This is a genomic window from Pseudomonas sp. B21-021, from assembly GCF_024749205.1.
GTDB classification, from domain to species: Bacteria; Pseudomonadota; Gammaproteobacteria; order Pseudomonadales; family Pseudomonadaceae; genus Aquipseudomonas; species Aquipseudomonas paraglycinae.
The window spans coordinates 817,501-875,171 of the sequence record NZ_CP087192.1; the positions used below are offsets into that span (position 1 = coordinate 817,501).

Annotated in this window: 44 protein-coding genes and 2 rRNA genes (2 of these 46 only partly in view); 36 read left to right on the top strand and 10 right to left on the bottom strand. The window is 61.1% G+C overall.

What is annotated here, in order from left to right; genetic code table 11:
• From LOY31_RS03535 to LOY31_RS03570, 8 genes are all read left to right on the top strand, one after another.
• Nucleotides 1-1,550 (top strand): 23S ribosomal RNA (locus tag LOY31_RS03535); it begins 1,341 nt to the left of the window's first position.
• 169 nt (nt 1,551-1,719) lie between these two features.
• Nucleotides 1,720-1,835, top strand: a 5S ribosomal RNA gene (gene rrf, locus LOY31_RS03540).
• Between the two features lie 154 nt (nt 1,836-1,989).
• The gene (recC, locus tag LOY31_RS03545) at nt 1,990-5,442 is read left to right on the top strand and encodes an exodeoxyribonuclease V subunit gamma (protein ID WP_258713586.1); all 3,453 of its coding nucleotides are present in this window, start codon (nt 1,990-1,992) and stop codon (nt 5,440-5,442) included.
• Complete coding sequence (recB, locus tag LOY31_RS03550; RefSeq protein WP_258712836.1) at nt 5,439-9,128, top strand: exodeoxyribonuclease V subunit beta; 3,690 nt, start codon at nt 5,439-5,441, stop codon at nt 9,126-9,128. The genes recC and recB overlap by 4 nt, the downstream gene beginning before the upstream one ends.
• Complete coding sequence (gene recD / locus LOY31_RS03555; RefSeq protein WP_258712837.1) at nt 9,125-11,227, top strand: exodeoxyribonuclease V subunit alpha; 2,103 nt, start codon at nt 9,125-9,127, stop codon at nt 11,225-11,227. Before recB ends, recD begins: the two co-directional genes overlap by 4 nt.
• Nucleotides 11,228-11,352: 125 nt before the next feature.
• Complete coding sequence (locus LOY31_RS03560; RefSeq protein WP_007953870.1) at nt 11,353-11,928, top strand: YfiR family protein; 576 nt, start codon at nt 11,353-11,355, stop codon at nt 11,926-11,928.
• On the top strand, nt 11,925-13,193 hold the full coding sequence (locus LOY31_RS03565; protein ID WP_258712838.1) for a diguanylate cyclase domain-containing protein: 1,269 nt from the start codon (nt 11,925-11,927) through the stop codon (nt 13,191-13,193). Before LOY31_RS03560 ends, LOY31_RS03565 begins: the two co-directional genes overlap by 4 nt.
• Complete coding sequence (locus LOY31_RS03570; protein ID WP_258712839.1) at nt 13,193-13,693, top strand: OmpA family protein; 501 nt, start codon at nt 13,193-13,195, stop codon at nt 13,691-13,693. The genes LOY31_RS03565 and LOY31_RS03570 overlap by 1 nt, the downstream gene beginning before the upstream one ends.
• Here LOY31_RS03570 and LOY31_RS03575 read toward each other — a convergent pair.
• Nucleotides 13,690-14,637, bottom strand: a complete 948-nt coding sequence (locus LOY31_RS03575; protein ID WP_221535619.1) for a LysR family transcriptional regulator — start codon at nt 14,635-14,637, stop codon at nt 13,690-13,692. The two genes, LOY31_RS03570 and LOY31_RS03575, sit on opposite strands and share 4 nt — an antisense overlap.
• Nucleotides 14,638-14,786: 149 nt before the next feature.
• Between LOY31_RS03575 and LOY31_RS03580 the strand changes: the two genes are divergently transcribed.
• Both LOY31_RS03580 and mmsB read left to right on the top strand, forming a co-directional pair.
• Nucleotides 14,787-16,313 (top strand): CoA-acylating methylmalonate-semialdehyde dehydrogenase, encoded by a 1,527-nt coding sequence (locus LOY31_RS03580; protein WP_258712840.1) that lies wholly within the window; start codon nt 14,787-14,789, stop codon nt 16,311-16,313.
• A 9-nt stretch (nt 16,314-16,322) separates the two neighbouring features.
• A complete protein-coding gene (gene mmsB / locus LOY31_RS03585; RefSeq protein ID WP_258712841.1) occupies nt 16,323-17,210 on the top strand; it encodes a 3-hydroxyisobutyrate dehydrogenase in 888 nt (295 codons plus the stop codon).
• A gap of 94 nt (nt 17,211-17,304) precedes the next feature.
• On the opposite strand, the gene LOY31_RS03590 is transcribed toward mmsB, so the two are convergent.
• Nucleotides 17,305-17,649 (bottom strand): cupin domain-containing protein, encoded by a 345-nt coding sequence (locus tag LOY31_RS03590; protein WP_007953863.1) that lies wholly within the window; start codon nt 17,647-17,649, stop codon nt 17,305-17,307.
• A 567-nt stretch (nt 17,650-18,216) separates the two neighbouring features.
• Here LOY31_RS03590 and LOY31_RS03595 point away from each other — a divergent pair.
• From LOY31_RS03595 to rfbA, 5 genes are read left to right on the top strand one after another with little or no spacing between them, the layout of a single operon-like run.
• Nucleotides 18,217-19,188, top strand: coding sequence for a DapH/DapD/GlmU-related protein (locus tag LOY31_RS03595; RefSeq protein WP_258712842.1), 972 nt, complete (start codon nt 18,217-18,219; stop codon nt 19,186-19,188).
• Nucleotides 19,185-20,435: a hypothetical protein gene (locus tag LOY31_RS03600; protein ID WP_007953861.1), complete on the top strand. Its 1,251-nt coding sequence runs from the start codon at nt 19,185-19,187 to the stop codon at nt 20,433-20,435. Before LOY31_RS03595 ends, LOY31_RS03600 begins: the two co-directional genes overlap by 4 nt.
• A gap of 22 nt (nt 20,436-20,457) precedes the next feature.
• Nucleotides 20,458-22,635: a prenyltransferase/squalene oxidase repeat-containing protein gene (locus LOY31_RS03605; RefSeq protein ID WP_258712843.1), complete on the top strand. Its 2,178-nt coding sequence runs from the start codon at nt 20,458-20,460 to the stop codon at nt 22,633-22,635.
• A gap of 54 nt (nt 22,636-22,689) precedes the next feature.
• On the top strand, nt 22,690-23,772 hold the full coding sequence (gene rfbB / locus LOY31_RS03610) for a dTDP-glucose 4,6-dehydratase (protein WP_258712844.1): 1,083 nt from the start codon (nt 22,690-22,692) through the stop codon (nt 23,770-23,772).
• Nucleotides 23,773-23,814: 42 nt separating this feature from the next.
• Nucleotides 23,815-24,738 carry a glucose-1-phosphate thymidylyltransferase RfbA gene (rfbA, locus tag LOY31_RS03615; RefSeq protein WP_258712845.1) on the top strand — a complete coding sequence of 308 codons (924 nt, stop codon included), beginning with the start codon at nt 23,815-23,817 and terminating at the stop codon, nt 24,736-24,738.
• 108 nt (nt 24,739-24,846) lie between these two features.
• Here rfbA and LOY31_RS03620 read toward each other — a convergent pair whose 3' ends face one another.
• Nucleotides 24,847-25,992, bottom strand: a complete 1,146-nt coding sequence (locus LOY31_RS03620) for an LLM class flavin-dependent oxidoreductase (RefSeq protein ID WP_258712846.1) — start codon at nt 25,990-25,992, stop codon at nt 24,847-24,849.
• A gap of 26 nt (nt 25,993-26,018) precedes the next feature.
• On the opposite strand from LOY31_RS03620, the gene LOY31_RS03625 reads away from it, so the two are divergent.
• From LOY31_RS03625 to LOY31_RS03655, 7 genes are all read left to right on the top strand, one after another.
• Entirely contained in the window at nt 26,019-27,023 is a 1,005-nt protein-coding gene (locus LOY31_RS03625; RefSeq protein ID WP_258712847.1) for an NAD(P)-dependent oxidoreductase, read from the top strand.
• Between the two features lie 231 nt (nt 27,024-27,254).
• Nucleotides 27,255-28,412, top strand: a complete 1,158-nt coding sequence (locus tag LOY31_RS03630; RefSeq protein WP_258712848.1) for an oxidoreductase — start codon at nt 27,255-27,257, stop codon at nt 28,410-28,412.
• Nucleotides 28,413-28,547: 135 nt separating this feature from the next.
• On the top strand, nt 28,548-29,648 hold the full coding sequence (locus LOY31_RS03635) for an efflux RND transporter periplasmic adaptor subunit (protein WP_085607993.1): 1,101 nt from the start codon (nt 28,548-28,550) through the stop codon (nt 29,646-29,648).
• Complete coding sequence (locus tag LOY31_RS03640; RefSeq protein WP_258712849.1) at nt 29,645-32,722, top strand: MexW/MexI family multidrug efflux RND transporter permease subunit; 3,078 nt, start codon at nt 29,645-29,647, stop codon at nt 32,720-32,722. Before LOY31_RS03635 ends, LOY31_RS03640 begins: the two co-directional genes overlap by 4 nt.
• Before the next feature lie 9 nt (nt 32,723-32,731).
• Nucleotides 32,732-34,183, top strand: coding sequence for an efflux transporter outer membrane subunit (locus LOY31_RS03645; protein ID WP_258712850.1), 1,452 nt, complete (start codon nt 32,732-32,734; stop codon nt 34,181-34,183).
• Between the two features lie 129 nt (nt 34,184-34,312).
• Nucleotides 34,313-34,678 carry a helix-turn-helix transcriptional regulator gene (locus LOY31_RS03650; RefSeq protein WP_007953843.1) on the top strand — a complete coding sequence of 122 codons (366 nt, stop codon included), beginning with the start codon at nt 34,313-34,315 and terminating at the stop codon, nt 34,676-34,678.
• 74 nt (nt 34,679-34,752) lie between these two features.
• Nucleotides 34,753-35,310 (top strand): chorismate lyase, encoded by a 558-nt coding sequence (locus LOY31_RS03655; RefSeq protein ID WP_258712851.1) that lies wholly within the window; start codon nt 34,753-34,755, stop codon nt 35,308-35,310.
• A gap of 51 nt (nt 35,311-35,361) precedes the next feature.
• Here the strand turns inward: LOY31_RS03655 and LOY31_RS03660 are convergent, their stop codons facing one another.
• The 5 genes from LOY31_RS03660 to LOY31_RS03680 all read right to left on the bottom strand — a co-directional run bounded on the left by LOY31_RS03660 (nt 35,362) and on the right by LOY31_RS03680 (nt 38,281).
• On the bottom strand, nt 35,362-35,637 hold the full coding sequence (locus tag LOY31_RS03660) for a LysR family transcriptional regulator (protein WP_007953837.1): 276 nt from the start codon (nt 35,635-35,637) through the stop codon (nt 35,362-35,364).
• Between the two features lie 56 nt (nt 35,638-35,693).
• The gene (locus LOY31_RS03665) at nt 35,694-36,203 is read right to left on the bottom strand and encodes a flavin reductase (RefSeq protein ID WP_007953834.1); all 510 of its coding nucleotides are present in this window, start codon (nt 36,201-36,203) and stop codon (nt 35,694-35,696) included.
• Between the two features lie 146 nt (nt 36,204-36,349).
• Nucleotides 36,350-36,727, bottom strand: coding sequence for a MerR family transcriptional regulator (locus tag LOY31_RS03670; protein WP_258712852.1), 378 nt, complete (start codon nt 36,725-36,727; stop codon nt 36,350-36,352).
• Between the two features lie 51 nt (nt 36,728-36,778).
• A complete protein-coding gene (locus LOY31_RS03675; protein ID WP_258712853.1) occupies nt 36,779-37,354 on the bottom strand; it encodes an NAD(P)H-dependent oxidoreductase in 576 nt (191 codons plus the stop codon).
• Between the two features lie 45 nt (nt 37,355-37,399).
• A complete protein-coding gene (locus LOY31_RS03680) occupies nt 37,400-38,281 on the bottom strand; it encodes a LysR substrate-binding domain-containing protein (RefSeq protein WP_258712854.1) in 882 nt (293 codons plus the stop codon).
• A 230-nt stretch (nt 38,282-38,511) separates the two neighbouring features.
• Here LOY31_RS03680 and LOY31_RS03685 point away from each other — a divergent pair, with 230 nt between their 5' ends.
• Complete coding sequence (locus LOY31_RS03685; RefSeq protein WP_258712855.1) at nt 38,512-39,276, top strand: sulfite exporter TauE/SafE family protein; 765 nt, start codon at nt 38,512-38,514, stop codon at nt 39,274-39,276.
• Here LOY31_RS03685 and LOY31_RS03690 read toward each other — a convergent pair.
• Entirely contained in the window at nt 39,266-39,580 is a 315-nt protein-coding gene (locus LOY31_RS03690) for a putative quinol monooxygenase (protein ID WP_085608002.1), read from the bottom strand. The two genes, LOY31_RS03685 and LOY31_RS03690, sit on opposite strands and share 11 nt — an antisense overlap.
• 203 nt (nt 39,581-39,783) lie before the next feature.
• Between LOY31_RS03690 and LOY31_RS03695 the strand changes: the two genes are divergently transcribed.
• The 7 genes from LOY31_RS03695 (at nt 39,784) to LOY31_RS03725 (ending at nt 46,761) form a co-directional block, all read left to right on the top strand.
• A complete protein-coding gene (locus LOY31_RS03695) occupies nt 39,784-40,374 on the top strand; it encodes an NAD(P)H-dependent oxidoreductase (protein WP_179692729.1) in 591 nt (196 codons plus the stop codon).
• Between the two features lie 60 nt (nt 40,375-40,434).
• On the top strand, nt 40,435-41,346 hold the full coding sequence (locus LOY31_RS03700) for a LysR family transcriptional regulator (protein ID WP_007953823.1): 912 nt from the start codon (nt 40,435-40,437) through the stop codon (nt 41,344-41,346).
• 103 nt (nt 41,347-41,449) lie between these two features.
• A complete protein-coding gene (locus tag LOY31_RS03705; RefSeq protein ID WP_115076469.1) occupies nt 41,450-42,343 on the top strand; it encodes an NAD-dependent epimerase/dehydratase family protein in 894 nt (297 codons plus the stop codon).
• A gap of 247 nt (nt 42,344-42,590) precedes the next feature.
• Nucleotides 42,591-43,940 (top strand): GntP family permease, encoded by a 1,350-nt coding sequence (locus LOY31_RS03710; RefSeq protein WP_258712856.1) that lies wholly within the window; start codon nt 42,591-42,593, stop codon nt 43,938-43,940.
• A gap of 15 nt (nt 43,941-43,955) precedes the next feature.
• Nucleotides 43,956-44,816 (top strand): MurR/RpiR family transcriptional regulator, encoded by an 861-nt coding sequence (locus LOY31_RS03715; RefSeq protein ID WP_258712857.1) that lies wholly within the window; start codon nt 43,956-43,958, stop codon nt 44,814-44,816.
• A gap of 1 nt (nt 44,817) precedes the next feature.
• Nucleotides 44,818-46,275 carry an amidohydrolase family protein gene (locus tag LOY31_RS03720; RefSeq protein WP_258712858.1) on the top strand — a complete coding sequence of 486 codons (1,458 nt, stop codon included), beginning with the start codon at nt 44,818-44,820 and terminating at the stop codon, nt 46,273-46,275.
• Nucleotides 46,276-46,392: 117 nt separating this feature from the next.
• On the top strand, nt 46,393-46,761 hold the full coding sequence (locus tag LOY31_RS03725) for a glyoxalase superfamily protein (protein ID WP_007953815.1): 369 nt from the start codon (nt 46,393-46,395) through the stop codon (nt 46,759-46,761).
• Here the strand turns inward: LOY31_RS03725 and LOY31_RS03730 are convergent.
• Entirely contained in the window at nt 46,758-47,786 is a 1,029-nt protein-coding gene (locus LOY31_RS03730) for an AraC family transcriptional regulator (RefSeq protein ID WP_258712859.1), read from the bottom strand. The two genes, LOY31_RS03725 and LOY31_RS03730, sit on opposite strands and share 4 nt — an antisense overlap.
• A gap of 211 nt (nt 47,787-47,997) precedes the next feature.
• Here LOY31_RS03730 and LOY31_RS03735 point away from each other — a divergent pair, with 211 nt between their 5' ends.
• From LOY31_RS03735 to LOY31_RS03760, 6 genes are all read left to right on the top strand, one after another.
• Nucleotides 47,998-49,593 (top strand): FAD-binding oxidoreductase, encoded by a 1,596-nt coding sequence (locus tag LOY31_RS03735; RefSeq protein WP_258712860.1) that lies wholly within the window; start codon nt 47,998-48,000, stop codon nt 49,591-49,593.
• A gap of 5 nt (nt 49,594-49,598) precedes the next feature.
• Nucleotides 49,599-51,194: a glycerol-3-phosphate dehydrogenase/oxidase gene (locus LOY31_RS03740; RefSeq protein ID WP_258712861.1), complete on the top strand. Its 1,596-nt coding sequence runs from the start codon at nt 49,599-49,601 to the stop codon at nt 51,192-51,194.
• A 20-nt stretch (nt 51,195-51,214) separates the two neighbouring features.
• Nucleotides 51,215-52,783: an FGGY-family carbohydrate kinase gene (locus LOY31_RS03745; RefSeq protein WP_258712862.1), complete on the top strand. Its 1,569-nt coding sequence runs from the start codon at nt 51,215-51,217 to the stop codon at nt 52,781-52,783.
• 116 nt (nt 52,784-52,899) lie between these two features.
• The gene (locus LOY31_RS03750; RefSeq protein WP_258712863.1) at nt 52,900-54,186 is read left to right on the top strand and encodes a phospholipase; all 1,287 of its coding nucleotides are present in this window, start codon (nt 52,900-52,902) and stop codon (nt 54,184-54,186) included.
• Nucleotides 54,187-54,231: 45 nt separating this feature from the next.
• Nucleotides 54,232-56,190 (top strand): DUF1302 domain-containing protein, encoded by a 1,959-nt coding sequence (locus LOY31_RS03755; protein ID WP_258712864.1) that lies wholly within the window; start codon nt 54,232-54,234, stop codon nt 56,188-56,190.
• A 161-nt stretch (nt 56,191-56,351) separates the two neighbouring features.
• Nucleotides 56,352-57,671 carry the 5' portion of a DUF1329 domain-containing protein gene (locus LOY31_RS03760; RefSeq protein ID WP_258712865.1) on the top strand. It continues 54 nt past the right edge of the window, so 1,320 of the gene's 1,374 nt are visible here — the first part of the coding sequence; it begins with the start codon at nt 56,352-56,354; its stop codon lies off the right edge, out of view.

Here is a 57,671-nt window from a genome sequence, read left to right on the forward strand (position 1 = left end):
AGGCGAGGCTGAAAAGCGTAGTCGATGGAAAACAGGTTAATATTCCTGTACTTCTGGTTATTGCGATGGAGGGACGGAGAAGGCTAGGCCAGCTTGGCGTTGGTTGTCCAAGTTTAAGGTGGTAGGCTGGAATCTTAGGTAAATCCGGGATTCCAAGGCCGAGAGCTGATGACGAGTTGCCTTTAGGCGACGAAGTGGTTGATGCCATGCTTCCAAGAAAAGCTTCTAAGCTTCAGATAACCAGGAACCGTACCCCAAACCGACACAGGTGGTTGGGTAGAGAATACCAAGGCGCTTGAGAGAACTCGGGTGAAGGAACTAGGCAAAATGGCACCGTAACTTCGGGAGAAGGTGCGCCGGTGAGGGTGAAGTACTTGCTACGTAAGCCCACGCCGGTCGAAGATACCAGGCCGCTGCGACTGTTTATTAAAAACACAGCACTCTGCAAACACGAAAGTGGACGTATAGGGTGTGACGCCTGCCCGGTGCCGGAAGGTTAATTGATGGGGTTAGCTAACGCGAAGCTCTTGATCGAAGCCCCGGTAAACGGCGGCCGTAACTATAACGGTCCTAAGGTAGCGAAATTCCTTGTCGGGTAAGTTCCGACCTGCACGAATGGCGTAACGATGGCGGCGCTGTCTCCACCCGAGACTCAGTGAAATTGAAATCGCTGTGAAGATGCAGTGTATCCGCGGCTAGACGGAAAGACCCCGTGAACCTTTACTATAGCTTTGCACTGGACTTTGAATTTGCTTGTGTAGGATAGGTGGGAGGCTTTGAAGCGTGGACGCCAGTTCGCGTGGAGCCATCCTTGAAATACCACCCTGGCAACTTTGAGGTTCTAACTCAGGTCCGTTATCCGGATCGAGGACAGTGTATGGTGGGTAGTTTGACTGGGGCGGTCTCCTCCTAAAGAGTAACGGAGGAGTACGAAGGTGCGCTCAGACCGGTCGGAAATCGGTCGTAGAGTATAAAGGCAAAAGCGCGCTTGACTGCGAGACAGACACGTCGAGCAGGTACGAAAGTAGGTCTTAGTGATCCGGTGGTTCTGTATGGAAGGGCCATCGCTCAACGGATAAAAGGTACTCCGGGGATAACAGGCTGATACCGCCCAAGAGTTCATATCGACGGCGGTGTTTGGCACCTCGATGTCGGCTCATCACATCCTGGGGCTGAAGCCGGTCCCAAGGGTATGGCTGTTCGCCATTTAAAGTGGTACGCGAGCTGGGTTTAGAACGTCGTGAGACAGTTCGGTCCCTATCTGCCGTGGACGTTTGAGATTTGAGAGGGGCTGCTCCTAGTACGAGAGGACCGGAGTGGACGAACCTCTGGTGTTCCGGTTGTCACGCCAGTGGCATTGCCGGGTAGCTATGTTCGGGAAAGATAACCGCTGAAAGCATCTAAGCGGGAAACTTGCCTCAAGATGAGATCTCACTGGAACCTTGAGTTCCCTGAAGGGCCGTCGAAGACTACGACGTTGATAGGTTGGGTGTGTAAGCGCTGTGAGGCGTTGAGCTAACCAATACTAATTGCCCGTGAGGCTTGACCATATAACACCCAAGCAATTTGCATGCTCCGAGCTGAAAAGCGAGAGAGACCAGATTGCGGTGTGTGAAGACGAAAATGAACCGAAAGTTCGACGCTCACAAAACACCGAAAGCTGTCACATACCCAATTTGCTGAAGCGAGGCCTCTGGTCACGACTCAGTACCCGAATTTCTTGACGACCATAGAGCGTTGGAACCACCTGATCCCATCCCGAACTCAGAAGTGAAACGATGCATCGCCGATGGTAGTGTGGGGTTTCCCCATGTGAGAGTAGGTCATCGTCAAGATTAAATTCCGAAACCCCAATTGCGAAAGCAGTTGGGGTTTTGTTTTGCCCGCAGGAAAGTTCTTACAGCATTCTCAGCCGCCTTGCGGCTGTCGTCGCCTGCCGACAATGCTAAGGTTCAGCCCTAGCTTTTGTACTTTTCCAAGGAAGCCTTCATGCCGGACACCCAGTCCCTCAACGCTGCATTCATGGTCGTTCAGAGCAACAGCCTGGATGAACTGCGCAGCCTTGTGATCAGCATCATGCGGCGCTATCCACTGGCTCCCTTGGAGAACGAAATCGCGCTTGTACAGAGCAACGGCATCGCTCAATGGCTCAAGCTGGCACTGGCTGAGGATCCTGAAGAGGACGACTCCGGCGGCTGTGGTATCGCCGCCGCTATTGATGTGCAACTGCCGGGCAGTTTCATGTGGCAGCTTTACCGGATGGTTCTGGGACGAGAGGACATTCCGGCAAAGTCGCTGCTCGATAAGGCACCGTTGACCTGGCGTCTGATGCGCCTGTTGCCACAGGTCATCACCCGACCGCATTTCGAACCGCTACAGCGCTTCCTCACCCATGACACCGATCTACGCAAACGCTACCAGTTGTCCGAACGTCTGGCAGACCTCTTCGACCAATACCAGGTTTACCGCGCTGATTGGCTTGAGGACTGGGCAGAGGGGCATCATCAACTCCGAAATGTAAGAGGTGAAGCGAAGCCGCTCTCACCGACCAGTTGCTGGCAGGCAGAATTGTGGCGCGCTCTGCTGGACGATGTGGGCGAGCAAGGCATGGCCCAGAGTCGCGCGGGCGTGCACCAGCGGTTCATGGAGCGCATCAACAGTCTTGAACGCGCACCGACCGGACTTCCCCAGCGAGTGATCGTTTTCGGAATTTCCTCGTTGCCCGCCCAGGTACTGGAAGCATTGGCCGGGTTGTCTCGTTTCAGCCAGGTTTTATTGTGCGTCCATAACCCCTGTCGTTATCACTGGGCCGATATCGTTGCCGACAAGGATCTCTTGCGTCATCAGTACAAGCGGCAGGCCCGAAAAAACGGCATGCCTGTGGTGCTGGATTCGGAATCGCTCCACCAACATGCTCACCCGCTCCTCGCAGCGTGGGGTAAGCAAGGTCGCGATTACATCAACCTTCTCGACAGCTACGACGAGCCGGACAGCTATCGCGCAGCATTTCGCAACGGACGTATCGATCTGTTCAGCGAAAACCAGCCGAAGAACATGCTGAATCAGTTACAGGACGACATTCTGGAGCTGCGGCCGCTCAGCGAGACTCGAACGCTCTGGCCGGCAGTCGATCTGACTCAAGACGATTCGATCCGCTTTCACATAGCTCATAGCGCCCAGCGCGAAGTGGAGATTCTCCACGACCAACTCCTGGCCCGTTTCAGTGCCAACCCTCAATTACGCCCTCGCGATGTGATCGTGATGGTGCCTGACATCGATAGTTATGCGCCGCATATCCGCGCCGTATTTGGCCAACTGGATCGTCAGGATCCACGCTTCATTCCCTTCACTATGGCCGATCAGGGCCAGCGCGGGCGGGATCCATTACTGATCGCTGTCGAGCATTTGCTCAAGCTGCCGGACAGTCGTTTCCCCGTCAGTGAAATTCTCGACCTGCTCGACGTTCCTGCGTTACGCGCCAGGTTTGGTGTGCAGGAGCGAAACTTGCCGACTCTGCATCGCTGGATCGAAGGGGCCGGCGTACGTTGGGGCATCGATGCCGGGCAACGGGCCGAACTGGGATTGCCCGACGAACTGGAGCAAAACAGTTGGCGCTTCGGCCTGCGTCGGATGCTGCTCGGCTATGCCGTCGGCAGTTCCGGAGCCTGTGGGGATATCGAACCCTACGATGAAATCGGTGGTCTCGATGCCGCGTTGATCGGCCCGTTGGTAGCGTTGCTGGATGCACTGGAGCTTTCGCATCAGCAACTGATGAAACCCGCGCAACCACAGGAATGGGGATATCGGCTTCAGGCGTTGATGCAGCTGTTTTTCAAACCCGAAGATGAGCATGACGACTACCTGCTGGCTCAGCTCGAGGAGTTGCGCGAAACCTGGCTGGAAACCTGCGAGGCCGTCGGTCTGCTGGACGAGCTGCCACTGACCGTCGTCCGTGAGGCCTGGCTGGCGGGGCTGGATCAGGGGCGTCTGTCGCAGCGCTTCCTGGCGGGAGCCGTGAACTTTTGCACGCTGATGCCTATGCGCGCGATCCCGTTCAGGCTGGTTTGCCTGTTGGGCATGAACGATGGCGATTATCCACGCGCTCAACCGCCGCTGGACTTCGATCTCATGGGCAGCGACTACCGGCCGGGAGATCGATCCCGTCGGGAGGATGATCGCTATCTTCTGCTCGAAGCGCTCTTATCCGCCCGTCACCAGCTCTACATCAGTTGGGTGGGCCGCAGCATTCGCGACAACAGCGAGCGGCCAGCCTCTGTGTTGATCGGCCAGTTGCGCGATCATCTCGCCAATGGATGGCGATCGGTCGACGACAACGAAGATCTTCTGATTGCCATGACTCAGGAGCATCCGTTGCAGCCATTCAGTTCGCGCTACTTCCATGAGGAAGACAAACTGTTCAGCTATGCCAGCGAATGGCAAGTGCTGCATCAGCATCACGAGCAGAATGACGTCGCAACAATGCTTGCCCCCCATGTTCAGGAGGAACCGTTGAGTCTGGAGCTGCTGCAGGACTTCCTGCGCAATCCGGTTCGACACTTTTTCACTCAGCGACTCAAGGTTTACTTCGAAGCGGCGCAGGTTCCACAGGCTGACGAAGAACCCTTTGTGCTGGATGCATTGCAGCGATACATGCTCAGCGACAGCTTGCTCGGGGCAGCCTTGAGACACCCGAACAATGTTGATCAGGCGCTCGAGTCTCAAGCCCGACGCCTGCAGAACAGCGGACTGCTGCCCATGGCCGGATTCGGTGAATGCCTTCAGCGAGAGTTGATCGAGCCTTTGCCAGACTTGTTGCAACGATATCAACAGCTGTTGGCGTTATGGCCAACACCGCTAACCAACGCGCTACCGATCAATTTTGAATGGCAGGAACTGCGCCTTGAAGGATGGCTAGGCGGTTTGCACCGGCGCGCCGATGGCGGCGTACTGTCGGTCACAACAATCCCCAACAGCATAGGCTCGATCAAGAGCCGCAAATGGCATCGCATGACCAATCCCTGGGTCAGCCATCTCGTCGCGTGCGCCAGTGGACTCTCCCTGACGACCGCACTGGTGGCGAGTGATGACACGCTCCTTCTTGAACCTCTGGAACAGACTCGAGCGGGGCGCATTCTTGAGGATCTGCTGCGTGCCTGGCAGACGGGCATGCGCCAGCCACTTCCGGTCGCGGTGAAAACGGCTTTTGCATGGCTGGCCCAGACCGATCCGGTCAAGGCTGAAGCGGCTGCCCGTAAAGCCTATGAGGGCGATGCTCAGACCAGCGAAGGCGAGCGGCGTGAAAGTCCGGCTCTGTCCCGACAATTCGCCGACTTCGATGCACTGCAGGCGGATGAAACCTTCTCCGGTTGGTGTGATGCACTGTATCGCCCTCTGCTTGAGGCACCTTGGCGTTCATGGACCCACGAGGAGGCAGGCGCATGAGTAACCAGCAGCCTCTCGCCCTGGCATTCCCGTTAAAGGGCAGCCAACTGATTGAAGCCAGTGCGGGCACTGGCAAGACGTTTACCATTTCGGCGTTGTATCTGCGGTTGATCCTCGGCCACGGAGGCGAGGCGAGTGGTTTCGCTCGAGAGCTGTTGCCCCCGCAGATTCTCGTGGTGACCTTCACCGACGCAGCCACCAAAGAACTGCGCGAACGTATACGCACACGTCTGGCCGAGGCCGCCCGTTTCTTCCGTGACGAGTCACCGCCCCCTGATGCGTTGATTGATGAACTGCGTGCACAGTTCGATCCGCAACAATGGCCCGGCTGCGCGAACCGCCTGGATATCGCCGCGCAATGGATGGATGAAGCTGCGGTCTCGACGATCCACAGCTGGTGTCAGCGAATGTTGCGCGAGCATGCGTTCGACAGCGGCAGTCTGTTTACCCAGACCCTGGAAACCGATCACAGCGACCTGCTCGGCGAAGTGCTGCGCGATTATTGGCGGCTGTTCTGCTATCCGATGCAGGGCGATGCCTTGAACTGGGTTCGCAGCCACTGGGGAGGGCCGGCGGCCCTGTTGCCGCGTGTGCGTGGGCTGTTTGGCACCGAGCGCGAAGGGGATTCAGAAAAGACGCCATCCGAGCTGATCGAAGACTGCCTGCAGGAACGCCGTGCGGCATTGGTGGAGTTGAAGGGGCCATGGCGGCAGTGGGCTGATGAGTTACTCGCCATCTGCCATCAGGGCGTCGCCAACAAAACCGTGGACGGGCGCAAGATGCAGGCCCGCTATTTCGAACCCTGGTTCGAAAAGCTCAAGGCCTGGGCCGAGGACGAGTCGCTCGAGCAACTGGATATCGGCACCGGGTTCGCCAGGCTCACGCCGGAGGGCATGGCTGAAGCCTGGAAGGGCGAGCCGCCGAGTCACCCGGGCCTGGATGCCATGCCTGTGCTCAAGTCGAGCCTCGACAATTTGCCGACGCCCGATGCGGCCGTGCTGCAGCATGCTGCCAAATGGGTTGGTGCTCGCTTTGAAGACGAGAAGCGCCGTCGCGCCGAAATGGGTTTCGACGACATGCTGTTGCGTCTGGATGCTGCCCTGCAATCCGATGGTGGGGAACGTCTCGCCACGCTCATCCGCGAGCAGTTCCCGGTCGCCCTGATCGATGAGTTCCAGGATACGGATCCGGTGCAGTACCGGATCTTCGAAAGCATCTATCGCATTGAAGAGGATAATCCCGAGACCGGACTGTTCCTGATTGGCGACCCCAAGCAGGCGATCTATGCCTTCCGTGGCGCGGATATCTACACCTATCTGCGAGCCCGCCAGGCTACAACCGGACGCCTGCATACCCTGGGCACGAACTTCCGTTCCAGTCACGGGATGGTCAGTGCGGTCAACCATGTTTTCGAACGTGCCGAGTCCCGTGAGCAAGGGCGCGGAGCATTTCTGTTTCGAGAGAAAAACGGCGATAACCCGGTGCCATTCCAGCCTGTAGAGGCTCAGGGGCGTAAAGAACATTTGCAGGTTTCCGGGCTGGATGTGCCAGCGCTGAACATCTGGCATTTATCCACCGACAAGCCACTGTCCGGGGCGGTTTATCGCCAGCAGTTGGCGGCGGCCTGCGCCAGTGAGATCACGACCCTGCTTAATGGCGGGCAGACCGGTCGCGCCGGGTTTGCGCAGGAGGGCAAGGATTGGCGTGGGCTGCGGCCAGCGGACATTGCGATCCTGGTGCGCGACGGTAAAGAGGCGCAGGCGATACGCGGTGAGCTCGCAGCGCGCGGAGTCCGCAGCGTTTATCTGTCGGACAAGGACTCGGTCTTTGCCGCTCAGGAAGCCCATGATCTGCTGTCGTGGCTAAAGGCGTGCGCCGAGCCGGATGTCGAACGCTCCCTGAAAGCGGCGCTGGCGTGCATCACACTGAATCTGCCGCTGGCTGAGCTGGAGCGCCTGAATCAGGACGAACTGGTCTGGGAAACCCGGGTCATGCAGTTCCGTGGTTATCGTGAGCTCTGGCGCAAGCAAGGGGTGCTGCCGATGTTGCGGCGCCTGCTGCACGACTTTCAACTGCCGCAGATGCTCATCGCCCGCAGTGATGGCGAGCGGGTGCTGACCAACCTGTTGCACCTGTCGGAGTTGTTGCAACAGGCCGCGTCGGAACTCGATGGCGAGCAGGCACTGATCCGTCATCTGGCTGAGCATCTGGCGCTGTCCGGGCAGGCAGGTGAAGAGCAGATCCTGCGTCTTGAAAGCGACGAACAACTGGTCAAGGTCGTGACCATTCACAAGTCCAAGGGGCTTGAATACCCTTTGGTGTTCCTGCCGTTCATCTGCTCGGCCAAACCCGTGGATGGCAGTCGATTGCCGCTGCATTACCACGATGAGTCCGGCAAGGCCCGCATCAGTCTGAAGTCCGACGCTGAACTGATCGCCTTGGCGGACAATGAGCGCCTGGCGGAGGATCTGCGTTTGCTCTATGTCGCGCTGACCCGCGCGCAACACGCGTGTTGGCTCGGGGTGACGGATCTCAAGCGCGGTAACCACAGCAGTTCGGTGCTGCATCTTTCTGCACTGGGCTATCTGTTGGGCGGCGGCGCAACGTTGAACGAGTCCAGCGGATTGGCTCGCTGGCTGGACGATCTGCAACAGAATTGTTCGTCGTTGAGCGTTGTTGAAATGCCGGAGGCCACCCGCGAGGAGTACCAGCCTCCGCGTAACGAAGCCACGCTACGTGCCACCCTTTTGCCGAGCCGCAGGGCCAGCGAGAACTGGTGGATCGCGTCGTACAGTGCCTTGCGCATCAGTGACGTGCTGAGCGTCGGCAATGACGAAGCTCCCGACAGTCCGCAAGCGCAAAAACTGTTCGACGACGAACGCCTGGATCCTGAAGCTCCGCGCGAGATCATCGCCGGCGGGGCCGACATTCACCGCTTCCCTCGCGGGCCGAATCCGGGAACGTTTCTTCACGGTTTGCTGGAGTGGGCAGGGGAGGAAGGGTTTGCGGTCACCCGCGAATCGCTGGACGATGCAATTGCCCGACGTTGCAACCGTCGGGGCTGGGAAGGCTGGATCACTACCCTCGGTGACTGGTTGCAACACTTGCTCAAATTGCCGCTGCCTGCGGGCTTCGACCAACCGCCAGTGGTGCTCGAGCAATTGAAGCAGTATCGGGTCGAGATGGAGTTCTGGTTTGCCAGCCACAAAGTCGACGTCCTCAAGCTCGACGAACAGGTGCGTCAGTTCACCCACAACGGTGTTGCCCGGGTCGGCGCCGAAGCGGTGCAGCTCAATGGCATGTTCAAAGGCTTTATCGACCTGACGTTCGAGCACGAGGGTCGTTACTACGTGGCCGATTACAAATCCAACTGGCTGGGTGTCGATGACGCCGCGTACACCGAGCGAGCCATGGAGCAGTCGATCCTCGACAACCGTTATGACCTGCAATACGTGCTGTACCTGTTGGCACTGCATCGTCAGCTCAAGGCGCGGCTCGCCGATTACGACTACGACCGGCATATCGGCGGCGCGTTGTATCTGTTCCTGCGTGGGACACGGGCTCCTGGCGGTGGCGTTTACTTCGCGCGACCACCAAGGGCGCTGATCGAACGTCTGGACCTCATGTTCCAGGGCAAATCGCAACCCAAGGCCGAGCCCGCGTGGGAACAGGGAGTACTGCTATGAACCGGACATTCGCCGATCTGCTGCCAACGCCGCTGACCGCCGACAGCCTCGTGCAACTGACGCCCCTGACCCGGGCCGATGATCTGTTGCTGTTGCTGACCCAGTGGGTCGAGCGTGGTTGGTTGCGGGCACTGGATAAGGCATTCGTGGCCTTCCTTCATGAGTTGGCACCCGATGTCGATCCGCTGGTGTTGCTAGCCGCCGTATTGACCAGTCACCAGCTCGGCCATGGTCATGTCTGCCTGGATCTGTTCGAAACCCTCAAGGCGCCGGATTTCGCGCTGTCTCTGCCTCCGGAGGGGGACGCACAACCCGGCGTATTGCTGTTGCCCTCGCAGTTGCTCGAAACCCTCGACGGAGCGCATTGGTGCAAAGTACTGGCCGGCAGTTCGCTGGTGGCACTGGCCGCCGACGAAGGTGCATCGGCTCAGGAGCGCCCGCTGGTGTTGTCCGGCAAACGCTTGTACTTGCGGCGCTATTGGGCCTACGAGCGGCGTATCGACAGCGCATTGCGTCAGCGTCTGGCGGAGCAGGAAGCGACACCACCCGATCTTGCTCGGCGGCTGGACGCACTGTTCGATCCGGCCCTGCGTGCGAATGTCATCGACTGGCAGAAACTCGCCTGCGCCCTGGCCACCCGAAGTGCCTTCAGCATCATCACGGGTGGCCCGGGCACCGGCAAGACGACGACGGTGGTCCGTTTGCTGGCGTTGCTCCAGGCGCCTGCGGTCGAGGCGCACCAGCCATTGCGCATCCGCCTCGCGGCGCCTACCGGGAAGGCGGCGGCGCGGCTGACCGAGTCCATCAGTCAGCAGGTGCAGTCGCTGAAAGTTGCTGACAGCGTCCGGGAAAAAATCCCGACCGAGGTGACCACGGTGCACCGCCTGCTTGGCAGTCGTCCCGGCACGCGGCACTTTCGCCACCATGCCGGTAACCGTCTGCCCCTGGACGTTCTGGTGGTCGATGAAGCGTCCATGATCGACCTGGAAATGATGGCCAACCTGCTCGATGCCTTGCCACCTCATGCCCGGTTGGTGTTGCTGGGCGACAAGGATCAACTGGCCTCCGTGGAGGCGGGCGCGGTGCTGGGGGATTTGTGCCGCGATGCCGAAGCCGGTTGGTACAGTCCGCAGACCCGCCAGTGGCTGGAGCAGGTGAGCGGCGAATCCCTGCAGGACAGCGGCTTGCACGAAGGCACCGACGGTTCGCATCCGTTGGCCCAGCAAGTGGTGATGTTGCGTCACTCGCGGCGTTTCGGCGAGGGCAGCGGCATCGGTCAACTGGCGCGACGGGTGAATCAGCAACTCCCGGTCGAGGCTCGCCAGTTACTGGACGCCAGAACCCATGGTGATGTGTTTTCGTTGCCGCTTCAGAACGAACACGACCGGAACCTTGAGCACCTGGTGCTCGATGGGCACGGCGTAGGCCCTCACGGATATCGACACTATCTGAGCGTCTTGCGCGATCGACGTCCGGCGAGCGGAACGCCGCTCGAGAGCCCGGGCTGGACCGACTGGGCGAGTGACGTCCTGCGGGCCTTCGATACCTTCCAGTTGTTGTGCGCAGTGCGCAAAGGGCCGTGGGGTGTCGAGGGGCTGAACCAGCGCATCACCGACGCGCTGCTCAAGGCGCGGCTGATCGAAAGCGATCAGCAATGGTACGAAGGCCGGCCGGTGCTGATGACCCGAAATGACTACGGTCTGGGGCTGATGAACGGTGACATCGGTATCGCCCTGAAACTGCCTGAGCGCGATGGGCCGGATGCCGGTAAGTCGGTGTTGCGAGTGGCGTTCCCGCGTAACGACGGGCGTGGCGGGGTGCGTTTCGTGCTGCCGAGCCGGCTCAACGATGTCGAGACCGTCTATGCGATGACTGTGCACAAGTCGCAGGGCTCGGAGTTTGCCCATACCGCGCTGATCCTGCCGGACGCCCTGAATCCCGTGTTGACCAAGGAGCTGATCTACACCGGAATTACCCGGGCCAAGGACTGGTTCACCTTGATCGAGCCTCGGAGCGGCGTGTTTGAAGAAGCGGTGCAGCGCAAGGTGAAGCGCCTGAGTGGACTGATGCTGGAACTGGAAGAAGGGGCGCCGCATTAAGGATGAAGGAGCTTTCAATTGCCGCCGATAATTGACCGACCGGTCAGAGGTCGTTGTATCGCTGGCGTTCCAGCGCTGTGCTATCGTTGCGGCATCATTTCGTAACGATCCAAGAGAATCCCTGCATGAAGGTGGCTGTCTGGGCGACAGAGCGCGTAGTTGGCTGCAAGCGGGCGTTGCTTGCCGGTGTGCTCTGTTTGCTCTCGGGTGTGGCCGCTGCCCAGACTCAACCCCCGGCGGGCATGGCCGAGCAGCGGGCCAAATCCGTCACCCAGGTTGTCCTCGGTATCCTCAGTTATGCGCGCTGGCCGGTAGAGCCGGCGCAATTGCGCCTGTGCATCGTCGGTCCAACCGAATACACCGACGACCTGGTCAAGGGTACGACCCAGGCCACGGGGCGTCCGGTCATCGTGCGTCGACTGTTGGCTGACAATCCGGCCATCGTCAGCGAGTGCGACGCGGTCTACATCGGCAAACTCACGACCGACGAACGCAGCCGGCTGTTCGCATCCCTGATCGGCCATCCGGTGCTGAGCATCAGCGAAGGCGGCGATCAATGCACGGTCGGCAGCCTGTTCTGCCTGCGGGTCGGCGATGAGCAAGTGTCGTTCGAGGTCAACCTCGACTCCGTCGCCCGCAGCGGCGTGCGCATTCATCCCAGCGTGCTGCAGTTGTCGCGCCGCAAACCGGCGGTGCCATGAGACGCGACAAATCCACAGGGCGCCCGACCCTCGGCTCGGTCATCGGCCGTGGCAACCTGATTGTGGCGCTGGTCGCCGTGGCAATGGCCAGTGTGTCGCTGACGCTGCTTGGGGTGTTGGCGCTGCGGGTCTATGCCGATCACAACCTGCACTTGATCGCCCGCTCGATCAGTTACACGGTGGAAGCTGCCGTGGTGTTCAACGACAAGGCCGCCGCGACCGAAGCGCTGGCGCTGATCGCCTCGACCGAAGAAGTGGCAGATGCCCAGGTGCTGGACACTCAAGGCCAGTTGCTCGCGCGCTGGCAGCGTCCGGAGAATGGCTTGTTTTCCGAACTGGAGATGCAGGTCGCGCGGGTCATTCTGGAAAAACCCATCAGCCTGCCGATCCTGCATCAGGATCGCGAAATCGGGCGCATTTTGCTGATCGGCCACGGCGGCAGCCTGATGCGCTTTCTGTTGAGCGGTCTGGCGGGGATTATTCTCTGCACGGCGATCAGCGCCTGGGTCGCGCTCTATCTGGCGCGTCGCCAGTTGCGCAGGATCATCGGCCCGTTGCACAGCCTGGCTGCAGTGGCGCATGCCGCCCGTAGCGAGCGGGCACTCGATCGACGGGTACCACGGGCAAAAATTGCCGAGCTCGACAACCTGGGCAATGACTTCAATGCCTTGCTCGATGAACTCGAAGACTGGCAAACCCACCTGCAAAGCGAGAACGAAACCCTCGCCCACCAGGCCAGTCACGACAGTCTCACCGGATTGCCGAACCGGGCCTTTTTCGAGGGTCGCCTGATCCGTGCGCTACGCAGCGCCCACAAGCAGAACGAGCGCGTGGCAGTGCTGTTTCTCGACAGCGACCGATTCAAGGACATCAACGACAGCTTCGGTCATGCCGCCGGCGATGCAGTGCTGGTGGCGGTAGCCAATCGGGTGCGGGCGCAGTTGCGTGAGGAAGATCTGGTGGCGCGTCTGGGCGGTGATGAATTTGCCGTTCTGCTGACACCCTTGCACAAGACCGAAGACGCCGAGCGCATTGCCGACAAGATCCTCGCCAGCATGGAGATCCCGATTGCACTGCCCGGCGATAGCAGTGTCGTGACTTCGCTCAGTATCGGCATCGCCGTTTACCCCGATCATGGCGCTACGCCCGGCACCTTGCTCGATGCGGCGGATGCCGCGATGTACCAAGCCAAGCGTTTGTCGCGCGGCGCCCAATTCACGGCCGGGTCGGAGCACCCGGTCGATCCCGTTCAAACCAGGAGCTGATGCCCGTGTTCTCACTTTCCTTTCGACTGTTTTCCACCCTGTTGCTGACGGCCATACTGGCCCTGACCGGTTGCCAGACCGCCCCGCAAAAAGGCCTGACGCCAGCCCAGGTCGCAGTCCTCAAGCAGCAAGGCTTCGAGTTGACCGATGACGGCTGGGAGTTCGGTCTGTCGGGCAAAGTGCTGTTTGGCAGCGATGTCGAAAGCCTGAACAAGCAAAGTACCGAAATCGTCGAGCGTATCGGCAAAGCGTTGCTGGGTGTCGGCATCGAGCGCGTGCGGGTCGATGGCCATACCGACGCTTCGGGCAAGGAAACCTACAACCAGCAGCTGTCTCTGCGTCGCGCGAAAAGCGTCGGCAAAGTGCTGACGTCGGTTGGCATGAAAGAAGAGAACATTCAGCTGCAAGGCCTCGGCAGTCGCGAACCGGTCGCCTCCAACGACACTGCCGCCGGCCGCACCGAAAACCGCCGGGTGTCGATCGTGGTCAGCGCCGACTAGTCGGCGAACTGCATTTCGCGGGTCTGCCCCATCAACAGCGCCTGATTGCGCTCGGTCACTTCGCGGATGTAATCCCACAACAGGGTAATCCTCTTGAGCTTGCGCAGATCCTCCCGGCAGTACATCCAGAACTGCCGGGTGATGTCGATTTCCTCCGGCAACACTGGCAACAGGCGCGGATCCTGGGCCGCAAGGAAGCACGGCAGAATCGCCAGCGAGCGCCCCTGCTGCGCCGCCACGAATTGCGCGATCACGCTGGTGCTGCGCAAGTTCGCGCTGGCGCCGGGCACCACGTTTGCCAGATACAGCAGCTCCGAGCTGAACGCCAGGTCATCCACATAACTGATGAATTGATGCTTGCCCAAATCGGCGGGGCGGCGGATCGGTGGGTGTTTGTCGAGGTATTCCTGGGTCGCGTAGAGTTGCAAGCGGTAGTCGCAGAGTTTGCAGCACACGTACGGCCCGTGTTCCGGGCGTTCGAGGGCGATGACGATGTCGGCTTCGCGTTTGGACAGGCTGATGAAGTGCGGCAACGGCAGGATGTCCACCGAGATCGCCGGATAGGCGTCGACGAAGTGGCTCAGTTGCGGGGTGATGAAGAAGCTGCCGAAACCTTCGGTGCAACCCATCCGCACATGCCCCGACAGCGCGACGCCGGAGCCGGACACCTGCTCGCAGGCCATGTGCAGCGTGCTTTCGATCGACTCGGCATAACTCAGCAGGCGCTGGCCTTCGGCAGTCAGCACAAAACCGCTGGTGCGCGACTTTTCGAACAGCAAAGTGCCGAGCGCCGATTCCAGCGAACTGATCCGCCGCGACACGGTGGTGTAGTCCACCGCCAGGCGTTTGGCCGCGGTGCTGGCCTTGCGGGTGCGGGCGACTTCGAGGAAAAACTTGAGGTCGTCCCAGTTCAGCGAGCCTAAAGACGTGATGTTTTTTTGCATGATGGACTGGCTTATATGTGCGTTCTTATTAGAAGTTTGCACATCTATACTCCAAAAACAGTCCGACAACCAATTCGCGACACACGCCTCATCTCAAGGCGAACCTTTCGCCTTGGCTCCCAAGATAAAAACAATTTCTGGAGACCAGCATGAACGCATCGCTTACGCCCAACGAAACCACGGTCCAGAAGGTCAAGCTGCTGATCGACGGCGAGTGGGTCGAGTCGCAGACCACCGAATGGCACGACATCGTCAACCCGGCGACCCAGCAAGTGCTGGCTAAAGTCCCGTTCGCCACCGCCGCTGAAGTTGACGCCGCCGTCAGCGCCGCACAGCGCGCCTTCCAGACCTGGAAGCTGACCCCGATCGGCGCGCGCATGCGCATCATGCTCAAGCTGCAAGCGCTGATCCGCGAGCATTCCAAACGCATCGCCGTGGTGCTGAGCGCCGAGCAGGGCAAGACCATCGCTGACGCTGAAGGTGATATTTTCCGTGGCCTGGAAGTGGTCGAGCACGCCTGTTCCATCGGCAGCCTGCAAATGGGCGAGTTCGCCGAGAACGTGGCCGGCGGCGTCGACACCTACACCCTGCGCCAGCCGATCGGCGTCTGCGCTGGCATCACGCCGTTCAACTTCCCGGCAATGATTCCGCTATGGATGTTCCCGATGGCCATCGCCTGCGGCAACACCTTCGTGCTCAAGCCGTCCGAGCAGGATCCGCTGTCGACCCTGTTGCTGGTGGAACTGGCGATTGAAGCGGGCATTCCGGCCGGTGTTCTGAACGTCGTTCATGGTGGCAAAGACGTGGTCGATGGCCTGTGCACCCACAAGGACATCAAGGCCGTTTCGTTCGTCGGTTCGACCGCCGTCGGCACCCACGTTTATGACCTGGCCGGTAAGCACGGCAAGCGCGTGCAATCGATGATGGGCGCGAAGAACCATGCGGTGGTGTTGCCGGATGCCAATCGCGAGCAAGCGCTCAATGCCTTGGTCGGCGCCGGTTTCGGTGCGGCCGGTCAGCGTTGCATGGCCACCTCGGTGGTGGTACTGGTGGGTGCGGCCAAACAATGGTTGCCGGATCTGAAAGCGCTGGCGCAGAAACTCAAGGTCAACGCCGGCAACGAGCCGGGCACCGATGTCGGCCCGGTCATTTCGAAAAAGGCTAAGGCGCGGATTCTCGATCTGATCGAAAGCGGCATCAAGGAAGGCGCGAAACTCGAGCTGGACGGTCGCGACATCAACGTGCCGGGCTACGAGAAAGGCAACTTCGTCGGCCCGACCCTGTTTTCCGGGGTGACCACCGACATGCAGATCTACACCCAGGAAATCTTCGGCCCGGTGCTGGTGGTGCTGGAAGTCGATACTCTCGATCAGGCCATCGCGCTGGTCAACGCCAACCCGTTCGGCAATGGCACTGGCCTGTTCACCCAGAGCGGTGCGGCGGCGCGCAAATTCCAGACTGAAATCGACGTCGGTCAGGTCGGCATCAACATCCCGATTCCGGTGCCAGTCCCGTTCTTCAGCTTCACCGGTTCGCGCGGTTCGAAACTTGGCGACCTCGGCCCGTACGGCAAGCAAGTGGTGCAGTTCTACACCCAGACCAAAACGGTCACGGCGCGCTGGTTCGATGACGACAGCGTCAACGACGGCGTGAACACCACCATCAACCTGCGCTGAGGAATGGCCATGAAAATCGCATTTATCGGTCTGGGCAACATGGGCGCGCCGATGGCGCGCAACCTGATCAAGGCCGGGCACTCGCTGAATCTGGTGGACCTGAACAAAACCGTGCTGGCGGAACTCGAGCAGCTGGGCGGCACCATCCGCGCTTCGGCTCGCGAAGCTGCTGAAGACGCAGAACTGGTGATCACCATGTTGCCCGCCGCCGTGCATGTACGCAGCGTCTGGCTCGGTGAAGATGGCGTGCTGGCCGGAATCGGTAAAGGTGTGCCAGCGGTGGATTGCAGCACCATCGATCCGCAGACGGCGCGCGATGTCGCGGCGGCTGCTGCCAAACAAGGCGTGGCCATGGCTGATGCGCCGGTGTCCGGCGGCACTGGCGGCGCCACGGCCGGGACGCTGACCTTCATGGTCGGTGCTACTCCGGAACTGTTCGCCACCCTGCAAACGGTGCTGGCGCAGATGGGCCGCAACATAGTGCATTGCGGTGAGGTCGGCACCGGGCAGATCGCCAAGATCTGCAACAACCTGTTGCTCGCCATTTCGATGGTCGGCGTCAGCGAGGCGATGGCGCTGGGCGATGCGCTGGGCATCGACACCACGGTGCTCGCTGGGATCATCAACAGCTCGACCGGTCGTTGCTGGAGTTCGGAAATGTACAACCCATGGCCGGGCATCGTCGAAACGGCGCCGGCCTCGCGCGGTTACACCGGTGGCTTCGGCGCCGAGCTGATGCTCAAGGATCTGGGGCTGGCCACCGAAGCGGCACGTCAGGCCCATCAGCCGGTGGTGCTGGGCGCGGTGGCGCAGCAGTTGTATCAGGCGATGAGTCAGCGCGGGGAAGGGGGCAAGGACTTCTCGGCGATCATCAACAGCTATCGCAAGCCGCAGTAATCGTCGTCAGGCCTGTGCTCGTCGCAGGTCTGCAATTCAGATGCAGTAGGTGTTGCCGGGAAATCACGTCGGGTGGTTTCCCGGCTTTTTTGTATCAGGCGAACACGAAATATTTGCGCACGGTCTCGACCACTTCCCAGGTGCCCTTCATGCCTGGCTCGACCACGAAGATGTCGCCGGCGCGCAGGTGGATCGGCTCCATGCCGTCCGGGGTAATCACGCAGTAGCCTTCCTGGAAATGGCAGTACTCCCACTTCACGTAATCCACTCGCCACTTGCCCGGTGTGCAGATCCAGGTGCCCATGATCTTGCTGCCGTCTTCGCTGGTGTAGGCATTGAGGTTGACGGTGTGCGGGTCGCCCTCGAGCTTTTCCCATTTGCAGGCGTCGAGTACGGGCAGGGGATGGGTGTCGCGCAAAACGGTGATAGGTGCGGGCATGACGGCTCCAGGCCAGAGGGAGTTAGAGCCGTCACCGTAGCTTTCGCGGGTACTGTCGGAATGTCTGGGGTCGACCTCCAGATGCCTGTAAGCGCTGGGGCAAATCTACGCGACCCGCGAATGTGCACCGTCGCTGTGCATATAAGACCGCTTTAGTACAAGCGTGCACCATAAAAGTTCAATAAATTTTTAGACTAAAACGAGATAACCATTCTGACACCTATTGCAAAACAAAATCGTCTGTACTATAACATTCGTACTAAAGGACTATTCCTCGGAAGGGAGCTCCATCTGAGTCACGGACAGACTTGAATCGGCTTTTTCTCATCTCGATAACTGACTTGGTCTTCGGCTCAAGTGTGAACTTCTATCTGTTGTTAATGAGTAATGACAGTTGAATGAACCGGTCAGTTAATAAGTGGCGCGGACGCAATGTCTCGCGTGCTTTGAGTAGAAGCCTTAAATAAACAGTTAATTATTATTTGTGCACTGGCGGATTTATATCTGCGGGATACGCACGCCTATCGAATTTTTATGTGCCCGGCATCAATGGAATGAGGCTTTATTGTGGACGACATAAACGTAATTGAAGTTTCGACGATTGTTGATAGTGCGAGTGAACTTGGTCGGCACGTCTGGGTGCGTGCCGGCAGTCGCCTGACAAATGTGCAGATAAGCGATGACTGCTTCATCGGCTTCAGGTGCGATTTGCAGCACGCGTCCATCGGTAAATCCAGCATGTTCGCCACCGGTGCCCAATGCCTGGGGACGGCGCAGTCGTCGGTTCGGATTGCCGAAAACGTCTGGCTGGGCGCCAAGTCCACCGTGGCTGCCGGTGTCTCCATCGGTGCTGGGGCTGTGGTGGCGGCTGGCGCGTTGGTGACAGCGGATGTGCCGCCGGACGCAATCGTCGTCGGTCGTCCGGCGCGGGTCATTGCCCGGCGCACCGTGGTCGAGGACGGCCGACCGAGCCCGGAACCGGTGCTGACCAAAGTCCGGGAGCGGGCGCGTCAGGGATTGCCGTCGATGCTCGATCGGTCCACGCAGTCGGTCGCGCGGCTCAAGTCGCTGAACCCCGACACCCTGACCTGGGACATCAGCGACGACGCCCTGATCGATGCCGAACTGCGCGGCGGAGCGTCGGTGGAAATCGCCCGGGACTGCATTCTGATCGGGCGCAGCAACCGTCAGGGCGGCATGTCGCAACTGGGTGGCATCGAATTGGGCACCGGCGTGCGACTGGCTGCCGGTGTGGTTATCGAGGCGGCCGGCGGCGTATCCGTCGGTGCTTTCAGCGAGTTGTCCGAGGGGGTCACGATCGTGGCCTCCACCCATGATCATTCATTCCGCTCACTGCCCTGGGAGGAGGCACCGGTGCGCATTGGAAGTCGTTGCGTTATTGGCGAGGGCGCCATCTTGGTAGGTCCACTGAATATTGGTGACGGTGCCGTTATCAAGCCGTACTCGGTGGTTATAAGGGATGTATTGGAAAACACTGTGGTTCATGGCGTTGTTCAACTAATGGAGATTCAAGAATGATTTTATTTGCCCCCAATCCAACCGGTTCCGGTCACAACATGCGCGCGCTGTCCATCGCTCAGGCGATCAAGAAACAGCGCCCGGACATGCCATTGACCGTGGCCCTGGCTTCCTTGCAGCCGACCTTTACGCCGATGTTCGAAAAGTCTGGCGTAGAAGTTGTGGATATTGCCGGTCGTTTGGTCGATTACTCGAAAAAGAGCAACTTGTCGAAAGAACTCGACTGGAATAATTACATTGGCGGTTATATCGCCAATACCTTCCTGTCCGGCGAGCGGATTCTGTCTTACCTGGCGCTGATCGCCGAATACAAGCCGACCGCTCTGGTGTCGGACTACAACATGGCCGCCTGCCTGGCTGCGATTTTCAGCGGCACGCCGCTGGTGTTCGTCACCGAGCGCTACGACTTCACCCTGTGCCAGCTCGAAGACCATGATCTGGCCGACGGCGGTTTCGAAGTCAACGCGCTGGAAATGGCCCGGGCCCGCACCGCGCTGCACAGCCAGTTCAACTGGATGATCAATCAGAGCCAACTGGTGCTGACCGACAAACCGTACGTGGCCTCCCTCGATCAGGGCACGCCGGTGGCCGAAGCGCTGGTCAGTGGCAAGGCGCATTTTGTCGGGCCGATGATCCGCGACATTAATGTGCAGACCGGCTTGAACGTGCGCGAGCAACTGAACCTCGGCGACTCGCCGTTCATTGTGGCTTCGATCAGCGGCACTACGATGTTTGCCCAGAACAAGGACGCGCTGCTCGCCGCCTATCTGGACAGCTTCAAGATCCTGCGCGAGCGCAATCCGGAACTGAAACTGGTGTTGCTGGGCCGTCAGGATATCCAGGCTCAGGACGGCGTCGTCTGCGTGCCGTACTACCCGGACTGGATGGGCCTGCTGCGCGAAGCCAGCCTGCTGATTTCGGCGCCGGGCTGGATCACCGTGACGGAAATCGCCGCACTGCAGATTCCGACGCTGTTCGTGCTGCCGTCCAAGTCCGAGTACCACGAACTCGAGGCGCTGCGCCGTCTGGAGCTGCTGGGTTTCCCGACGCATCTGGGCCACGACCGCGATGCGATCGTCGAGCTGATCCAGGGTGAACTGGAAAAAGACACCGACGCTTCGACCTACTACGCGCCGCATCAGCAAGTGGCCGCGCCGGATGGCGAAGGTGCCGCCCGCGCCGCGACGCGCATCATCGAGTTGTGCCAGGGCAGCGTTGTGTCGCTGACCGAAAGCAAAGCCGCTTAACCTCAAGGAAGAGGGATTCACCATGTCACTGCATCCGCAGTTTCTATTTGATCAAGGCCTCAAAGACATCGACCACGGCGGCTTTTTCGCCGTGACCGATGCCAGTGGCGAGGTTGCGATTTCCAGCGACAAGCAGTTGCAGGATCAGGTCGCCGCGACGCTCTATCAGGCCGAGCACGGCGACGATGTCGAACTGCGTTTTGCCCATGACGGGCTGATGCGTTTGCATGATGCGTCGAATGGCGGTTTCCACGAACTGGCCGACCGCTACTGGACGCCGCACGGCTCCGGGCGCTGCCGCACGCTGGCGCTGCAACTGGACGCGCTGGCGGCATTGATTGCCTATCAGCGCCGGGTGCCGCAGGACGCAGCGAACAATGCCGCGATCCACGGCCTGCTGGTAAAGGTCGAAGCGCTTTACGCCCGCTCCACGGTTGCCGGTCTGTACAGCAGCGACTGGTCGACACCGCTGGAACTGGCGACTTCGATCGATCTCGACATCAGCGCCACGGCCTTGCTGGCGCGTATCGACAATCAGCCGTTGGGTCTCGGCTTGGTCGGGCATCTGCAGATTCATGCAGAAAACCTGATCGGCCGGGTGGCCGGCAGCGACAGCCAATCCTGTGTCGATGTGGCGCTGACCCGTTGCGGTGTGCGGGCTCAAGTCAGCCTGGTGCTGGCGCAACTGGCTGATGCACGCGACGACAATGCGTTGTCGAATGTGGCCCGCTCGTTCCTGCTGCAAACCCTGGCGCTGTTCCGCGATCCGGCGTACGGCGGGTATTGGGATCGGGTCGGGATCAACGGCAAAGTGCGTTGCGACTGGCACACCTCGTACAAAAATCACGAGTCGCCATTTCCGATCAAGACCGCCTACGACGTGGCGTTGCTGTTGCAGGCGATTCAGGCCTTGCCGTCCGGCGCGAGCGAAGCGGATCGGGCTTCGGTGACGGCAGCGTTGCTGGAGTTTCATGACGCCCGCAATGGCGGTCTGTTCATGGGCAAGGGCTATTTCTGGTCGACCCCGGATGACCCGACCGTGCCGTTCATTCGGCAGTTCTGGGCGCCGCCGCGTCAGCCGGGGATCTTCAGCATTGGCAACCTGACGTACCTGCCGTTGCACCTGAAAAGCCTGAAAACCCAGCTCGCCGCGGCCCACGCCTTGCAGTCTATCGAGCCGGCCGCTGCCGTTGCTCATCATGACGATGCGGCGTTGGTAAACCGTGAGCTGCAAGTGATCGATGGCGGTGGTGATGTGCAGCGCATTCATCCGAATGGCGTGCCGACCATCAATGTTGATCTGCAGCGTTATCTGGCGTGGCTGGCCAAGGCCCGGGCATCGAATGAAACGCCTTACGGGCTGACCGCCGAAACCGCGCCATTGGGTTTCCGTGCCGACAAGACCTGGCAGGTGTTTTCCGGGTTGCACGTGATCTCGGACTTGCACGCGCTGGGTCTGCAAATCGAAAACAAGGCCAGCCTGATCGATTGCATCCGGGCCTCGCAAAACACCGACGGTGGATTCGCCGAGCAGCCGGGGCATCTGAGCGATGTGTTCGCCACCTACTGCGCGGTGTTGTCGCTGCGAGTGCTGGGCGCCTTGCCGAACGATATCGGCGGTTGCGTGCGTTACCTGCAAGCGTGTCAGAACCCGGACGGCGGGTTCGGCGATGTACCGGGTTTCGGCTCGGACATCTGGCACACCAATCTGGCGGTGCTGTCGCTACATGCGCTTGAAGCCAAGGCGCCGGACGAGCAGGGCGTGATGGCGTTTGCCTTGCGCTGCCGCTCGGTCGACGGCGGTTTCGCCAATAAGCCCGGGTATCCGCCGGACGCGTTTTCGGTGTACCGCGTGGTGTCGACGCTGTTCATTCTCAACCGACGCATCGTCGATGCCGAACAGACCGTCGCCTGGCTGCAGAGCCTGCAACTTGCCAACGGCTCGTTCCACTACCGGCCGGGCAAAGCGGTCAGCCTGGTGGGTACTTACATGGCCATCGCAGCGATGTATCTGCTCGACGCGCAGCCGACGTATTTGCAGGAATCGAAAGACTGGATCGCTTCCCATCAGAAGCAGGACGGTGGATTCGGCCCGCTCAATGCGACCTCGGCGACCACCGACGAAAGCTTCGTCTGCATCCAGACGCTGCTGATTCTCGAACAAGGGCTGTCGCAATACTGGGTGGCGTTGTTGAACTGACCCGCACACAGCATCGAAGGACGTTAAGTCATCATTTTGCCAGGGGAGGCGCTGATGAAAATTTTAGTGACAGGGGGCGCGGGCTTCATTGGCTCGGCCGTGGTGCGGTTTCTGATTGAAGAGACCGAATGTGAAGTGATCAACGTCGACAAACTGACCTACGCCGGCAACCTTGAATCGCTGGCCGATGTGTCCGATTCGCCGCGTTACCGTTTCTGCCAGGTCGACATCTGCGACAAGCCAGCGCTGGACGAACTGTTCACGCGCCTGCAACCGGATGCGGTGATGCACCTGGCCGCCGAGTCCCATGTGGACCGCTCGATCGATGGCCCGCAAGCCTTCATCGAAACCAACATCGTCGGCACCTACACGATGCTCGAAGCGGCGCGTGGTTACTGGAACCGACTGGACGCGGCGCGTCAGGCGGCGTTCCGTTTCCATCACATTTCCACCGATGAAGTGTATGGCGACCTGGAGCCCGAAGATCCGGCGTTCACCGAGCGTACGCCGTATGCGCCAAGTTCGCCGTACTCGGCGACCAAGGCCGGTTCCGATCATCTGGTCCGCGCCTGGCATCGCACCTTCGGCCTGCCGGTGGTGATGAGCAATTGCTCAAACAATTACGGGCCGTATCACTTCCCGGAAAAACTGATTCCACACGTCATTCTCAATGCGCTGCAAGGCAAGCCGTTGCCGGTGTACGGCGATGGTGCGCAGATTCGCGACTGGCTGTTCGTCGAGGATCACGCCCGCGCCTTGTATGCGGTGGTCACGCGCGGTGAGGTCGGGCAGACCTACAACATCGGCGGCCACAACGAGAAGACCAACCTGGAAGTGGTGCACACCCTGTGCGACCTGCTCGAAGCGCGCGGTGCGGAGAAACCGGCGGGTGTTGCGCACTTCCGCGACCTGATCACCTTCGTCAAGGATCGTCCGGGCCACGACAAACGCTACGCGGTCGATGCCGGAAAAATCCACGCGACGCTGGGCTGGACGCCGCAGGAAACCTTCGAAAGCGGCATGCAGAAAACCGTCGACTGGTATTTGGATAACCGCGCCTGGTGGGTGCGGGTGATGTCCGGTGCCTACGCACTGGAGCGCCTCGGCGAGCAACGCGACGAAGCCCTCGTGGCCTGAACATTCAGTCATTCAAATCTCACTGCTTGAAAGGAAAAAAGCATGGCCAAGTACAAAGGAATTCTGCTGGCAGGCGGCGCCGGTTCGCGTCTGCACCCGATCACCCTGGGCGTCTCGAAACAGTCGCTGCCGGTGTATGACAAACCGATGATCTACTACCCGCTGTCGGTGCTGATGCTGGCGGAAATCCGCGAGATCCTGATCATCTCCACGCCGGAAGATCTGCCGGGCTTCCAGCGCATGCTCGGCGACGGCAGCCAGTTGGGCCTGAGCCTGAGCTACGCGGTACAACCGAGCCCGGACGGCCTCGCGCAGGCGTTCATCATCGGTCGCGAATTCGTCGGTGAAGACAACGTCTGCCTGGTGCTCGGCGACAACATTTTCTACGGCGCCGGCTTCGGTGAAACCCTGCTGCAAGCGGCGTCTCGTGATGAAGGCGCGACAGTGTTCGGTTACTACGTGGCCGATCCCGAGCGCTTTGGCGTGGTGGAATTCGATGCTGCCGGCAAGGCCTTGAGCATCTGCGAAAAGCCGAGCGATCCGAAGTCCAACTACGCGGTCACCGGCCTGTATTTCTACGACAACGAAGTGCTGCAGATTGCCGCTGACATCAAGCCGTCGCCGCGCGGCGAGCTGGAAATTACCGACGTCAACAATGTCTACCTGCAACGCGGAAAACTGAACGTGTCGGTGATGGGCCGTGGCATGGCGTGGCTGGATACCGGCACCCACGATGCATTGATGGAAGCGGGCAATTTCGTCCAGGCCATCGAGAAACGCCAGGGTCTGAAAATCGCCTGCCTCGAAGAGATCGCCTACAACAAGGGCTGGATCGACGACGCGCAATTGCTGGTGCACGCGTGCAGCATGAGCAAGACCGGTTACGGTCAGTATCTGGCGCGACTGATCAACGATGACGTGGTGGTTGCGATGGATGCGCAGCGCCCGTTGAAAGGCGCTGCCTGATCATTGTGAGATCAATGTGGGAGCGAGCTTGCTCGCGAAAGGGGTCCATCAGTCAATGATGCTGTTGAACGTGACGGCCCCTTCGCGAGCAAGCTCGCTCCCACAGGTTCAGTGGCCGGTCACGCTATCGTGTCGTGGGGCCTTCACGTCGGAGCGCGGATCGGTGGGTGGCGTTTGCAACTCGTGCAAACGGGCCAGGCGATTGGCGTGCGTCGGCGCTTCGGCCGCCAGCGGCGAGCGGCGTTTGCGGGTTTCTTCACGCAGCACCGGCAACACTTCCTTGCCGAACATGTCGAGTTGTTCCAGCACGGTCTTCAGCGGAATGCCGCCATGGTCGAACAGGAACAGCTGGCGCTGATAGTCGCCGAAGTACTCGCGGAAGGTCAGGGTTTTGTCGATGATTTCCTGAGGGCTGCCGACGGCCAGCGGGGTCATTTCCATGAACTCTTCCAGGGATGGACCGTGGCCGTACACCGGGGCGTTGTCGAAGTAGGGACGGAATTCACGGCGCGCATCCTGCGAGTTGCGACGCATGAAAATATGCCCGCCGAGACCGACGATCGCCTGCTCCGGCGTACCGTGACCGTAATGGGCAAACCGCGATCGGTAGAACTCGACCAGCGCCATGAAATGCTCACGGGGCCAGAGGATGTGGCTGGCGAAAAAACCGTCACCGTAATACGCCGCCTGTTCGGCGATTTCCGGGGTGCGGATCGAGCCGTGCCAGACGAAGGGCGGCAGGTCATCGAGGGGCCGCGGGATCGAGGTGAAGTTTTTCAGCGGGGTGCGAAAGCGTCCGCTCCAGTTGAGGTCTTCTTCGCGCCAGAGCCGGTGCAGCAGGCGATAATTTTCCATCGCCAGTGGCAGGCCGTCGGCGATGCTCTTGCCGAACCAGGGATAGACCGGCGCGGTGTTGCCCCGGCCGAGCATCAGGTCCATGCGGCCGCCGCAGAGGTTTTGCAGCAGCGAATATTCTTCGGCCAGACGCACCGGATCGTTGGTGCTGATCAGGGTGGTGGAGGTCGAAAGAATGATGCGTTGGGTCTTGGCTGCGATGTAGGCCAGCAGCGTGGTGGGAGAGGAGGTGATGAACGGAGGATTGTGGTGCTCGCCGGTGGCGAACACGTCCAGTCCGATGTCTTCGGCCTTCTGCGCAATTTGCAGGGTGGCCTGGATGCGCTCGGATTCGCTGGGGGTACGGGCGTTGGTAGGGTCTTGCGTGACGTCGCCAACGGTGTAGATCCCGAATTGCATAAAGCCTCCTTGCCTTGGGTAAAGGTGTGTTTGAAACCCTTGCCGCGAAGAATGAATCATCGCGGCACTTGAAATGTACGCCTGTACACGTACAATCGCAAACGTGGGTCATTGCACAAATGGATTTGAAGACCTCATCGAGAGAGGAACGCGACATGGAACTGGGATTTATCGGTCTGGGCACGATGGGCGCACCGATGGTGCTGAACCTGCTGAAAGCCGGGCATCGGGTCCGCGTGTGGAATCGTTCGTCGGCACCGCTGGAAGCACTGGCTGCGGCCGGCGCCGAAGCTGTCGAGACACCGGCACTGGCAGCGCAGGCCGAGGTGCTGATTTCGATGCTCGGTGATGACACGGCGATCCGCTCGGTGTTCTTCGATGCCAAGGCGCTGGACGGTCTGCGGGCCGGCAGCGTTCACGTCAACATGTCCACCGTATCGGTGGCGCTGGCCAAAGAACTGGCGGCCGTGCATGAAGCACGCGGCGTCGGTTACGTGTCGGCACCGGTGCTGGGGCGGGTCGATGTGGCGGCTGCCGGCAATCTGAATATTCTCGCCTCCGGGCCCGCCGAAACACTGGCCCGGGTTCAGCCGCTGTTCGACGTGCTGGGGCGCAAGACCTGGACGTTGGGCGACACGGCTGAAGTGGCCTGTGCCGCCAAACTGTCGGCCAACCTGATGATCGCGTCGGCAATCGAGTCCCTGGCCGAAGCCTCGACCCTGGCCGGCGGTTACGGCATCAGTCGCGAGGCGTTCATCGAAATGATCACCTCGACTCTGTTCGCCGTGCCGCTCTATCAGGGCTACGGCAAGCTGATGGTCGATGAAACATTCGAGCCGGCCGGTTTCAAATTGTCGCTCGGTCTCAAGGATGTACGCCTGGCGCTGGAGGCCGGTGAAGCGGCCCAGGTGCCGCTGCCGTTTGCCAGCGTGTTGAAGGACAACCTGCTGGACGGCATGGCCCATGGTCAGGCCGATCAGGACTGGGCCTCACTGTCGAAAGTCAGTGACCGGCGCGCCGGCGTGAAGTAAGCAAAAAGATTCAAGCAACGTAACTTGTTCGCAAGTTACGTTGGCCTCTTGCGCCTTGCGTAATTGTCGGACAGTGATTGCTCTTTTATTGGGAAATGAAAGAAGTCTGATAATAGTGCTTGTCAAATGTACGACTGTAGACGTACATTTTTATCGGGGTTTAACAACAATAAAAAGTTCTGTCTGTTTTTTCGTCTGCTGATCGTAAATAAATAATAGCTAGGAGCCGTTATGAAAAATCTAATGCAATGGAACAGCCTTCCCTCCGAATCCAATGAATGGCTCGAGAAGGTGCGTGCACTCAATCCGCTGATTATTCAGCACCGCGATTACAGCGAGCAGACCAATGCGACGCACAAGGATGTGATGTTCCGATTCTTCCAGGAGGGTTTTGGCCGCACCTCGGTGTCCAAGGCGTTCGGCGGGTCTCAGGTCGATATCCAGACCACCTCGGCCCTGCTGCTGGAATTCGCCCGGTTTGACGCTTCGCTGTCCTGGCAGCTGGCGGTGCAAGTGGCGATGGGGCGCCTGTCGGATTACTTGCCGGAAGCCACCTCCGAAGCGATCTACAACCACTGCGACGGTTTCGTGATCGGCGCCATCCACTCCGGCGGCGAAGCGCTGCCGATGGGCGACGAGTACCTGCTGAGCGGCAAATGGGCGTTCGCCAGTGGCTCGGCCCACGCCGACTGGCTGGTCTGCACCGCCACGGTCAAGGGCACCGAAAACAACACTACTCCCGAAGTGCGGATGTTCTTCGTGCCCGCCAGCCAATGCACCATCCTGCCGACCTGGGACACCCTGGGCATGCGCGGCACCGGCAGCCATCACTTCCAGTGCTCCAGCGTGATCGTCCACAAGTCCTTCTCGCTGGACGTCGAGACCCTCAAGCAATCCCCCGAAGCACGCAGCTCCCGGGCCTATGCCACCGGTTACTACGAGTTCGGCACCCTGGCGGCGATGTCCACCGTACTGGGCGTGGCCCGCGCTGCGGTCGATCATTTCCGCAATGACCGCGCCGTGAACACCGATCCGGGTCTGGAAGGGGTGATCTTCGAGAAGACCGGTCGAGCCATCTCCTCGGTGCATACCGCACAACTGCTGCTGGAAGATGCGATCCACCAGGTCATCAACCGTGGTGAAACCGTCGGCGAACCGGTCAGCGCCCGTGTCGGTCTGGCAGCCTCGGTGCTGACCGAGAACTCGGTCAATGCGGTCAACCAGATCTACTCGATGGCCGGTTCCAAAGCCGTCTACAAGTCGCACTTCCTGGAGCGTTGCTTCCGCGATATCCACACCGGTTCGAAGCACTTCACCCTGTCGCCTTTGAACTTGCACGGTATCGGCAAGTATTACCTGGATAAAACCAACGTACTGGCCGCGGCGTAACAGCGGATAAATAAAGCGGGCGCGTTTACAAGTGAAAGTTCACAGGGATCGATAACGCGCCCGCCTTAAGTTGCACCTTTATTTTCTTAAAACTCAAACTTTTGTGCTCGCAGCAAAGAGTCAAGGGAGTGCCACATGCTTGCTCGAAACATTATCAAGTCGCTGATCTTTATTATTCTTGTGGTGGTGTTATCCGCTGCACTGGGCTGGCGTTTCTGGTCGCCGCCACCGGCGGCGGCCGAGCAACGGATCCCCAGCACCCGGGTCGGTCTGGCCGTGGTCAAGAAACAACCCTACACCTACTACCTCGAAGCCATCGGCAAACTCGAAGCCCAGCGTCAGGTGCTGGTGTCGGCTGAAGTCAGCGGCAAAGTGGTGGACATCGATTTCGAGTCCGGTGATGAAGTGAAGGCGGGGCAGGTGCTGCTCAAGCTCAACGACGCGCCGGAGCAAGGCGAACTGGTGCGCCTGAAAGGCGAGTACGAATCGGCCAAGGCCCAGTTCGCCCGGGTCCAGGAACTGGCCAAGACCGGCGCCGAAAGCCGTCGCGCCTTCGACAGTGCCCGCGCTCAATACGACGCGGCCAAAGGCGACATGGAGCGCATGCAGGCGCAGATCGCCCAACGGCACATTCGTGCGCCGTTCGCCGGCACCCTCGGCATTCGCCAGGCGCACCTGGGCCAATACCTGCAGGCCGGCAGCGCGGTGGCAACCCTGACCGATCCGGGCGTGCTGCGCGTCAACTTCACCCTCGCCGAGCGCGATGGCTCGCAAGTGCAACTGGGCCAGACCGTGCAGGCCAAGGTCGATGCCTGGGGTGATGTGACCTTCGCCGGCAAGATCGTCGCGGTCGATCCGCAGATCAACCAGTCTCACACCATCAACGTTCAAGCGGTCATCACCGACACGCAAAAACGCCTGCGTCCCGGCATGTATGCACGGGTCTCGGTGACCCTGCCGCAGACCGCCGAGCTGCTGATTCCGGAAACCGCGATCACCTACAACGCCTACGGCGAGAGCGTGTTCTCGGTCTACACCGACGAGGCCGGGGTGCAGAAGGTCAAGCGCGAAAGCATCAAGGTCGGCGAGCGCCGCGATGGCTGGGCGGTGGTCGACAAGGGCCTGACCGAAGGCGTGCAAGTGGTGACGTCCGGCCAGCTCAAGCTCCACGACGGCGTGGCGGTGGAAGGTGTCCCGGACACGATTGCTCTTAAACTCAGTGGGCTGGAAAAATGAATTTCACCGACCTCTTTCTTCGCCGCCCGGTGCTGGCCGTGGTGGTCAGCACGCTGATCCTGCTGTTCGGGGTACGCGCGCTGATGAACTTGCCGATCCGCCAGTACCCGATGCTGGAAACATCGACCATCACGGTCACGACCCAGTATCCCGGCGCTTCTTCGGAACTGATGCAAGGCTTCGTCACCCAACCGATCAGCCAGGCCGTGGCCTCGGTCGAGGGCATCGACTATCTGTCGTCGACTTCGACCCAGGGTCGCAGCCAGGTGACGATCCGCATGGCACTGAACAGTGACTCGATCGCGGCGCTGACCGAGGTCATGGCCAAGGTCAACCAGATCAAATACCGCTTGCCGAAGGACGCGTACGACCCGGTGGTGGAACGCACTTCCGGCGGCTTCACCAGCGTGGCCTACGTCGCGTTCGCCAGCTCCAACCTGACCATTCCGGAGATGTCGGATTACATCTCCCGCGTCGTCGAACCGATGTTCGCCGGCATCGAAGGCGTGGCCAAGATCAACATCATGGGCGAGCAGAAACTGTCCATGCGCCTGTGGCTCGACCCGCAGCGTCTGGCCGGTTACGGCATGACCGGGCAGGACGTTTCGGCGGCCATCGAGGGCAACAACTTCCAGGCAGCACCAGGTCAGGTCAAAGGCCTGTACGTGGTCAGCAACCTGCGAGTGAACACTGACCTGAACAGCGTCGAAGACTTCCGCGACATGGTGCTGCGCAACGACAACGGCCACATCATCCGTGTGCGTGACGTCGGCACTGTGGAACTGAACGCAGCCTCCACCGACACCAGCGGCGCGATGAGCGATGTGCCGGCGCTGTTCCTCGGTCTGGACGCGGCACCGACCGGCAACCCGCTGGTCATCGTAAAACGCGTGCGCGAATTGCTGCCGCAGATTCAGGAAACCCTGCCACCGGGCGTGACCGTGCAGATCCCGTTCGAAGTGGCGCACTTCATTCAGTCGTCGATCGACGAGGTGAGCTACACCCTGCTCGAAGCGCTGGTGATCGTGGTGCTGGTGATTTACCTGTGCCTGGGCACGTTCCGCACCGTGCTGATTCCGCTGGTGACGATACCGCTGTCGATGCTCGGCGCGGCCATGTTGATGCAGATGTTCGGCTTCAGCCTCAACCTGCTGACCCTGCTCGCCATGGTGCTCGCCATCGGGCTGGTGGTGGACGACGCCATCGTGGTGGTGGAAAACGTCCACCGTCACATCGAAGAGGGCAAGACGCCGTTCGACGCTGCGCTGATCGGCGCCCGTGAAGTGGCCGGGCCAGTCGTAGCGATGACCTTCACCCTGGCGGCGGTGTACGCGCCGATCGGTTTGATGGGCGGCCTCACCGGCACGCTGTTCAAGGAGTTCGCACTGACCCTGGCCGGCGCCGTGGTGATCTCCGGCATCGTCGCCCTGACCCTGTCGCCGATCATGAGTACCCGCCTGCTGGACGCGAAAACCAGCGAAGGTTTCATGGCCGTTAAGGCGGATCGTTTCTTCCAGTACCTGTCCCGTCGTTATGGCGCGCTGCTCGGCGGTTCGCTGGCACGACGCTGGATCAGCCTGAGCGTGGCGCTGGTGATCTTCTTCAGCCTGCCGTTCCTCTATCGCTCGGCGCAGACCGAACTGGCGCCGCTGGAAGACCAGAACATTCTGCTGACCGCGATCAAGGCACCGCAGCACGCCAACCTGAATTACCTCGAAGCCTACGCCCACGAGCTGTACAAGACCTTCAACGAAATCTCCGAGGGTTACAGCAACTGGGTGGCGAACGGTTCCGACGGTCTGTCCAACAGCGTCGGCGGGATCAATCTGGTGGACTGGGAAAAACGCGGTCGCGATGCCAACACCATCCAGCCTGACTTGCAGGCGCGGGTGAACCAGATCGAAGGCACGAGCATTTTCGTGTTCCAGATGCCGCCGCTGCCGGGCTCCACCGGTGGCCTGCCGGTGCAGATGGTGATCCGTAGCGATCAGGAATATCTGGCGCTGTACAACGTGATGGATCAGCTCAAGCAGGCGGCGCAAGCCAGTGGTCTGTTCGCGGTGGTCGACAGTGATCTGGACTTCAACAACCCGGTGGTGGAAATCCAGGTCGACCGGGCCAAGGCCAACGCCCTGGGCATCCGCATGCAGGACATCGGCGAGACGCTCAACAGCCTGATCGGCGAGAAGTACGTCAACCGGTTCTCGTTCCACGGCCGTTCCTACGACGTGATTCCGCAGTCGGTGTCGGCGGATCGCCTGACCCCGGAAACCCTGAAGCTGTACTACGTGAAGGATCAGAAGGGCAATCCGGTGCCGCTGTCGACGCTGGCCACCCTCAGCGTCAAGGTCGAGCCGAACCGCCTGACCCAGTTCAACCAGCAGAACTCCGCCACGTTCCAGGCCATTCCGGCGCCGGGCGTGACGCTGGGTGATGCGGTGGGCTTCCTGCAAAAACAATCGGAAGGCTTCCCGGCCGGCTTCAGTTTCGACTGGCAGTCCGACGCCCGCCAATACGTGCAGGAAGGCAACAGCCTGGCGTTCACCTTCGGCCTGGCCCTAGTGATCATCTACCTGGTGCTGAGCGTGCAATACGAGAGCTTCCGCGACCCGTTCATCATCCTGATCAGCGTGCCGCTGTCGATCTGCGGAGCCCTTGTACCGCTGGCGCTGGGCATGACCTCAATGAACATCTACACCCAGATCGGCCTGATCACGCTGATCGGTCTGATCAGTAAGCACGGGATCCTGATGGTCGCGTTCGCCAACGAGTTGCAGCGCCAGCAAGGCATGGACCGCGTGCAAGCGATCCAGCACGCCGCGCAGGTGCGTCTGCGGCCGATCCTGATGACCACTGCGGCGATGGTGGTCGGCCTCGCGCCCCTGTTGTTCGCCAGCGGTGCCGGCGCCAACAGCCGCTTCGGCCTGGGCCTGGTGATTGTGGTGGGGATGCTGATCGGCACCTTGTTCACCCTGTTCATTCTGCCGTCGGTGTACACGCTGCTCAGTTCGATCAAGCAACCGAGCCACGCACCCGAAGCCGAACCGGCCGGTGTGCCGCAACCCATCCTGTGAGGACGTGACATGCATTCGATTACACGTTTGATGCTGGCGCCGCTGGCGGCGTCCATCCTGTTGGCGGCGGGTTGTGTGAACTACGCCGGGATCGATCATCAGGGCAAATTGCTGGCGGTCGGCGATGCGCCGTCCGACAGCCTGAAAGACAAGCTGCCACCGGCCCAATGGCCGCGTGCGGACTGGTGGAGATCGCTGGGTGATCCGCGACTGGGCGCATTGATCGAAGAAGCGTACGCGAGCAATCCGGACCTGCAGGAAGTCGCTGCGCGGGTCGCAAAGGCCAACGCATTTCTCGACCTGCGCGATGCCGAACGCTATCCCGAAATGGACGCGTCGGCGGGTGTCACTCGCGGTCGGCTGTCACGCTTCGAGGACTACAGCGGCGAGGGCCACAAGTACTTCACCGCACGCAATCTGGCGGTGAATTTCAGCTACACCTTCGATCTTTGGGGCGGCCAGCGTGCCGCGTGGGAATCGGCGCTCAACAGCGCACGAGCGGCGGAAGTCGATCTGCAATCGTCGCGGCTGATTCTGGCGACAAACGTGGTCAAGGCTTACAACCAGTTGTCGTATGCGTGGCAGGTCTCGGAGCTCAATCAACGGGATCTCGAACGCCTGAGCAAACTGGTGGATCTGACGGATTCACGCTATGGCTCGGGGCTCGACAACTTGTCGCAACTCAAGCAGGTGCAGAGCCTCAAGGCGCGTTCGGAATCGACCCTGATCGGCGCCAACGAAGACATCGAAATTGCTCGTCTTCAACTGTCGGCGCTGATCGGCAAGGGCGTTGATCGTGCGCACACGCTTGAGCGGCCATCGAATCTGCAAGCGAGCGTGGTGGCATTGCCGGCGCAGTTGCCGGCTCAACTATTGGGCCGTCGTCCGGACATCGTCGCTGCGCGTTGGCGCGTGGAGGCCGAGACCAAGAACGTCGAGGCAGTGAAGACCACGTTCTACCCGAACATCAATCTGGTGGCGGCGGCGGGTTCCCATGCGCTGACCGGTGATGCGCTGTTCGCCGGGGTCAGCAAGTTCTGGAATGTGGCGCCAACGGTGTCGCTGCCGATCTTCGATGCCGGGCGTCTGCGCTCCGATCTGAAGGCCGGCAACGCTGAACTCGACAGCTCTATCGCGCAGTACAACCGGGTGTTGAATTCGGCCCTGCACGAGGTGGCGATTTCGGTGACGCAGCTGCGTTCGTTCGAGCAGCAAATCGTCGTGCAGCGCGATGCCTGTTCGATTGCGCAGTCGTCTTACGATCTGTCGCAGTCGCGCTACAAGGCCGGGGAGGACACGTTCCTCGATGCGCTGAACATCGAGCAGCAATTGATCCAGGACGAAATGCGCCTGGCCTTCCTCAACAGCAAGCACATCGACAGCTCGGTTTCGTTGATGGCGGCGCTGGGCGGCGGGTTCCAGGCGCCCGCGCTGGAGACAGCGCAGGGCAGCAATTTGTAGTGTTTTCCGGGACGCCGCCTTCGGGGCGGCTGTCGCGGGGAAAAAGCATCTTGTGTATAGTCTTACTGTTCTCGTATAGACGAATACAAGCCGGATTTTTCCCGCCTATATCATCAAGGGTACCTACCTATGAACGTCCCGAATCATCCCAATCAGGATCAGATCCTTCTGGAAAATGTGCTGAACGCATTGGGAAGCCCGCTACGCCTGACCGTGTTGAAAGTGTTGTCCGATGGCCAGGAACATCCATGCGGCCGGATCCTCAAGGGCGCATCGAAGTCGACCATGACCCACCACTGGCGGGTACTGCGCGACAGCGGCCTGATTTGGCAGCGCCCTTACGGTCGGGAAAACCTGCTGTCCCTGCGTCGTGAAGACATGGACGTGCGTTTTCCGGGATTGCTCGACTCGCTGCTGTCGGCGGTCAAGACCGATGAACAGACCATCAGCGTCATCAGCAAACACGAAGTGACCGAAGAAAACGGAGCCGAGTGACAGACACCGCCGGTGAAGGGTTGGCCTTCCACGGCAACCAACAATTCACCATCACCAGGAAGGTGTGAGCGGGTATGGATACAAGTCATTACTGGTCATCGCGACCGCTGTCGGAATTGACCGGCTCCGAGCATCACTGGCTGTTTTTGCCCGGGGCATTGACCCCACGTCTGAAAGCCATGGGCGATTATTCAATCGAAGTCGTCGAGCAGTCCCATGGCCCGCTCAATCCTGAAGAAGCGCAAGCGCTGAACGTTCCGCCAAACACCATTGGTTGGGTGCGCGAAGTGGTGATGAAGCTCGATGGCGAGGCCTGCGTCACCGCGCGCAGCCTGACCAGCGTGCCGGCGCTGAATGGCGACTGGGCGGATCTGAACGGCTATGGTCGTCGACCGCTGGCCGAGATTCTCTACACGTCGGAGCAGACCCTGCGCGAGCCTTTCCAGTGCGCCTTGCTGTCCCCCGGCGCACCGTTGGCGGCGCTGTCCTACCGCTTCGCACCACAGGCCAAACGTCTGCTGGCCCGGCGATCGCGTTTCACCCGCAATGGTTCGGCGCTGCTGGTCAGCGAGTGCTTTCTGCCGGCGTTCTGGGCACGGGTCGAGTACGCTCAGGCGCTCAAGTCGGCCTGATGAAAAAAACCTGCGGGAGTGAACGCCCGCAGGTTTTTTTTCGCCGGTATTTCAGAGCCGGATCACCGCTTCGATCTGCTTGATGGCCGGCGTCAGCGCCTGCGCCAGTTGCTCGGCTTTCGAGGTCGGGCGCATGGTTCTGGATGACCGTAGGAACAGAGGATCATCGAACCGCTTGCGCAGCCGTGCCAGCGATCCGCTGATGGCGGGTTGTTTGACGTGCAAGCGCTCGGCCGTGCGTGACACGCTGCGTTCGCGGAACAGCACCAGGAAAATGATGATCAGGTTCAGGTCGATATCCGCGAAGTTGTCTTCATTGAATAGCATGGTTACATCCCTGTCATAACCCGCCGACCTTTAGCCGAGGCCGGCGGGTGTCTGGATCACTGCTCGGGTGCCAGGCGCAGTTCGTCGTTCAGACGGTAGTAACTGCGGTTGAAATAGACCAGGCCTTCCGTGGCCTCGCTGTGTTGCTGCAGCTCGAGGATTTCACAGTAGAAGATGCTGTGAGTGCCGACCTCGTCGACCTTGCTGACCCGGCAATCGAGGCTGACCAGCGCCTCTTCGATCACCGGCGAGCCGGTCTTGAGGGTCTGGCAATTCACGCTGGAAAAACGCTCCTGCATGCTCAACTGCCGATTCGCAAACGCGCCGGACGTTGACTGGTGATCACCGGTCAGGACGTTCACGCACAGCACGCCATTGGTCTTGAAATGCTCGTGATTGGACGACGAGCGATTGACGCACACCAGCAGCGTGGGCGGTGAATCCGTCACGCTGCACACCGCCGACGCGGTAAAGCCGAAACGCCCCGCAGGGCCATCGGTCGTGACGATGGTGACGGCACTCCCCAGCATCGCCATTGCATTACGAAACTCCGTTGAATCAACCATCGCGTCACCTCATTCCATGTAGGTTTAATGGAGCCGATCCGTTCTTCCTTGTCCGTTGTCGTTGTGCGAAAACGGGTATCGGGCAACACGTTCGCTCTGGCGATATAGTACGTATGTATACGTACCTTGCAAGCTATTCCTTGTGCTTATTTTGCGGTCGATACGCTCGACAGGCATTGCTGTTGCGCCTGTTCAAGGCTGGCCTCCAGCGTGCTCAATTCCTCTTGCTGTCGGGTGAGTTTCAGCAGCTGCGCCGCGATTTCCTTTTGCTTGTCGGCAATCGCGCGGCGGGCTTTTTCGTAGGGTGACAATTCCGGTTGGCCGGCGAAGATCGCCTGCAATTCCCTGAGGCGAAAACCCAGCGCCTGCGCGCATTTGATAAAGCTCAGCAGTTCGACCGTCTGCGGGTCGTAGACCCGGTATTTGCCCTGGCGCGGGGCCTCGGGCAGCAGGCCGATCGACTCGTAATGGCGGATGGTCTTGATCGTGGTTCCCGAACGCTGTGCGGCCTGGCCGATGTACATGTGCAAATCCCTTTTCTCCGTCAGCGGGCCCGAGCAGCAATAGCGGAAAACTCAATGGCGGGCAATCGATCCGGCCTGCTTCAGCCAGGTTTCGCGCTGATGGTCGCTGGCGCCGAGCACCGGCCCGAAGGTCAGTGTCCGGCGTGGTTCGATACCGCAGAACGCCAACGTGTTTTTGCGCACCTCGTGCAGGCCGGGCATGCGATAGATCCAGCGGTAATACCAGGGCGGGGTGTCCATAGTGACCAGCAGGTGGGCGCTGCGACCATGCAGGAGTTTGTCGGGGAACGCTTTGCCCTGGCGGTACTTGAAAGCGAAGCCGGGGAGCAGGACCCGGTCGAAAAAACCTTTGAGCAGCGCCGGAATCCCGCCCCACCAGATCGGGTACACCAGCGTCAGGTGTTCGGCCCACAGCAGGTCGGCCTGGGCCTGGAGCAGATCCGGTTCAAGGGTCTGAACCTGACGGTAACCTTTGCGCAGGATCGGATCGAAATCGAGCTGGCCGAGGGCGATTTCCCGTACTTCGTGCCCTGCCGCGCGAGCTGACTGTGCGTAGCGTCCGGCCAGTGCCGCGCAAAAACTTTCGCTGGATGGATGGCCGAGAATCAACAAAATCCGCTTGCCCATCATGAATGCCCCTGAGGAAGAAACCCCAAGGGTAAAGTCTGCCCCTCAGGGCAGAGTCAAGGTGTCGAGCAGGGCGCGGGCATAGGTGGGGAGGGCGGCGAAGTCGCGGGCGCACAGCAACAGTTTGCGCCTGGCCCAGCCTTCATTCATCGGCAGGGTCTTGAAGGCTTGCGGCGCGGCACGCTGAACCGCCGCCAGCGGCACGATGCCCAGACCGGCACCGCGGGCCACCATGCGCATCACCCCGTCGAAACCATCGGCGCGGATACGGATCTGCATCCGCGAGCCGCTGTGCAGTGCCTGTTCTTCCAGGTACACCGCCAGAGCACTGTCGACGTGCAGCCCGACAAAGTCGTGGCGCAGGGCGTCGCTGAAGCTGACTTCGGTCGCGTCAGACAGTGGGTGTTCCAGCGGCAGAATCAGCATCAGCGGATCATCGCGAAAGGCTCGGGTCTGCAAGTCGGTGGTGTCGATCGCGTCGGACACAATGCCCAGATCCGCCGCGCCCTGACGCAAGGCATGGGTGATGCGGGCACTGGGCAATTCCTGCAGATCAATGTCGAGGTTTGGGTGCTCGCGCAGGAAATCCGCCAGCACCTCCGGCAGGTATTCGCTGAGCGCCGTGGTGTTGCACAGCAGACGCACCTGGCCTTTGACGCCGCGCGCGTATTCGGCCAGATCCTGTTGCAGGCGTTCGGCCTGTTGCAGCAACACCCGCGCATGTTGCGCCAGGGCTTTGCCGGCCGGTGTAGGCGTAACGCCACGGCGCCCGCGCTCAAGAAACTCGGTGCCCAACGAAGCTTCCATCGCCCGGATCCTCGCACTGGCCGCCGCCAGCGACAGATGACTGCGAGCGGCGCCGGCGGTGATGTTGCCGCTGTCGATGATGTGCAGGTACAGGCGCAGGTCGGTGAGGTCGAAGTGCATGGGACAGCCTCAATATCAGTGGTGTCAGTCCTGACGCCTTCGCGGGCAAGCCCGCTCCCACAGGTCCGATGTCGAACACAAGTTCTGCGTACAACACAAACACTGTGGGAGCGGGCTTGCCCGCGAAGAGGCCAGTGGCCGCGAAGAATTTACAAGCCTCTTGTACAGGTAGAGGCTGCCTCAGTGTATGACAGATTTTCAGTTCACCCGCGCAGGCGCAAAGTGTGGCGATGAACGCACTCGCAGATTTCTATCAAAACCTCGGTCTGGCCCTTTCATTGCTGGTGATTTCGACCTTCGTCGTCGCCGGTCTGATCAAAGGCGTGATCGGTCTCGGCCTGCCCACCGTTGCCATGGGTTTGCTCGGTCTGGCTATGGCACCGTCGCAGGCTGCGGCGTTGCTGATCATTCCAGCGACCCTCACCAACGTCTGGCAACTGGCGTTCGGCGGGCACTTGCGGGGATTGGTGAAACGCTTGTGGCCGATGCTGCTGGCGATCTTTCTCGGCACGGCCATGGGCACTTTGTGGATCGGCATGGCGGGCGGGCATTGGGTCGTGCGCGGGCTCGGCGCGGCGCTGTTGCTCTATGCGCTGAGCGGATTGTTCCTGCCGACGCTGAGTGTCAGTCGCCGCCATGAACCGTGGCTCGGTCCGCTGTGTGGCGTGATCACCGGCGTCATTACTTCGGCCACCGGTGTGTTCGTGATTCCCGCCGTTCCGTACATGCAGGCCCTGGGCTTGAGCCGCGATGAGCTGGTGCAGGCGCTGGGCCTGTCCTTCAGCGTGTCGACCCTGGCACTGGCCGGTGGATTGCTCTGGCGCGGGTCGCTCGGTGGCGCGGAGTTGAGCGCCTCGCTACTGGCGCTGATCCCGGCGGTGCTCGGGATGTTGCTCGGCCAATGGCTGCGTCAGCGCATCAGCGCCGTGCTGTTCAAGCGGGTGTTCTTCATTGGTCTGGGCGCGCTCGGCGCCCATCTGCTGATCAGCGGCTAGCGGACGAATCGCTGAGCATTTCAATCGGGCGGATATCGAAATCCCGCTCCAGATACTCCATGCGCTGGGCCAGGAATTGCTGCATGTGCGGCAGGTTCGAGTGCACGTCCAGATGCGCCTGGCTTTCCCAGATCTCGTAGAAAATGAACAGGCTCGGGTCTTCCTTGTCGCGCAGCATGTGGTACTCGATGCAGCCGGGTTCGGCGCGGCTCGGTTCGACATAGGCGCGGAAAAATGCTTCGAAGGCCTCGGCTTTTTCCGGGCGGGTCTTGGCGTGCAGGATGAAACCCTGGCGTTCGCTCATCGCAAAAAACTCCATTCAGATTTAGATGGCGGTCAATCCTACGGCAACAATCGGCATTCGATTCGTGCGTTTTACTCAAATGAATTTTGCGCAACCGGTGCTTATTCCGCGCGAGGCGGATCGCTAATCTGCCGCCATTGAATTTTTCCCCTTCTCCATCCAGCGCTCTGCGCTGCGCATCGGAATCCGATCGAGGCTCTCCCATGAAAAAAGTGCTGTTGCTCAATGGCGGTAAAAAATTCGCCCACTCCGACGGTCGCTACAACACCACCCTGCATGAAGCGGCGCTGAGCGTGCTGGATCGTGGCGGTGTCGACGTCAAGACCACCTTCATTGACGAGGGTTACGACATCGCCGAAGAAGTCGCCAAATTCCTCTGGGCCGACGTGATCATTTATCAGATGCCGGGCTGGTGGATGGGCGCGCCGTGGACCGTGAAAAAGTACATCGACGAAGTATTCACCGAAGGCCACGGCAGCCTCTACGCCAGCGATGGCCGCACCCGTTCCGATTCGTCGCAGAAGTACGGCAGCGGCGGTCTGATCCAGGGCAAGCAATACATGCTGTCGCTGACCTGGAACGCACCGCAGCAGGCGTTCGATGATCCGACCGACTTCTTTGAAGCCAAAGGCGTGGACGCCGTGTACTTCCCGTTCCACAAGGCCAACGAGTTTCTCGGCATGACCGGCCTGCCGACATTCCTCTGTGTGGACGTGATGAAACGCCCGAACATCGAAGCGGATGTGGCGCGCTACGAGCAGCATCTGACCGAGGTGTTTGGCCTCAAGGCCTGACGCTCGGCTACTATCGAAGGCCTGAGCTTGCGCTGCAGGCCTTTCGATTCGAGGACACCCGTGAAAGCCAGATCCGATGAGTTGCAGATTTTCGTCTGCGTGATCGAATGCGGTTCGATCTCCGCCGCCGCCGAGCAGGTCGGACAGACGCCGTCGGCGGTCAGCCGCACGCTGTCGCGGCTGGAAGCCAAGCTCGACACCACGCTGATCAACCGCACCACCCGGCGCATGGACCTGACCGAGGAGGGCAAGTATTTCTTCGAACAGGCCAAGCTGATCCTCGACCAGATGGATCAACTCGAAGAGCGCCTCTCTTCCCGTCAGCAGACGCCATCAGGACGGTTGCGCATCAACGCCGCATCGCCGTTCATGCTCCACGCCATCGTGCCGTACATCGACGAGTTCCGTCGGCTGTACCCGGACATCCAGCTCGAACTCAACAGCAATGACCTGATCATTGACCTGCTGGAACAAAGCACCGACGTCGCCATCCGCATCGGCACCCTCGCCGATTCGACGTTGCATGCTCGTTCGCTGGGTTGCAGTCCGCTGCTGATCGTCGCCAGTCCCGCCTATCTGGAAAAACACGGCGCGCCGCTGCAAGTGGCCGATCTCAGCGAACACACCTTGCTCGGCTTCACCCAGAACGAAGGCCTCAACCAGTGGCCGCTGCGTTACGTGCACGGTGACCGCTGGCCGATCACTCCGGCAATCAGCGCCTCCAGCGGCGAGACGGTTCGCCATCTGGCGCTGGAAGGCCAGGGCATTGCCTGCCTCTCGCACTTCATGACCATCGACGACATACGTGCCGGGCGGCTGAAGGTGTTGCTGGCGGAATTCAACAGCGGTTATCGCCAGCCGATCAACGCGGTGTACTACCGCAACTCGCAGCTGGCGCTGCGCATCCAGTGCTTCCTCGACTTCATCCAGAGCAAACTGGCGGCTTACGCCAGCGCCGATTTCAAAGGCTGATTCGTGATCCCTGCGCAACAGTGATTTGGTTGTGGGCGGGTTTTTCCACCGAGCTCGGCGGTCGATACTCGTTGCATCACTTACTCACGCAGGGAGTTTCTCCATGAACGTATTCGTCACCGGCGCTGCCGGTTTTATCGGCGGCTCCATCGCCACCGGTCTGGTCCAGGCCGGCCACACCGTCACCGGTCTGGTACGCAGCGCCGAACAGGCCAATGAGCTGAAAGCACTGGGCATCACCCCGGTAATCGGCACCCTCGACGACAACGCATTGCTGGCCGAACAGGCCCGCGCCGCCGACGCCGTGATCAACGCCGCCAGCAGCGACCATCGCGGCGCGGTCGAAGCCTTGCTCGATGCCCTGCGCGGCTCGAACAAAGTGTTCCTGCACACCAGCGGTTCGAGCATCGTCGGCGACGCCTCGGGCGGCAAATCCAGCGACGTCATCTACTTCGAAGACAACCTGCCGGAGCCGACCGTCGACAAGGCCGCACGGGTGGCCATCGACAACCTGATCCTCGCGGCAGCGAAGGACGGTGTGAACTCGGCCGTCATCTGCAACACCCTGATCTACGGCCACAGCCTGGGCGTCAATCGCGACAGCGTGCAGTTGCCGCGTCTGCTGAAACAGGCACGTAAAAGCGGCGTAGTGCGTCACGTCGGCACCGGTCAGAACATCTGGTCCAACGTGCACATCGAAGACGTGGTGGCGCTGTACCTGCTGGCCCTGACCAAAAACGTCCCGGGCACCTTCTACTTCGTCGAAAGCGGCGAAGCGTCGTTCATCGACATGACCACCGCCATGGCCCAGGCCCTGAACCTCGGCGAGCCACAAGACTGGCCGCTGAAAGACGCCGAAGCCGAGTGGGGCTACGAAATGGCCAACTACGGCCTCGGCTCCAACAGCCGCGTACGCGGCAAACACGCCCGCGAACTGCTGGGCTGGGCGCCGAAGCGTACGTCGGTGGTTGAATGGATTCGTAACGAAATGGTGTGAGTCCACGCTGAAAAGGTGACGCCCCAAGACCGGTGGAAGCAAGCTTGCTTGTTTTCACCGGTTTTTTGTGCCCGAGGATCATGAAAATCCCACCCCTCGATTTTCATTATTCGCGACAAGACATATCCAAAAGCGACAACCCTTATCCCTCCACGAAAATTACTTTCACTTCGTTTGAAAACTCGATCTCGAAATGATTTATGAGTTTCACAACCCATTCGAACGTGACCCTTTCGAGGAGTACCGCATGACACCGTCCTTCGGCTATTGGCTGCTGGTCTACGCCGCCGTTGCCATCATCGCCCTGATCGTTCTGATCGCCCGTTACCGGCTCAATCCGTTCATTGTCATCACCCTGATTTCCATCGGCCTGGCGCTGGTGGCGGGGATGCCGCCGTCCGGCGTGGTGGGGGCGTATGAGGCCGGGGTGGGCAAGACGCTGGGGCATATTGCGCTGGTGGTGGCGCTGGGGACGATGCTCGGCAAGATGATGGCCGAGTCCGGCGGGGCCGAGCAGATGGCGCGCACGCTGATCGAGCGCTTTGGCGAGAAGAACGCGCACTGGGCGATGGTGTGCATTGCGTTTCTGGTGGGGCTGCCGCTGTTTTTCGAAGTCGGTTTCGTGTTGCTGGTGCCGATTGCCTTTACCGTGGCGCGGCGGGTTGGCGTGTCGATCCTGATGGTCGGTTTGCCGATGGTCGCCGGTCTGTCGGTGGTGCATGCGCTGGTGCCGCCGCACCCGGCGGCGATGCTGGCGGTGCAGGCCTATCAGGCGTCGGTCGGGCAGACCTTGCTGTATGCGATTGCCATCGGCATTCCGACGGCGATCATTGCCGGCCCCCTGTACGCCAAATTCATCGTGCCGCGCATTCAGTTGCCGGCGGATAACCCGCTGGAAAAACAATTCCTCGAACGCGAACCTCGCAACAGCCTGCCGGGTTTCGGCATCACCATGGCGACCATTCTGTTGCCAGTGGTGCTGATGCTGATCGGCGGCTGGGCCAACCTGATTTCCACGCCGGGCAGCGGCTTCAATCAGTTCCTGTTGTTTATCGGCAACTCGGTGATTGCGCTGTTGCTGGCGACGCTGTTGAGTTTCTGGACGCTCGGCATTGCGCAGGGTTTCAACCGGGAATCGATCCTCAAATTCACCAACGAGTGCCTGGCACCGACCGCCAGCATTACCTTGCTGGTGGGTGCTGGCGGCGGCCTGAACCGGATTCTGGTGGACGCCGGCGTCACCGATCAGATCGTCGGCCTGGCCCACGAATTTCACCTGTCGCCGTTGATCATGGGCTGGTTGTTCGCCGCGTTGATGCGCATCGCCACCGGTTCGGCCACCGTTGCCATGACCACGGCTTCCGGCGTGGTCGCGCCAGTGGCCATCGGTCTGGGTTATCCACACCCGGAACTGCTGGTGCTGGCGACAGGCGCGGGCTCGGTTATCTTTTCCCACGTCAACGACGGCGGCTTCTGGTTGATCAAGGAATACTTCAACATGACGGTGGCCCAGACGTTCAAGACCTGGACGGTGCTGGAAACCCTGATCTCGGTTGTCGCTTTTGCCCTGACCGTCGGTCTTTCTTACCTGCTGTAGTCGGAGTTATCCGCCATGGACATCCTTTATCAGATCCGCGCCCGTCAGGATTCCTTCAGCGCCGGTGAAGGACGCATCGCCCGTCTGATGCTCGACGACGTAGGATTTGCCGCCTCCGCCAGCCTCGAAGAGCTGGCCCAGCGGGCCGAAGTCAGCACTGCCACGCTGTCGCGCTTCGCCCGCACGGTCGGTTGCCGCGACCTGCGCGACCTGCGCCTGCAACTGGCCCAGGCCAGTGGCGTCGGCAGCCGTTTCCTCGACCCGGCGGGCACGCCCGAACAGTCGGCGTTTTACGGGCAGATCGTCGGCGATATTGAAACCACCCTGCGCCAGCATCTGGCGGCGTTCGATGAATCGCGCTTCGTCGATGCGGTGAAACTGCTGGGCCAGGCGCGGATGATCCACGCCTTCGGCATCGGCGGTTGCTCGACCCTGTGCAGCGATGAGTTGCAAGTGCGGCTGGTGCGCCTCGGCTACCCGATTGCGGTGTGCCACGACGCAGTGATGATGCGCGTCACCGCCGCCAGCCTCAGCGCCGAGCAGGTGGTGATCGTCTGTTCGCTGACCGGCATCACCCCGGAGTTGCTGGAGACCGTAGCGCTGGCGCGCAACTACGGCGCACGGATTCTCGCCATCACCCGCGCCGACTCGCCGCTGGCGGAACTGGCCGACATTGTCCTGCCGCTGCAAGGCGCCGAGACCTCGTTCATCTACAAACCGACGGCGGCACGCTACGGCATGCTGCTCGCCATCGACGTGCTGGCCACCGAGCTGGCGCTAGCCAATCCTGAAGACAATCAAGAACGTCTGCGGCGGATCAAACTCGCCCTCGACGAATACCGTGGCGGCGACGATCACCTGCCGCTGGGAGACTGACATGCTGTACGACACCCTGATTCGCAACGCCCTGGTCATCGACGGCAGCAACAGCCCCGGTTACGCCGCCGACGTGGCGATCCTCGATGGCCGCATCGCGCGCATCGGCGACTTGGGCGAGGCCCGCGCCACCGAGGAAATCGACGCCGCCGGGCGTGTGCTGGCGCCGGGTTTCATCGACGTGCACACCCACGACGACACCGTGGTGATTCGCCAGCCACAAATGCTGCCCAAGCTCAGCCAGGGCGTGACCACGGTGATTGTCGGCAACTGCGGGATCAGTGCGGCACCGGTCAGTTTGCGCGGCGATCCGCCGGATCCGATGAACCTGCTCGGCTCGGCGGCGGCGTTCGTTTATCCACGTTTCAGCGATTACCGCGCGGCGGTCGAAGCGGCCAACACCACGCTGAACGTCGCGGCGCTGGTCGGCCACACGGCGCTGCGCAGCAATCATCTTGATGATCTGTTTCGCACCGCCACCGACGATGAAATCAGCGCGATGCGCGAACAGTTGCGTGAAAGCCTGGAGGCGGGCGCCCTTGGTTTATCCACAGGCCTGGCGTATGCGAGTGCGTTCTCCGCATCCACCGATGAAGTCATGCAACTGACCGAAGAACTGAATGCGTTCGGCGCGGTGTACACCACGCACCTGCGCAGTGAATTCGAACCGGTGCTGGAAGCAATGGACGAAGCCTTCCGCATCGGGCGTCACGCACGATCACCGGTGATCATTTCCCACCTGAAATGTGCTGGCGCCGGTAATTGGGGCCGTAGTCCGCAGTTGCTCGCCTCGCTGGAAGAGGCGGCGAAAACTCACCCGGTCGGCTGCGATTGCTATCCGTATGCGGCGAGTTCTTCGACCCTGGATCTGAAGCAGGTCACCGACGCCCACCGCATCACCATCACCTGGTCGACGCCGCATCCGGAAATGGGCGGTCGTGACCTGATGGACATCGCCGCCGAATGGAACCTGTCGTTGCTCGACGCCGCCAAACGCCTGCAACCGGCGGGTGCGGTGTATTACGGGATGGACGAGAACGACGTGCGCCGGATCCTCGCTCATCCGCTGTCGATGGTCGGCTCCGACGGCCTGCCGGAAGACCCGTTCCCGCACCCGCGTCTGTGGGGCGCTTTCCCACGGGTGCTCGGACATTTCAGTCGTGATGTCGGGCTGTTTCCGCTGCATACCGCGGTGCACAAGATGACCGGTCTGTCGGCCGCGCGTTTCGGTCTGAAGGAAAGGGGCGAGATTCGTGAAGGGCACTGGGCGGATCTGGTGCTGTTCGACCCGGCGACCGTGCGTGACGTGGCGGATTTCAACGACCCGCAACGTGCCGCCCAAGGCATCGAGGGTGTGTGGATCAATGGTGTTTTGAGTTACCGCGACGGTCAGGCCAATGGCCAGAGACCAGGGCGGTTCCTGGCGCGCCAGGGCGATCTGCGCGACGGCTTTCGTTGAATTTTGCTGACTGCTTCACGGTGATGGCACATTGCAATTAAAGAAAGCCATCACCAAGCCGAATTGCTGACATCCACCCCGGCTACACTCTGGGGCCAATCAGTCAGGGAGCAACCCATGAGCTTCGGCAAAACCACCCCGATCCTGCGGATTTTCGATGAAGCCAAGGCCGTGGAATTCTACGTCGACTTCCTCGGCTTCAAGATCGATTGGCAGCATCGTTTCGAACCCGGTTTCCCGTTGTACCTGCAGGTTTCGCGCGGCGAATGTGTGCTGCATTTGTCCGAACACCACGGCGATGCAACACCGGGTTCGGCCCTGCGGATTGAGACCGATGAGCTGGAGGCGTTTCAGCAGCAGTTGGTCGCCAAGAACTACAAGTTCTCGCACCCGGGCATCCAGGCCATGCCGTGGGGCAGCCAGGACATGACCATCGCCGATCCGTTCGGCAATCGCCTGGTGTTCACCAACGCGATCAGCCTCTAACTGTCGTTTGACACCCGGTGAGTCTGCCGAAACTCACCGGGCGGCATGCCGCGTCGGCTCTTGAAGGTGCGATGAAACGAGCGCGGTTCGGTGAAGCCCAGATACTGGGCGATGTCCTGAATCGGCAAAGTGCTGTTGAGCAGGTAATGCTCGGCCAGTTCCTGACGCAGTTCGTCGAGGATCTGCTGATACGAGGTGCCGGCCTGATGCAGCTGGCGTTGCAGGGTGCGCACCGAGACGGCGAGATGTTCGGCCACCTGTTCCTTGCGCGGCAGGCCCTCCTTGAGCAACTGACGCAGGATGCTTTTGACCCGCTGTTCGAGCGACGCATCCTCCAGCGTCGCCATTAAACTCTGAGCGTGTTCTTCCAGGGTGCGCAGCAAATGCGCATCGGCCTGGCGCAACGGCAACTGCAAATACGGCAACGGCACGATCAGCGCGGAATACGGCTGATCGAACAGTACCGGGCACTCAAAAAACTGTTCGTACTGCGCCTGCGTGGTGTCCGCCGGGATCGAGTGTTCCAGCCACACGGCGGCCGGCGACAGTTGGGTGTCGGCGATCCAGCGTGCGTATTGCAGCCAGGAGCCGAGCACGTTTTCCACCAGGTGTCGGCGAATTCGCGGGCGCTCGAAACGGCAGCTCCAGATCAGGTGAACGTGGCTGTCGTGCACCTCGGTGCGGCTTACGCCCATGTCGCCCACCAGTTTTTCGAACGGCATGATCCGGCTCATGGCGTCGCCCAGTGTCGCGCAATTCATGGTGATGTAGCCGAGCACGCTCCAGGAGTTGGGCAGCACAAAATTCGCGGCGTTGAGGCCGAACAGCGGATCGCCCGAGTGTTCGCAAAAGTAATCGAGCAACCGCTCATGGGTTTCACCCGGCAGGCGCAGGCTGTTGTCGCTCAGCTGTTGCGCCTGCAACCCGGCCGCCGCCAACGCAGGCTCGATGGCCAGGCCCAGATGTTCGGCATGGCGCAGGTACTTGAGCAGCGGCGGAACGGAGGTGAAGCCGAGCGATTGCATGACCGTATTCCCTTGATCGAGGCCGCCACGGGCGGATGAGCGCCCTGAAAGGTAATTTGAATCCACGACTAAAGTAAATGGCTGACGCTTGCGCGACGTTTGACTCAATTGGCTACTCGAACTGGCCGGATGCGACCGTGACACTTTCGGCCGGCTGACTAGTATGAGGGCCTGAAATCTCACTGATCAGACTGCACAGAAGGACACACGCATGCGACGCTGGAACGGCTGGGGAGATGCAACCACGGTGGTCGAACTGCCGGCCCAGGGCGCAAGTTTTCTCCATGAACGACTGGGGAAGGGGCGCGCGCTGCCCGATGCGACGCTCGAAGCGGCGCTGGCCCGCGTGCCGGTCTCGCGGCTGGCGGAACACGCCTTGTACAGCATCGATGCCCATGACCGTCTGCTGCATGCTCGAGGCCAGAGCCTGCCGGACTGGCTGGCGTTGCGCGAAGGCGCGCTGGGCAATTACCCCGACGCCGTGGCGTTCCCGGAAACCGCCGAACACATCCGCCAATTGCTGGCGCTCGCCCAGGCGCAGGACCTGTGCCTGATCCCCTACGGCGGCGGCACGTCGGTGGCCGGGCACATCAACCCGCCAGACTCTGCGCGGCCCGTGGTGACGGTGTCCCTGGCGCGGATGAGCCGCCTGATCGACCTCGACGAACAAAGCCTGCTGGCGACTTTCGGCCCCGGCGCCAGCGGCCCGCAGGTGGAAAGCCAATTGCGCGCCCGTGGCTACACGCTGGGGCATTTTCCGCAGTCGTGGGAGCTGTCGACGCTGGGCGGTTGGGTGGCCAGTCGTTCCAGCGGTCAGCAGTCGCTGCGCTATGGGCGGATTGAGCAACTGTTCGCCGGCGGAACCCTGGAAACCTTTGCCGGGCCGCTGCAAATTCCAACCTTCCCGGCCTCGGCGGCCGGCCCTGATCTGCGCGAAGTGGTACTGGGTTGCGAGGGGCGTTTCGGGATCATTTCCGAGGTCAAGGTGCGGGTCAGCGCGCTGCCGGCCGATGAGCGTTTCTACGGTGTGTTTCTGCCCAGCTGGAGCAAGGCGCTGCAAGCCATTCAGCAACTGGCGCAAGCGCGGGTACCGCTGTCGATGCTGCGCTTATCCAACGCGGTGGAAACCGAAACCCAACTGGCGCTGGCCGGCCATCCACAACAGATCGCCTGGCTGGAAAAATACTTGAACCTGCGCGGTGCGGGGCAGGGCAAGTGCCTGCTGACCTTCGGCGTGACCGGCAATCGCAAGCAGAATGCGCTGTCCCTGAGCCAGGCCCGTCAGCATCTGAAAGCGTTCGGCGGTGTGTTCACCGGCACGCTGCTGGGCAAGAAGTGGGCGCAGAACCGCTTTCGTTTTCCGTATCTGCGGGAGAACCTGTGGAACGCCGGTTACGTGGTCGACACCCTCGAAACAGCCACCGACTGGAGCAACGTCGACAACCTGCTCAACCGGATCGAAAACAGCCTGCGCGATGCGTTGGCGGCGGAGGGGGAGCGAGTGCACGTGTTCACCCATCTGTCCCACGTCTACGGCGAAGGCTCGAGCATCTACACCACTTACGTGTTTCGCCCGGCGGCGGACTATCCCGCGACACTGGCCCGCTGGAAGGCCCTCAAACACGCGGCCAGTCAAACCGTCGTCGACAACCACGGCACCATCAGCCACCAGCACGGTGTGGGCAAGGATCATGCGCCGTACCTGCCGCGCGAAAAGGGCGAGCTGGCGATGGACACCTTGCAGGCGCTGAGCCGGCACTTCGACCCGGCCGGGCGCCTGAACCCCGGCACGCTGTTGCAGGAGTGACGGCGATGAGCGCGGACTGGAACGCCGAATGGCGCCAGCAAGTCCTGCCGACGCTGGCGGGTGAAACCTGGGATCTGATCGTCATCGGCGGCGGTATCAGCGGCGCCGGCATCCTGCGTGAAGCCGCGCGCCGTGGCTGGCGTTGCCTGCTGCTGGAACAGCGTGATTTCGCCTGGGGCACCTCCAGTCGGTCTTCGAAAATGGTCCATGGCGGTTTGCGCTACATCGCCAAGGGCCAGTGGCGCCTGACCCGAGATTCAGTGCGCGAACGCCAGCGTCTGCTCGACGAAGCGCCGGGGCTGGTGGAACCGATGAGTTTCATGATGCCGCACTATCGCGGCGGCTTTCCCGGGCCGCGAGTGTTGGGTGGTCTGCTGTCGATCTATGACGCATTGGCCGGGCGCCGCGATCATCGTTTCCATGATGCGCAGCAACTGCGTTATCTGGCGCCGGGCGTGAAAGAAAATGACCTGCTGGGCGGCACCTGTTTTGTCGATGCGCTGACTGATGACGCGCGGCTGGTGATGCGCGTGTTGAGCGAAGCGCGGGCGGACGGTGCGGTGGTGCTCAACGGTGTACGCGTCGAACATCTGCTGCGGGAAAACGGGCGGGTGTGCGGGGTTCAGGTCGAAGACTGCGAAGCCGGCGCTTCAATTCAATTGCGTTGTGGTGTGCTAGCGGTGGCCACCGGCGCCTGGGCTGAACGCTTGCGTCCATCCGAGGCGCCGCGTCAGTTGCGCCCGTTGCGTGGCAGTCATTTGCTGCTGCCGGGCTGGCGCTTGCCAGTGGCGCAGGCCTTCACGTTTATGCACGAGCAGGATCGGAGACCAGTGTTCGTTTTCCCTTGGGAAGGCGCCACGGTGGTCGGCACCACGGACCTTGATCACCGCGAGAATCTGGACCAGAGCGCGAGCATCAGCACCGAAGAACTCGACTATCTGCTGGCCGCCTGCCGACAGCAGTTTCCCGGCGCTGAAGTGACAGCAACCGACGTGCTTTCAACCTGGTCCGGCGTGCGCCCTGTGGTGGGCAGCACGGCAGGTGAGCATCAGGACAAACCGTCGAACGAAACCCGTGAACATGTGCTGTGGCAGGAGCCGGGTTGCGTCACCTTGGCCGGCGGCAAGCTCACGACGTTTCGCCCGCAAGCCATCGAAGTGCTCAAGGCCTGCGCCGACATGCTCGGTCGCTCTTTCGACGATGATGCCGCGCCGGTGTTCGCGACGGTACCGCCACTGGCGATTCCCAGTCTCAGCCCCGGCCAGTGGCGACGTCTGGCCGGGCGACATGGCCGGGACCTACCGAGGCTGGCGCAATTGCTCGCCGAACTGGGCCTCGACACCGTCGGCGCCACCGACACCTTGTGGGCGGAACTGGCTTTCGCCTGCGAGTCGGAAATGGTCCTGCACCTGGATGACCTGCTGCTGCGCCGAACCCGCCTCGGCCTGTTGCTGCCCTGTGGCGGCGCGGATTATTTCCCGGCCATTCGCCGACTCTGTCAGCCGCGACTGGGCTGGGACGACGAACACTGGCAACAGGAACAGCAACGCTATCAGGCGTTATGGCAACGCCATCACGGCCTGCCGGAAATCGCGCAGTGATGCCCCTCGAAGAGAGCTCCATGGACAACCACCCGAACAAGCATTACCTGCTGGCCATCGACAATGGCACCCAGAGCGTGCGCGCGCTGCTCTTCGATTTGCAGGGCAATCTGCTCGGCAAGGGCAAGGTTGAATTGCAGGCCTATTACTCGACGCAACCGGGCTGGGCCGAGCAGGATCCCGAATATTACTGGGCCAAACTGGGTGAGGCCTGCCAGCAGGTGTGGGCGCAAACCGGCATTGATCGTTCGCAGATCGCCGGGGTTTCTCTCACGACGCAGCGCGGCACGGTGATCAACGTCGATGCCCAGGGCAAACCGTTGCGCCCGGCGATTCTCTGGCTCGATCAGCGCCAGAGCCAAGTCGAAGGCGGGATCAAGGGGCCGTGGGGCTGGCTGTTCAAACTGGCCGGCGCGCAGGCTACGGTGGATTACTTTCGCGCCCAGGCCGAGGCCAACTGGATTGCCCGCCATCAACCCGAAGTGTGGGCGGCGACCGACAAGTTTTTGCTGCTCTCGGGGTTTCTCACGCATCGCCTGTGCGGACGTTTCGTCGACTCGGTGGGCTGTTGCGTCGGTTACTTGCCGTTCGACTTCAAGCGCCTGCGCTGGGCCGCAACCCGTGACTGGAAATGGCAGGCGCTGGCGGTGCGTCCCGAGCAACTGCCGACCTTGCACAAACCCGGTGAAACCCTCGGCCACATCAGCGCAGAAGCGAGTCTTCACACCGGCATTCCCGAAGGCGTTCCGCTGATTGCGGCGGGGGCCGACAAGGCTTGTGAAGTGCTCGGCTCCGGCGTCGTCGATTTGGGCACGGTGTGCCTGTCCTACGGCACCACCGCGACCATCACCAGCACCCGTTCGCGCTATCTGGAAATCGTCCCGTTGATTCCGCCGTACCCGTCGGCGGTGCCGGATCAGTACAACTGCGAGGTGATGATTTATCGCGGCTACTGGATGGTCAGCTGGTTCAAGAACGAGTTCGGCCTGCGGGAAATGCAGCAGGCCAAAGAGCAGGGCATCGAGCCCGAGCAACTGTTCGATGCATTGGTCGAGGCGGTGCCGCCGGGCTCGATGGGATTGACGTTGCAACCGTACTGGTCACCGGGGATTCGCGAGCCGGGTGTCGAAGCCAAAGGCGCAATGATCGGCTTCGGCGACGTGCACACCCGTGCGCACATTTACCGAGCAATTCTTGAAGGCCTGGCCTACGCCTTGCGCCAGGGCATGGAGAAAATCGAGAAGCGCTCGAAGATCTCCGTCACCCGTTTGCGAGTCGCTGGCGGTGGCTCGCAAAGTGATGCGGCGATGCAACTCACGGCGAACATTTTCGGCCTGCCGGCGGAGCGTCCGCACGTCTATGAAGCGTCCGGTCTGGGCGCGGCGATTTGCTGCGCGGTGGGGCTCGGGCTGCACGCGGATTTCCCCACGGCGATAGCGGCGATGACCCGGGTTGGTGCGGTGTTTCAGCCGCAACCCGAGGCGCAGCAGGTCTATGAGCGACTGTACAAGGACGTCTATCTGCGCATGTATCGGCAGCTCAAACCGTTGTACCAGAGCATCCGCAAGATCACCGGTTACCCGGCGTGAAAGAACATCGCACGTGGCGCTATCGGAGAACTTTTCTGGTGAGATCGGACAGTGTCAGAGGCGGGGTCGATTGTTAGGCTCGATCCCCTCGGCACACATAACAAGAACCAGAAGCAATGAAGCTGATCTCCCTCCTGCTGCTTTGCGCAATGGCCCCCACGGCGTGGGGCTGGTCGAACCATACGGTGGGCAGCTACCTGGCGTTGCAGGATCTGCCGGCGTTGCGCGATGCGTCGCCCGTCGAAGTTGAGCCGCTGGAGCAGTTTCTCTCCGAGCAATATCCGACCATCGTCGCGTTGCTCGATGAGCAGGAGCGCTTCGCCCGCGAGCATTTCAAGCAGTACCCGCCGCGCCCCGACAACCTCAAGTTGCCCGCCGCGCCGAGCGACAATCTGCGCCACGACTTTCTCACCGCGCTGCGGATCAATCCGCAGATTTTTCTGGCGATGGTCATCCAGCCGTTGCCGGGCAAAGACCTGCCCGAGCGCGAGCATCTGCAGGCCGATCAGGTCATGGTCGAGCAGACGCTGTCGCCGTGGAATCGCCAGCGTTTCATTCGTGTGAGCGACCACGAAAAAGTCGCGCCTCTGGCCGTACTGGCGAGCGCTGCCGACGAGCCGGATTACGGCCACGACATCAACCTGTTCAGCGACAACCCCGGCGAAGTCGCCGCGCTGTATGGCTTCGGCCCGCAGCCGTTTGGCGATGCGCGCTTCCAGTACAGCTCCCAGGCGCCGTTCCACATGGGCTTTTTCCATGAAAGCCCGGTGGTGTACGCGGCCGCCGAATTCCTCGAACGCAGCTGGCCGGACTGGCGTGCGTATCAGTACATGGGGCTGGCGCGACTGGCGTTTGCCACCGGCCATTCTTACTGGGGTTATCGCTTTCTCGGCTGGGGCCTGCACCACGTTCAGGACCTGACCCAGCCGTATCACGCCAAGCCGTTGCCGGGCGTCGAACTGCCGAGCCTTCTGCTGCTGGAGGGCAAGGCGCTGGCCGGTTTTGCGGAGGACAAACAGGCGTCCATCGAACGGGTCGCGACCCGCCACATGGAAGTCGAGAAATACCAGTCGACCTGGCTGCGCCGCGTGCTGCGTGCCGGTCAGTTGCATCCGATGCTCGACGCTTACGCCGATGCCGCCGGGGACGCGCGTTACCCGCCGTACTCCGTGGACTACCTGCGGGAAGTGGTGAGTGCTGAGTCGGTCGACGACTCCGCTGCCTTCGATGAAGCCATCGGCCAGTGGCTGGAAACGGCGCCGGTCACCAGCGATTTCAGCGCGGGCAATCAGTTGCAGCGCGAGACCTTCGAGCACCCGGAGCTCAATCAGCAACTGCTCCGGCTGCTCGGCCATTTCGGCGCCCACAGCCGGATTTTTGTCCGTGCGGGGCTGGCGCCATAAGCATCGCGGCAACACACAACAATAAGAACAGGGAAGGAGGAACAGATGATCAACACTCGATTGCGCCTGTCTGGCGTAGCGCTCCCCGGTGTCGGTTTGGCAGGGCTGCTGCAACTCTGCGCAGTTGATGCGGTGCAGGCCGCCGAGTTCAGCGTGCTGGACAATCAGGTCACCGGCTCGCTCGACACGACCTTGTCCTATGGCCGCTTGTGGCGGGTCCAGGGCCGGGACAAGACCAACGATGACGTCAACACCAACGACGGCAATCGCAACTTCGACACCGGGCTGGTTTCCGAGGTGTACAAGATCACTTCGGAGCTGGAAGCCAACTACCAGAACTACGGGATGTTCCTGCGCGGCACCGCGTTCTACGACACCCAGTTGATGGACAAGCGCAACGACTACTACCACAACAACAGCCCGTCGCAGCCGAGCCAGAGTTATCCCCAGGAGGACCGTTTCACCGGCCAGACCCGCGACATCGCCGGCAGCCGGATCGAGATGCTCGACGCCTACGTTCATGGCACCTGGGACGTCGCATCAATGCCGGTCACCGCGCGAGTGGGGCGGCAGGTGTTCAACTGGGGCGAGGGGATTTTCTATCGCGGCGGGGTCAACACCACCAACCCGGTGGACGCCGCGAAATATCGCTTGCCCGGCGCCGAGGTCAAGGAAGTGCTGATGCCAGTGGAGGCGGTCAGCTTCAACATCGGCCTGACCGACAGCCTGACGATGGAGAGTTTCTACCAGACCAACTGGAAAGAAACCCGCATCGATCCGGTCGGCACGTTCTACTCGCAGACCGACCTGTTTGCCGACGGCGGCAACACCGCCTACAACAACTTCAGCGGCACCGCGCTTGATACGCCGGTGCCGGGGTTCGGCAATGTCATCGGTCTGTACAGCGCGCTGGGCAACAATCCGTTGCTCGGCCCGGCGCTGAAGTCCACCGGCCTGTACGCCAACGGCGTGACTCCGGCCTATGGCAACACACTGAAAGTGGCGTCGATCGGCAAGGACTACAACGCGCGCAATGACGGCCAGTTCGGCTTCGCCTTCCGCTACATCGCCGAAGAACTCAACAGCACCGAGTTCGGCCTGTACATGGTCAATTACCACGCCAAGGAGCCGACCATCGCTGCCGACCTGGGCGGTTACAACGGCATCGACATGAATGCCCTGACCAACATGCTCTCCAGCGTTGCCGGCAGTCAGGCCGGGGCCCTCGCCAACGGGCTGGCGACTGCCGATGTGATGGGCAACATCCAGGCCCATCGGCGTTATGCCGAAGACATCCGCATGTACGGTTTCAGCTTCAACACCACGCTGGGCGAGGCTTCGGTGTTCGGTGAAGTGGCCTACCGACCGAACCTGCCCATCGGCGTCGCGGCCACCAACGATTTGATCGGCGATCTGGCCAACGGCGCTGCCGCAGCGGTGTCCGGCAAGACCATCAACGTCGGCGGGCAAATGGTCACCCTCGACAGCCAGATCAACAACGCCGAGCGGGTGGAAGCGTTCAACACTTCGCTGGGCAGCATCTACAACTTCGGCCCGACGCTGTCGTTCGACTCGATGTTCGGCATCTTCGAACTGGCCTCCGAGCACCTGCGCGGCAGCAGCCTGCAATACACCGCTTACGACGGCAGCAACCGCTACTACGCCGGTACCGGCAACACTTCGTATGTGTCCGGTGGCGATCGCGACGATCAGGTCAATCGCGATTCCTACAGCTACACGGTGATGTTCAACGGCACCTGGAACGACGTGTACGCCGGGGTCAACGTCTCGCCTTACGTCGTCTACAAGGACGACTTCAAGGGCAACAGCTACCAGGCCGGCAACACCATCGAGGGCCGCAAGGCCTACACGCTGGGGATCAAGGCCAACTACCAGAACAGGCTCGAAGCCGAGTTGCAGTACACCGAGTTCTACGGCGGTGGGCAGAACAACGGCATTCGCGACCGCGACAACGTCGGTTTCAACCTCAAGTATTTCCTTTGATATCCAGAACACCGGTGCCCCCCTGTGGGAGCGAGCCTGCTCGCGATGAGGACGGCACATCCAGACGTTGTGTTGCCTGACTCACCGCCATCGCCAGCAGGCTGGCTCCCACAGGGGATTTGCTGGCTATGCAGACCTGGTTTTATTTTCGGAGAACGAACATGTTTCCTGCATCACGACTGACCAAGACCACACTGGCGTTGCTCTTGAGCCTCACCGCCGGCAGTACACTGGCCGCCATCTCGCCCCAGCAAGCCGAACAACTGAAAACCTCGCTCACCCCCATGGGCGCCGAGCGCGCCGGCAATGCGGCCGGCACCATTCCGGCCTGGACCGGCGGCATCACCCAGGCACCGGCCGGCTACAAACCCGGCCAGCATCACCCGGATCCGTACGCGGCGGACAAACCGCTGTTCACCATCACCAAGGCCAATCTCGACCAGTACAAAGCGCATCTCAGCCCCGGCCAGATCGCCCTGTTCACCAGCTACCCCGACACCTTCCAGATGCCGGTCTATCCCTCGCGCCGATCCGGCTCGGCGCCGCAGTGGCTGTATGACAACACCCTGAAAAATGCGACCTCGGCCAAACTGCTGGAGGGTGGCAGCGGGTTCGCCGATGCCTATGGCGGCGTGCCGTTCCCGGTGCCCAAGGATGGCGTCGAAGTGCTGTGGAATCACATCACCCGCTATCGCGGCATCTACGTGGTCCGTCGCGCCTCCGAAGCACCCGTGCAGCGCAACGGCAGCTTCGCGCTGGTGACCTCGCAGCAGGAAGGCTTCTTCAACTACTACCGCCCGGGCGGTCAGTTCGTCGACCTGAAAAACATCCTGTTCTACTACCTCGCCTTCGTGAAAAGCCCGGCCCGCCTCGCCGGTGGTGCAGCGTTGGTGCACGAGACACTGGACCAGCTCAAGGACGCCCGCCAGGCTTGGATCTACGACGCCGGCCAACGCCGCGTGCGCCGTGCGCCGAACCTCGCATACGACACGCCGATCGCCTCCTCCGATGGCCTGCGCACCGCAGACGACACCGACCTGTTCAACGGCTCGCCGGACCGCTTCGACTGGAAGCTCAAGGGCAAGCAGGAAATCTACATCCCCTACAACAACTACAAAGTCGGCAGCCCCGACGTGAAATACGCCCAACTGCTCACCCCCGGCCACCTCAACCCGCAATACACCCGCTACGAGTTGCACCGGGTCTGGGTGGTCGAAGGCACACTCAAGCCAGGCTCACGGCATATCTATTCCAAACGCGTGCTGTTCCTCGACGAAGACAGCTGGGGCGCCGCACTTGTGGACCAATACGACGGGCGAGGGGAGCTGTGGCGCGTGTCGATGGCCTACCTGAAAAACTTCTACGACCTGCCCACCACCTGGAGCGCACTGGACGTATTCCACGACTTGCAGGCGCGGCGTTACTACGTGCAGAACCTGGATAACGAAGAGGCGTCCACCGTCGACTTCTCGCAACCGGTG

Excerpts from the sequence above, each read along its gene's own strand:
- recC (WP_258713586.1), top strand. The coding sequence starts at position 1,990 with ATGCCGGACACCCAGTCCCTCAACGCTGCATTCATGGTCGTTCAGAGC.
- recB (WP_258712836.1), top strand. The coding sequence starts at position 5,439 with ATGAGTAACCAGCAGCCTCTCGCCCTGGCATTCCCGTTAAAGGGCAGC.
- recD (WP_258712837.1), top strand. The coding sequence starts at position 9,125 with ATGAACCGGACATTCGCCGATCTGCTGCCAACGCCGCTGACCGCCGAC.
- LOY31_RS03560 (WP_007953870.1), top strand. The coding sequence starts at position 11,353 with ATGAAGGTGGCTGTCTGGGCGACAGAGCGCGTAGTTGGCTGCAAGCGG.
- LOY31_RS03565 (WP_258712838.1), top strand. The coding sequence starts at position 11,925 with ATGAGACGCGACAAATCCACAGGGCGCCCGACCCTCGGCTCGGTCATC.
- LOY31_RS03570 (WP_258712839.1), top strand. The coding sequence starts at position 13,193 with ATGCCCGTGTTCTCACTTTCCTTTCGACTGTTTTCCACCCTGTTGCTG.
- LOY31_RS03575 (WP_221535619.1), bottom strand. The coding sequence starts at position 14,637 with ATGCAAAAAAACATCACGTCTTTAGGCTCGCTGAACTGGGACGACCTC.
- LOY31_RS03580 (WP_258712840.1), top strand. The coding sequence starts at position 14,787 with ATGAACGCATCGCTTACGCCCAACGAAACCACGGTCCAGAAGGTCAAG.
- mmsB (WP_258712841.1), top strand. The coding sequence starts at position 16,323 with ATGAAAATCGCATTTATCGGTCTGGGCAACATGGGCGCGCCGATGGCG.
- LOY31_RS03590 (WP_007953863.1), bottom strand. The coding sequence starts at position 17,649 with ATGCCCGCACCTATCACCGTTTTGCGCGACACCCATCCCCTGCCCGTA.
- LOY31_RS03600 (WP_007953861.1), top strand. The coding sequence starts at position 19,185 with ATGATTTTATTTGCCCCCAATCCAACCGGTTCCGGTCACAACATGCGC.
- LOY31_RS03605 (WP_258712843.1), top strand. The coding sequence starts at position 20,458 with ATGTCACTGCATCCGCAGTTTCTATTTGATCAAGGCCTCAAAGACATC.
- rfbB (WP_258712844.1), top strand. The coding sequence starts at position 22,690 with ATGAAAATTTTAGTGACAGGGGGCGCGGGCTTCATTGGCTCGGCCGTG.
- rfbA (WP_258712845.1), top strand. The coding sequence starts at position 23,815 with ATGGCCAAGTACAAAGGAATTCTGCTGGCAGGCGGCGCCGGTTCGCGT.
- LOY31_RS03620 (WP_258712846.1), bottom strand. The coding sequence starts at position 25,992 with ATGCAATTCGGGATCTACACCGTTGGCGACGTCACGCAAGACCCTACC.
- LOY31_RS03630 (WP_258712848.1), top strand. The coding sequence starts at position 27,255 with ATGAAAAATCTAATGCAATGGAACAGCCTTCCCTCCGAATCCAATGAA.
- LOY31_RS03635 (WP_085607993.1), top strand. The coding sequence starts at position 28,548 with ATGCTTGCTCGAAACATTATCAAGTCGCTGATCTTTATTATTCTTGTG.
- LOY31_RS03640 (WP_258712849.1), top strand. The coding sequence starts at position 29,645 with ATGAATTTCACCGACCTCTTTCTTCGCCGCCCGGTGCTGGCCGTGGTG.
- LOY31_RS03645 (WP_258712850.1), top strand. The coding sequence starts at position 32,732 with ATGCATTCGATTACACGTTTGATGCTGGCGCCGCTGGCGGCGTCCATC.
- LOY31_RS03650 (WP_007953843.1), top strand. The coding sequence starts at position 34,313 with ATGAACGTCCCGAATCATCCCAATCAGGATCAGATCCTTCTGGAAAAT.
- LOY31_RS03655 (WP_258712851.1), top strand. The coding sequence starts at position 34,753 with ATGGATACAAGTCATTACTGGTCATCGCGACCGCTGTCGGAATTGACC.
- LOY31_RS03660 (WP_007953837.1), bottom strand. The coding sequence starts at position 35,637 with ATGCTATTCAATGAAGACAACTTCGCGGATATCGACCTGAACCTGATC.
- LOY31_RS03665 (WP_007953834.1), bottom strand. The coding sequence starts at position 36,203 with ATGGTTGATTCAACGGAGTTTCGTAATGCAATGGCGATGCTGGGGAGT.
- LOY31_RS03670 (WP_258712852.1), bottom strand. The coding sequence starts at position 36,727 with ATGTACATCGGCCAGGCCGCACAGCGTTCGGGAACCACGATCAAGACC.
- LOY31_RS03675 (WP_258712853.1), bottom strand. The coding sequence starts at position 37,354 with ATGGGCAAGCGGATTTTGTTGATTCTCGGCCATCCATCCAGCGAAAGT.
- LOY31_RS03680 (WP_258712854.1), bottom strand. The coding sequence starts at position 38,281 with ATGCACTTCGACCTCACCGACCTGCGCCTGTACCTGCACATCATCGAC.
- LOY31_RS03685 (WP_258712855.1), top strand. The coding sequence starts at position 38,512 with ATGAACGCACTCGCAGATTTCTATCAAAACCTCGGTCTGGCCCTTTCA.
- LOY31_RS03690 (WP_085608002.1), bottom strand. The coding sequence starts at position 39,580 with ATGAGCGAACGCCAGGGTTTCATCCTGCACGCCAAGACCCGCCCGGAA.
- LOY31_RS03695 (WP_179692729.1), top strand. The coding sequence starts at position 39,784 with ATGAAAAAAGTGCTGTTGCTCAATGGCGGTAAAAAATTCGCCCACTCC.
- LOY31_RS03705 (WP_115076469.1), top strand. The coding sequence starts at position 41,450 with ATGAACGTATTCGTCACCGGCGCTGCCGGTTTTATCGGCGGCTCCATC.
- LOY31_RS03710 (WP_258712856.1), top strand. The coding sequence starts at position 42,591 with ATGACACCGTCCTTCGGCTATTGGCTGCTGGTCTACGCCGCCGTTGCC.
- LOY31_RS03715 (WP_258712857.1), top strand. The coding sequence starts at position 43,956 with ATGGACATCCTTTATCAGATCCGCGCCCGTCAGGATTCCTTCAGCGCC.
- LOY31_RS03720 (WP_258712858.1), top strand. The coding sequence starts at position 44,818 with ATGCTGTACGACACCCTGATTCGCAACGCCCTGGTCATCGACGGCAGC.
- LOY31_RS03725 (WP_007953815.1), top strand. The coding sequence starts at position 46,393 with ATGAGCTTCGGCAAAACCACCCCGATCCTGCGGATTTTCGATGAAGCC.
- LOY31_RS03730 (WP_258712859.1), bottom strand. The coding sequence starts at position 47,786 with ATGCAATCGCTCGGCTTCACCTCCGTTCCGCCGCTGCTCAAGTACCTG.
- LOY31_RS03735 (WP_258712860.1), top strand. The coding sequence starts at position 47,998 with ATGCGACGCTGGAACGGCTGGGGAGATGCAACCACGGTGGTCGAACTG.
- LOY31_RS03740 (WP_258712861.1), top strand. The coding sequence starts at position 49,599 with ATGAGCGCGGACTGGAACGCCGAATGGCGCCAGCAAGTCCTGCCGACG.
- LOY31_RS03745 (WP_258712862.1), top strand. The coding sequence starts at position 51,215 with ATGGACAACCACCCGAACAAGCATTACCTGCTGGCCATCGACAATGGC.
- LOY31_RS03750 (WP_258712863.1), top strand. The coding sequence starts at position 52,900 with ATGAAGCTGATCTCCCTCCTGCTGCTTTGCGCAATGGCCCCCACGGCG.
- LOY31_RS03755 (WP_258712864.1), top strand. The coding sequence starts at position 54,232 with ATGATCAACACTCGATTGCGCCTGTCTGGCGTAGCGCTCCCCGGTGTC.